Genomic DNA, 56,258 nt, shown 5'->3' on the forward strand with positions numbered 1-56,258 from the left:
CTGGCTATCGCCTTTCAGCAGCTGCGCGATGTCGTGCAGCTGATCGCTCTGCGCATGCAGGCTGGCAATCGCACCTTCACCGGTCACCGCTTCAATACGACGCACACCTGCCGCCGTTCCCGACTCGGAAACAATGCGGAACAGGCCGATGTCACCAGTGCGCGATGCGTGCGTACCGCCGCACAGCTCGGTAGAGAAGTCGCCCATGCTCAGCACGCGAACGCGCTCGTCGTATTTCTCACCAAACAGCGCCATCGCACCTTTTTTCTTCGCGTCCTCGAGCTCCATGATGTGGGTCTCGATTGGCAGGTTACGACGGATCTGCGCGTTCACCAGATCTTCCACCGCGCGGATTTCAGACGGTTTCATCGCTTCAAAATGCGAGAAGTCGAAGCGCAGCACTTTATCGTTAACCAGAGAACCTTTCTGTGCAACGTGGGTACCGAGCACGTCGCGCAGGGCAGCGTGCATCAGGTGGGTCGCAGAGTGGTTCAGACGAATGCGCGCGCGGCGAGCTTCATCCACGTTAGCCTGTACGCCCTCGCCCACTTTCAGAGAACCGGAAACCAGTTTGCCCTGGTGACCAATCGCCTGACCGTATTTCTGGGTGTCGCTGACGCTGAAGCTGAAACCGTTGCCTTTCAGTTCGCCTTTATCGCCAACCTGACCGCCGGATTCCGCGTAGAACGGCGTTTTGTCCAGAATGACAACCGCATCCTGGCCCGCGCTGATGCTGTCCACGGCTTTACCGTCAACAAACAGAGCGGTCACTTTGCCGGTCAGTTCCAGCGCGTCATAACCTTTGAATTCAGACGCGCTATCAACGCGGATCATCGCGTTGTAGTCTGCACCGAAACCGCTGGATTCACGCGCACGACGACGCTGCTCTTCCATCGCGGCTTCGAAGCCCGCTTCGTCAACTTTGATGTTGCGCTCGCGGCAAACGTCTGCCGTCAGGTCAACCGGGAAGCCGTAGGTGTCGTACAGGCGGAAAGCGGTTTCGCCATCCAGCGTGTCGCCCTTAAGTTTCGCCAGCTCTTCGTCCAGCAGCGCCAGACCGCGCTCCAGCGTACGCGCAAACTGCTCTTCTTCGGTTTTCAGAACCTGCTCTACCTGTGCCTGCTGGCGTTTCAGCTCATCACCGGCAGCACCCATCACGCCAATCAGTGGCCCAACGAGTTTATAGAAGAAGGTGTCCTTCGCGCCCAGCATGTTGCCGTGACGGATGGCACGACGAATGATACGACGCAGCACGTAGCCACGGTTTTCATTCGACGGGATAACGCCGTCGGCAATCAGGAACGCACAGGAACGAATGTGGTCCGCGATGACGCGCAGCGATTTGTTGTTCAGATCGGTCGCGCCGGTAACGTCCGCAACGGCTTTGATCAGGGTGCTGAACAGATCAATCTCGTAGTTGGAGTTAACGTGCTGCAGAACCGCGGCAATACGCTCCAGGCCCATACCGGTATCGACGGAAGGCTTCGGCAGCGGCTCCATCGTACCGTCAGCCTGACGGTTGAACTGCATGAAGACGATGTTCCAGATCTCAATGTAGCGATCGCCGTCTTCTTCCGGGCTGCCTGGAGGGCCGCCCCAGATATGGTCGCCGTGATCGTAGAAGATCTCGGTGCACGGACCGCAAGGGCCGGTATCACCCATCTGCCAGAAGTTGTCAGATGCGTATGGCGCGCCTTTGTTATCACCGATGCGAATAATACGCTCGCGCGGGATCCCGACATCTTTTTCCCAGATTTCGTAGGCTTCGTCATCGGTTTCATAGACGGTAACCCATAGACGCTCTTTCGGGAGGTTGAACCAGTTTTCACCGGTCAGCAGTTCCCACGCATATTGAATGGCATCGTGTTTGAAGTAGTCGCCGAAGCTGAAGTTACCCAGCATTTCGAAGAACGTATGGTGACGCGCGGTGTAACCGACGTTTTCCAGGTCGTTGTGTTTACCGCCCGCACGCACGCAACGCTGTGAGGTTGTGGCGCGGGAATAATTACGCTTGTCGAGACCAAGGAACACATCCTTGAACTGGTTCATCCCGGCGTTGGTAAACAGCAGAGTTGGATCGTTGTTCGGTACCAGGGAGCTGCTGGCAACAACCTGGTGTCCCTTACTATGGAAAAAATCGAGAAACGCCTGACGGATCTCAGCGGTGCTCTTGCTCATAATTATCCTGAAATCAAGCTAACGAAATGTCGTAGCCAGCCTGTATCGGTAAACCGTTGGACAGGCCAGCTACTGGAAAAAGTGGGAATAAGATAAGTTTTCTTGGGTGGGAAGTAAAATCCCGCATGCGTTCAATCGGCAAAATTACGCCAGATATCCTGAATATCTTCCATCAGAAAGCCGCGGTAGAGCAAAAAGCGCTGGATTTTGACTTTTTCTGAAAATTCACGCGGCAGCGGTTCGCCGTATTTACGAATCGCCTGTTCTCTGGCCAGCTCGCACCAGTCAGTATCGCATTCGCGCATCGCTTTTTCGATGGACTCCCGGGCCACCCCTTTCTGGTTCAGCTCCTGCCGGATGCGCGCGGGCCCATATCCTTTACGGCCGCGGCTGGCGAGAAACCGTGAGGCAAAACGCTCGTCATCAAGATAACGATGCTCGTAGCACCAGGCAATCACGCGGTCATAATCCTCTGCGGTGGCATCAATCTCTTCCGGCCCGTTTTTACTCATTACCGGCGCCGACAGTTTTCGCCGCAGCTCCTGTTCACTGTGGTCACGAACGGCCAGGATGCGCACCGCACGGTCCAGTAAGCGTGCATACGCGGGTCGACGTGTTGTCGGTTCACTCATAAAAAAACCTGCTGGTTCAGAAATGCAAAAAGGGCCGCATCAGCAGCCCTTCATTTTTAAACGAAAGAATTAAAAGTCTTCGTTAGTTTCTTCAGCATCCGCGGCATCCACCACGAAATCAGGTTTGGAGTCCTGGTTGTTCAGCAGAAGCTCACGCACCTTCTTCTCAATCTCTTTCGCCGCAGCCGGGTTCTCTTTCAGCCAGGAGATCGCGTTCGCTTTACCCTGACCAATCTTGTCACCGTTGTAGCTGTACCAAGCGCCTGCTTTTTCAATCAGCTTCTCTTTCACGCCCAGGTCAACCAGCTCGCCGAGGAAGTTGATCCCTTCGCCGTAGAGGATCTGGAATTCAGCCTGTTTGAACGGCGCGGCGATTTTGTTCTTCACAACCTTCACGCGGGTTTCGCTACCGACCACATTCTCGCCCTCTTTCACCGCGCCGATACGGCGGATATCCAGACGGACAGAGGCGTAGAATTTCAGTGCGTTACCACCGGTAGTGGTTTCCGGGTTACCGAACATCACACCAATTTTCATACGGATCTGGTTGATGAAGATCAGCAGCGTGTTGGACTGCTTCAGGTTACCCGCCAGCTTACGCATCGCCTGGCTCATCATACGTGCCGCGAGGCCCATGTGAGAGTCACCGATTTCACCTTCGATTTCGGCTTTTGGCGTCAGTGCGGCAACGGAGTCGACCACGATAACGTCAACGGCACCAGAACGCGCCAGCGCATCACAAATTTCCAGCGCCTGCTCACCGGTGTCCGGCTGAGAACACAGCAGGTTGTCGATATCCACGCCCAGCTTGCGGGCATAAACAGGATCCAGCGCGTGCTCGGCATCGATAAACGCACAGGTTTTACCTTCGCGCTGTGCCGCGGCAATCACCTGCAGCGTCAGGGTGGTTTTACCGGAGGACTCTGGCCCGTAGATTTCTACGATACGGCCCATAGGCAGACCGCCAGCGCCCAGCGCGATATCCAGAGAAAGCGAACCGGTGGAGATGGTTTCCACATCCATGGAACGGTCTTCACCCAGGCGCATGATGGAGCCTTTACCGAATTGCTTTTCGATCTGGCCCAGTGCTGCCGCCAACGCTTTCTGTTTGTTTTCGTCGATAGCCATTATTACTCCTGTCATGCCGGGAGAAGCGACTGTGCTTCACCGTGGATTTCTGTTCTGTTGGTGCAATTATACTGTATGGTCATACAGTATCAAGTGTTTTGTAGAAATTGTTGCCAGAGCGTTTTTAACGCATAAACGGTTGCCTGACGACGCACGCTTTCGCGATCGCCGCTGAAGCACTCCCGGCGGGTGATCCCTTCCCCTTTGGAGGTGGCGAACCCAAACCAGACGGTGCCGACAGGCTTCACGTCGCTACCGCCGTCCGGGCCTGCAATGCCGCTAATGGAAATGGCGTAATCTGCCCGCGCCTCTTTGAGCGCGCCAATGGCCATCTCGATCACCACCGGTTCGCTGACCGCGCCATGCTGTTCAAGCGTGGATTCACGCACGCCAATCATCTGAGCTTTAGCTTCGTTACTGTAGGTCACAAAACCGCGTTCAAACCAGGCGGAACTGCCGGCAATATCGGTAATCGCTTTCGCCACCCAGCCGCCGGTGCAGGATTCCGCGGTGGTGATTGTCGCGCCACGCTGCTTCAGTGCGAGGCCAACGATCTCGCTAAGCTGCATCAATTCATGGTCAGTCATTCTCGCTCCAGGCATCAGAAAAACGTGCTGCACAAGATAGCACTTTCTCGTCAGATGTGGAGATGGACTTCAGGTTTTACGAGGGGGCTTCAGAAAAAAGCCGGTACGGACGCACCGGCGGTGGAAAGGCTATTTCATGCTCTCAGCGAGGGTGTTCACATTGTGGCGAAACGCCTTAACGTAGGTATCTGCCACCCCACCTTTTGCCGACAGCGCTTCGGGGTAAAGCTCCCCCCCGGGCTGTGCGCCCGTCGCCGACGCAATCTGTTTCACCAGACGCGGATCGAGCTGATTCTCCATAAACCAGGTTTTCACGCCGTCGGCTTTAATCTGATTGATAATCTCGGCGACCTGCGCCGCGCTGGCTTCGCTCTCAGACGACAGCCCCTGCGGCGCCATAAACGTCACGCCGTAAGCGCGGCTGAAATAGCCGAACGCGTCATGGCTGGTCAGCACTTTACGCTTCGCCAGTGGAATCTGGCTAAAGCGCGTTTTGGCCCAGTTATCCAGCTGGTTAAGCTGCGCGATATACGGTTTACCGGAGGCTTCCAGCGCGGCTTTGTCCTGCGGGTCAGCTTTCACCAGCCCGTTCAGAATATTTTGTGCATACAGCGCTCCGTTCGCCGCGCTGTTCCACGCATGGGGATCGGTCACAGTCTTTCCATCTTCCTCAAGCGTGTGGGTTTTCACCCCAGTTGAGGCGACAACCAGTTGCCCTTTGAACCCGGAGGCTTTTACCAGACGATCAAGCCAGCCCTCCAGCCCAAGGCCGTTTACCACTACCACATCAGCCTTGCTCAGGGCCGCGCTGTCTTTCGGCGACGGTTCGAAGGTATGCGGATCGCCGTCCGGCCCGACCAGCGTCGTCACGTTCACATGGTCGCCGCCCACCTCCTGCGTGATATCCCCCAGTATCGAAAAGCTGGTCACCACATTCAGCGTTTTCGCCATCACGCCGTGCGACATCATCCCCAGCGCGAGCGCCACTACAAATCCTGTACCTTTCATCGTTTCCCCTTGCGTTAAAAATACGCCCGCAGGCTGCCAGCGAGCCTGCTTCGCGTACCCAGTAAAATGGAAATAAAGAACAGCGCGCTGGCGGTGAGCACGATGGATGGCCCGGCCGGCAGACTCATCGCCCAGGAGAGGCTTAGCCCGAGCCACGCACAGAAGATACCGCTGATACCCGCCATCAGGAGTAATGCCGGTAACGTGCGCACCCAGCAGCGGGCTGCCACGGCCGGAAGCATCATCAGCCCGACGGCCATCAGCGTGCCGAGCACCTGAAAACCGGCCACCAGGTTAAGCACCAGCAGCGCCAGAAACAGGCCGTGCAGCAGGCCAGGCAGCCAGCGGGCGTTCACCTGCAGCCAGGCGGTATCAAACGCTTCTGTCACCAGTCCGCGATAAAACAGCGCCAGCGTGATAAGGGTGAACATGCACACGCCCGTGACGAACAGCGCGGCGTCGTTGTCCACGGCGAGGATAGATCCGAACAGCAGATGCAGCAGATCGACATTCGACCCGCGCAACGATACCAGCGTGACCCCCAGCGCCAGCGAGCCGAGATAAAACCCGGCAAAGCTGGCATCTTCTTTCAGCGGCGTGCGTCGACTAACCAGACCGGCCAGCAGCGCCACGGTAATTCCCGCGATAAAACCGCCAATACTCATCGCCAGCAGCGACATACCGCTGAGCAAATACCCCACGGCGACACCCGGCAAAATAGCGTGAGAAAGGGCATCGCCCATCAGGCTCATCCGACGCAGCTGAAGAAACACGCCGAGCGCGGTGGTGCTGACGGAGAGCGCCAGGCAAACCACCAGCGCGCGACGCATAAAGCCATACTCAATGAACGGCTGAAAAAAGAGATGCCAGATCATGCCACCCTCACCCGCTCGGTTTTCCACTGGGGAACGTCAGCATCCAGCCGCAGCGTTTGCGGAAAATGGCGCGACACGCGCTCGCTGTCGTGCAGTACCGCGAGCAGCGTTTGCCCCTGCATATACATCTCCAGCATCAGATCCATCAGCACGTTGCAGGTGGCTTCATCGACCCCGGTAAAGGGTTCATCCAGCATCACCAACGGCGCCTGCTGCACCAGGACGCGGGCAAACAGCATGCGCTGAAACTGACCGCCGGAGAGTTCATCGATGGTGGATAACGCCATGGACTCAAGCCCGACGCGCTCAAGCGCGCTGGCAATGCGCAGCCGCGTTTCGCGACGAAACCCGGAAAAAAGCGAAATGCCCGGCCAGCAGCCCATGCTTACCACGTCCTGTACGGTCAGCGGAAACTGCGCCTCCAGCGCGTGTCGCTGTGCCAGCCAGCCGATTACCGGTCGCTTCCCCTGCCAGCGGAAGCCGCCGCTGACGGGAGGAATAAATCCCGCCAGCGTTTTCAGCAGCGTCGATTTCCCGCAGCCGTTAGCGCCGATAATGGCGGTCATGCTTCCCCGGTCGATTACACCCGAAAGAGGACGCGTAACGGGCTGGCGTTCATATCCCGCGACAAGTTCATTCATCACAATCATGGCAATGCCACCGCCCAGCGCACGGCCAGCCCGATAAAGGCAACAAGCACCAGCGCCAGCAAAAGCCGAACCAGAGCAGACAGAGAAAAAAGGGACGTTGACATGTCGACACCGTATTAAATGTTATAACATAACAATAATGAAAGACGGTTAAGATGTAAATGGCGGGTTTGAAAAGGGAGTGTGGCGAAATGTTTCTGAGAAAAACCAGGATGGGCGCGGGGTACCCTCTCCCAAAGGGAGAGGGCGGAATAAGATGACTTACTGACTAAACGGCGACGCCGCCGGAACGCGCGCCTGGGACACTGCCAGCCCCAACTGCCACACCGCCATTGCATAATGGGTGCTGTGGTTATAGCGGGTGATGGTGTAGAAGTTCGGCATGCCGTACCAGTACTGGTAGCCCGTCCCGACATCCAGACGCAGCAGGCTCACCTGATCGACATTGCCCAGCGGCTGGGTTGGCGTTAAGCCCGCCGCCGTCAGCTGTGCGACGCTGTATTTAGTTTTGAAGCCGTTTTCCAGGCCAAACGCCTCGCCGTTTGCCTGTACGGCAACCTGGCCGCCCGGCGTCCAGCCGTGCGCTTTGAAGTAGTTCGCCACGCTGCCGATGGCATCCACCGGATCCCACAGGTTGATATGACCGTCCCCGTTAAAGTCGACGGCATATTGTTTATAGGAGGACGGCATAAACTGGCCGTAGCCCATCGCGCCGGCAAACGACCCTTTCAGATCGAGCGGATCGTCCTGCTCGCTGCGCGCCATCAGCAGGAAGGTTTCCAGCTCGGAAGAGAAATACTCCGCGCGGCGCGGGTAGTTAAAGGAGAGCGTCGCCAGCGCGTCGAGGATGCGGGTTTTACCCATCACGCGGCCCCAGCGGGTTTCCACGCCGATAATCCCGACGATGATTTCAGGCGGTACGCCGTACACCTGCCACGCGCGGTTGAGCGCATCTTCATACTGATTCCAGAACACCACGCCGTTTTGCACGTTGTCCGGGGTAATAAACTGTTTGCGATAGCGCAGCCACGCGCCGTTTGGCCCGCTCGGCACCTGGGCGGTCGGCGCCTGCCTGTCCATCAGGCGCAGCACGTAGTCCAGGCGCTTGGCCTGAGACAAAATTTCGTGCAGCTGCTGTCTGTCAAAGCCGTGCTTGCTCACCATTTTATCGATGAACTGCTCGGCCGCCGGGTTATTCGCGAAGTCGCCGCCCATCTGCATCATATTGTGCTGCGGCTCCAGCAGGAATCCTCCGGAAGGCGCGCCCGCCGTTTGCTGAACGGCTTCGGTCTTAGGTTTGCTACTACAGGCAGACAGCAGAATAAGCGCAGGCAACAGCGCTGCATAACGACGCTTGAACATGAGACATCCATTTAACGGGTTCGATAAGAACCCAGTATGGTAAAGCATCCGCAACACCTCAAGGAAGCGGTACGCACCTCCCCCACGCAAATCCGCGCTTTTTTCCACCGAAAATCATTCGCCCCACCAATAAACTTTCAAAATAACCCTTTTTTCTTTCATTGTGAGATCTAATTAACACTTTAAAACCTTTCAAAGTGATTATTATTAGCCCAGTCAGACAAAAACAAAAAAGCCCCACAGGAGAGAAGAATGATAGAAACCATCACCCACGGCGCCGAGTGGTTCATCGGGCTGTTTCAGAAAGGCGGAGAAGTGTTCACCGGCATGGTGACCGGGATCCTGCCCCTGCTGATCAGCCTGCTGGTGATCATGAACGCGCTGATCAACTTTATCGGCCAGCAGCGCATCGAACGCTTCGCCCAGCGCTGCGCCGGGAATCCGCTGTCCCGCTACCTGGTACTGCCGTTCATCGGCACCTTCGTGTTCTGCAACCCGATGACCTTAAGCCTCGGCCGCTTCATGCCGGAAAAGTACAAGCCGAGCTACTACGCCGCCGCCTCCTACAGCTGCCATTCGATGAACGGCCTCTTCCCGCACATTAATCCCGGCGAGCTGTTTGTTTATCTCGGGATCGCCAGCGGTCTCACCACCCTTGGCCTGCCGCTCGGCCCGCTGGCGGTGAGCTACCTGCTGGTTGGCCTGGTCACCAACTTCTTCCGCGGCTGGGTGACCGACCTCACCACCGCCATTTTTGAGAAAAAAATGGGCATCCAGCTTGAACAGAAAGTCCATCTTTCAGGAGCCACAGCATGAACCGGATCCGCATTGAGAAAGGCACGGGCGGCTGGGGCGGCCCGCTGGAGTTCGACGCCACCGAAGGCAAAAAGATCGTCTACATCACCGCAGGCACGCGCCCGGCGATCGTCGACAGGCTGCGCGAGCTGACCGGTTGGGAAGCGGTCGACGGCTTCAAAGAAGGGGAACCACCGGAGGCGGAAATTGGCGTGGCGGTAATCGACTGCGGCGGCACTCTGCGCTGCGGCATCTATCCGAAGCGCCGCATTCCGACGGTAAATATTCACTCCACCGGAAAATCCGGCCCGCTGGCACAGTACATCCTTGAAGACATTTATGTCTCAGGCGTGAAGGAGGACAACATCACGCTGGTGAACGGCACTCCGGCGCCGCAAAAAGCGGCCCCGCGCGAGTATGACACCACTAAGAAAATCACCGAGCAGAGCGACGGCCTGCTGGCGAAGGTCGGGATGGGCATGGGTTCCGCCGTGGCGGTGCTGTTCCAGTCCGGGCGCGACACCATCGACACGGTACTGAAAACCATTTTGCCGTTTATGGCATTCGTCTCGGCGCTGATCGGCATCATCATGGCGTCCGGCCTGGGCGACTGGATTGCCCACGGCCTCGCCCCGCTCGCCAGCCACCCGCTCGGGCTGGTGACGCTGGCGCTGATCTGCTCCTTCCCGCTGCTGTCGCCGTTCCTCGGACCGGGCGCGGTGATTGCCCAGGTCATCGGCGTACTGATTGGCGTGCAGATTGGTCTGGGGAACATTCCCCCGCATCTCGCCCTGCCCGCCCTGTTTGCCATTAACGCCCAGGCGGCGTGCGACTTCATCCCCGTTGGGCTGTCGCTGGCCGAAGCACGCCAGGACACCGTGCGCGTGGGCGTGCCGTCCGTGCTGGTGAGCCGCTTCCTGACGGGCGCGCCGACGGTGCTGATTGCCTGGTTTGTCTCCGGCTTTATTTATCAATAAGAGGTTCCTGCGATGACCGTGATTTACCAGACCACCATTACCCGCATCGGCCAGAGCGCGGCCGACGCGCTGAGCGACCAGATGCTGATCACCTTCCGCGAAGGGGCGCCTGCGGATATCGAAGAGTTTTGTTTTATCCACTGCCACGGCGAGCTGAAGGGCGAGCTGAAGGCAGGAAGCCAGCTGGAGCTGGGCGAGGCGCGGTATGCCGTCACCGCCGTCGGCGACGTCGCCGAGCAAAACCTGCGCGAGCTGGGCCACATCACCCTGCGTTTCGACGGCCAGCCGCAGGCGGAATATCCCGGCACGGTTCACGTCGCGGGCCCGGTTCCGCAGGCTGTCACCCCAGGCTGCACGTTAAAATTTGTTGCGTAATTAAGGAGAAACACATGAGTCAGGTTGCCGTTGTCATTGGTGGAGGACAAACCTTAGGCGAGTTCCTCTGCCGTGGGCTTGCCGCAGAGGGCTACCGCGTGGCGGTAGTGGACATTCAGAGTGAAAAAGCCGCCCGCGTGGCGGACACCATTAACACCGAGTTTGGTGAAGGAATGGCGTACGGGTTTGGCGCCGACGCCACCAGCGAACAGAGCGTGATGGCGCTCGCCCGCGGCGTGGACGAGATTTTTGGCCGTACCGACCTGCTGGTTTATAGCGCCGGTATTGCGAAAGCGGCCTTTATCAGCGACTTCGAGCTGGGAGATTTTGACCGCTCGCTGCAGGTCAATCTGGTGGGCTATTTCCTCTGCGCCCGCGAGTTTTCCCGTCTGATGATCCGCGACGGCATTCAGGGGCGCATCATTCAGATCAACTCCAAATCGGGGAAAGTGGGCAGCAAGCACAACTCCGGCTACAGCGCGGCGAAGTTTGGCGGCGTGGGGCTGACGCAGTCTCTGGCGCTGGATCTGGCCGAATACGGCATTACCGTGCATTCGCTGATGCTGGGCAACCTGCTGAAATCGCCGATGTTCCAGTCCCTGCTGCCGCAGTATGCCACCAAGCTCGGCATCAAGGCTGAGGAAGTGGAGCAGTACTACATCGATAAAGTGCCGCTGAAGCGCGGGTGCGATTATCAGGACGTGCTGAACATGCTGCTGTTTTACGCCAGCCCGAAAGCCTCGTACTGCACCGGGCAGTCGATTAACGTCACCGGCGGGCAGGTGATGTTCTGATCGAGCGGGCCGATGCCCTCACCCTAACCCTCTCCCATGGGGAGAGGGAACAAAACAAGGAGCCGATATGGTCACCGCACTCATCACCGTCGCCGCCCTCGCCTGGATCTGCCAGATGGCGTTTGGCGGCTGGCAGATCCACCAGTTTAACCGCGCGTTTGACGCGCTGTGTCAGAAAGGTCGCGTCGGGGTCGGGCGTTCCGGTGGACGCTTCAAACCGCGCGTGGTCGTCGCCGTTGCGCTGGATGAAAACAATAACGTCTGCGATTCCCTCATCATGCGCGGCATGACCGTCTTCGCCCGACCGGTGAAAATCCAGGCAATCAACGGCATTTCGCTGCAGGAATTACGGCCTGATGTGATCTTTCCCCATGATCCACTCTGTCAGAATGCACTATCATTAGCGCTTAATCTGAAACATGGATAATTTCGTTGTGAAAGCTATAGACTTGCGAAATTATCATTTCGCAACCTAAGGAACGAAGCGCCTATGAAACCTCGTCAGCGGCAGGCGGCCATTCTCGAGCATCTGCAAAAGCAGGGAAAATGCTCGGTAGAGGATCTGGCCCACTACTTTGACACCACCGGCACGACAATACGCAAGGATCTGGTATTGCTCGAAAACTCTGGCGCCGTCATTCGAACCTACGGCGGCGTGGTGCTCAACAAGGACGAAGCGGACCCGCCTATCGATCACAAAACGCTGATCAATACCCACCAGAAAGCGCTAATTGCCGAAGCCGCCGTCAAATTTATCCACGATGGCGATTCCATCATTCTGGATGCAGGCAGCACCGTCCTGCAGATGATCCCGCTGCTCAGCCGCTTTAACAACATCACGGTGATGACCAACAGCCTGCACATCGTCAATGCCCTGTCGGAGTTTGACAGCGAGCAGACCATCCTGATGCCCGGCGGCACCTTCCGCAAAAAATCGGCGTCGTTTCACGGCCAGCTTGCGGAGAATGCCTTCGACCACTTCAGCTTTGATAAACTGTTTATGGGCACAGACGGCATCGACCTGAACGCCGGCGTTACGACGTTCAACGAAGTGTTCAGCGTCAGTAAAGCCATGTGCAACGCCGCGCGGGAAGTGATTTTGATGGCCGACTCGTCGAAGTTTGGCCGCAAAAGCCCCAACATTGTCTGTAGCCTTGAAAGCGTTGATAAGCTGATTACCGACGCAGGTATCGACCCGGCGTTCAAGAAAGCGCTGGAAGAGAAAGGAATCGACGTGATCGTAACCGGAGAGAGAGATGAGTGATTTTCTGTTAGAAACGGGCCGCCAGACGCTGATGCTGGAACTGCAGGAAGCCAGCCGCCTGCCGGAACGTCTGGGCGAGGATTTTGTCCGTGCCGCCAACACCATTATCCACTGCGAAGGCAAAGTGATCGTGGCGGGCATCGGTAAATCCGGCCATATCGGCAAAAAGATTGCAGCGACGCTCGCCAGCACCGGCACCCCGGCGTTCTTCGTGCACCCTGCTGAGGCGCTGCACGGCGATCTGGGGATGATTGAAAGCCGCGACGTGATGCTGTTTATCTCCTACTCCGGTTCGGCTAAAGAGCTGGATCTGATTATTCCGCGCCTGCAGGAAAAATCGGTCGCCTTGCTGGCGATGACTGGGAAATCCCGCTCGCCGCTGGCGCTGGCCGCCAAGGCGACGCTGGATATTTCCGTTGAGCGTGAAGCCTGTCCGATGCACCTCGCCCCGACCTCCAGCACCGTTAACACCCTGATGATGGGCGACGCGCTGGCAATGGCGGTGATGCAGGCGCGCGGCTTTAACGAAGAAGATTTCGCCCGTTCGCATCCTGCGGGCGCGCTCGGCGCACGCCTGCTCAACAAGGTTCACCACCTGATGCGCACCGACGACGCCATTCCGCAGGTTAAACTCGATACCAGCGTCATGGACGCGATGCTGGAGCTCAGCCGCACCGGTCTGGGGCTGGTTGCGGTGTGCGATGACGGCGGGAGCGTCAAGGGCGTGTTCACCGACGGCGACCTGCGCCGCTGGCTGGTGGGCGGCGGCAGGCTGGAAACCAAAGTGTCGGACGCCATGACCAAAGGCGGGCTGACGCTGAACGCCGAGAGCCGCGCCATTGAAGCCAAAGAGGTGCTGATGAAGCGCAAAATCACCGCCGCACCGGTGGTGGATGACGCTGGCAGGCTGTGCGGCGCCATCAACCTGCAGGATTTCTATCAGGCCGGCATTATCTAACCCTTCAGTCCCAGACGCTTCGCCAGCCTGTGCAGGTTGGCGACGTCCATCTCCAGCGCCCGCGCGCACGCCGCCCAGCTGCGGTTATTCTGCTCCAGCGCGCGGGTAATCATCTGACGCTGAAACGCCTCCGTGGCTTCACGCAGATTTTCATTCGCTATCTCGGGTGCCGCCTGGGCGACAGCCGGTGCGGTTTCATCCTGCAGCGCAAAATGCCGCGCGTGGAGCACCACTTCATCACCCGAACGCGTCGCCCGCGCCAGCACCACCGCGCGGTGGATCGCATGCTCCAGCTCGCGCACGTTGCCCGGCCAGCCGTAGCTCAGCAGATGCGACCTCGCACCCGGGCTCAGCACCACGCGGGAAAGCCCTATCCTGAGACGGCACTGCTCGCAGAAAAAGCCCGCCAGCAGCACCACGTCGTCCCCGCGCTCGCGCAGCGGCGGCACGGTAAGCGGGAACACGCTCAGGCGATGGAACAGGTCGGCGCGGAACTGCCCTGACAGCACCGCTTCGCGCAGGTCACGGTTGGTGGCCGCCAGCACGCGAACGTCCACTCTGTGGCTGCGGTCATCCCCCACGCGCTGGATGTCGCCGTACTGCAGCACGCGCAGCAGCTTGGCCTGCAGCGACAGGGAGAGCTCGCCGATTTCATCCAGAAACAGCGTGCCGTTATCGGCCATTTCGAATTTGCCGCTGCGGTTGCTGATGGCCCCGGTAAACGCCCCTTTAACGTGACCAAAAAGCTCGCTTTCCGCCACGCTTTCCGGCAGCGCGGCGCAGTTGAGGTACACCAGCGGATTGACCGCGCGCGGCGACGCTTCGTGAATGGACTTCGCCACCAGCTCCTTACCGGTGCCGGTTTCCCCGAAGATCAGCACGTTCAAATCGGAGGCGGCAACAATCTCAATCTCTTTTTTGAGCTGCGCCATACCCGGAGAAAGGCCGATCATCTCCGTGTGCGTTACCTGCTCAAACGCCGCCGGGCTGCCGGGAAGAATGTTCTGGCTCTCCAGCTGTTCAATCAGCAGGGCATTGTTCAGCGCCCCGGCGGCCAGGGCGGCAATCAGGCGCAGCTCTTCGTCGCTAAAGGTGTCGAACTGGTCCGGCGACAGGCCGTCAAGGGTCAGCGCGCCGATCAGGTTTTGTCCGGCAAATAAAGGCAGGCCGATACAGGCGTGCACCTTCAGGCTCTCCTGTCCGGGAATAAGACCGTCGTACGGGTCGGGCAGATCGCTGTCCGCCGGAAAGCGCACCACGTCACCCGCGCGGGCGATGGTTTCCAGACGCGGATGGCCCTCAAGGGTAAAACGCCGCCCGAGCACGTCCTTCGCCAGCCCGTCGATAGCCAGCGGAATAAACTGCCGCCCCTCGTAGCGCAGCAGCGCGGACGCATCGCACTCAAGCACGCGGCGCAGCGTGGAGATCAGCCGCTGAAAGCGGTCCTGATGGCCGATACCGGTCTGCAGCTCAATGGCGATCTTCGCCAGCACGTCTACGGAAAAGCTCATAGTGACCTCGCTGTCATTTTGACAATGCATGTTGTCATATTGACACTGCTTTTGATAGTCATAATGACTACCCACTACGGATCATAAAAGTATTAATTAAGTAAAATCAACAAATTAAAAACTGGCACGCAACTTGATATAGGCAAACCATCTTATTTGAAAATGCTGTATTACGTAGAGGTTGCTATGTCTATTCTGGTTAAAAATAACATTCATTGGGTGGGTCAACGTGACTGGGAAGTGCGCGATTTCCACGGGACGGAATACAAAACGCTGCGCGGCAGCAGCTACAACAGCTATCTCATCCGCGAAGAAAAAAACGTGCTGATCGATACGGTCGATCACAAGTTCAGCCGCGAGTTCGTGCAGAACCTGCGCAGCGAAATCGACCTGGACGCCATCGACTACATCATCATCAACCACGCTGAAGAAGATCACGCCGGCGCGCTGACCGAGCTGATGTCCTACATTCCGAACACGCCGATCTACTGCACCACCAACGCCATCGACTCAATCAACGGCCACCACCACCATCCGGAGTGGAATTTCCACACCGTGAAAACCGGAGACGCGCTGGATATCGGCAACGGCAAGCAGCTGATCTTCGTGGAAACCCCGATGCTGCACTGGCCGGACAGCATGATGACCTACATGACCGGCGACGCGGTGCTGTTCAGCAACGACGCCTTCGGCCAGCACTACTGCGACGAACGCCTGTTCAACGACGAAGTGGACCAGACCGAGCTGTTCGAGCAGTGCCAGCGCTACTACGCCAACATCCTGACGCCGTTCAGCCGCCTGGTGACGCCAAAAATCACCGAGATCCTCGGCTTCAACCTGCCGGTGGACATGATTGCCACCTCCCACGGCGTGGTATGGCGTGAAAATCCAACCCAGATTGTGGAGCTCTACCTGAAATGGGCGGCGGACTATCAGGAAGACCGCATCACTATTTTCTACGACACCATGTCCAACAACACCCGCATGATGGCGGACGCCATTGCTCAGGGCATCAACGAAGTGGACCCCAACGTGGCGGTGAAAATCTTCAACGTGGCGCGCAGCGATAAGAACGAGGTATTGACCAACGTCTTCCGTTCTAAGGGCGTGCTGGTGGGCACCTCCACCATGAACAACGTGATGATGCCGAAAATTGCCGGTCTGGTAGAAGAGATGACCGGCCTGCGTTTTCGCAACAAGCGCGCCAGCGCCTTTGGCTCCCATGGCTGGAGCGGCGGCGCGGTAGACCGTCTGTCTACGCGTCTGCAGGATGCCGGTTTTGAGATGTCCCTCAGCCTGAAGGCGAAATGGCGTCCGGATATCGACGCCCTGGAGATCTGCCGCCAGCACGGCCGCGACATTGCCCGTCAGTGGGCGCTCGCTCCGTTGCCGGAAGCGGCGGCAAAACCAAGCGGAAAGCAGGACGCCTGCCCTGCCGCGGAAGCCGCCGATCCCGGACCGCGCATGCAGTGCAGCGTCTGCCAGTGGATCTACGACCCGGCGCTGGGCGAGCCGCTGCAGGATGTCGCGCCGGGCACGCCGTGGAGTGACGTGCCGGACAATTTCCTCTGCCCGGAATGCTCCCTCGGAAAAGACGTTTTTGACGAACTGGGTACGGAGGCAAAATGAGCAACGGAATCGTCATCATCGGCTCGGGCTTTGCCGCCCGCCAGCTGGTGAAAAACATCCGCAAGCAGGATGCCAGCGTGCCGCTGACGGTGATTGCCGCCGACAGCATGGACGAGTACAACAAGCCTGACTTAAGCCACGTGATTAGTCAGAATCAGCGTGCCGAAGACCTCACCCGCCAGACGGCGGGGGAGTTCGCCGAACAGTTTAACCTGCGTCTTTTTCCCTACACCTGGGTCACCGACATCGACGCAGAGGCTCGCGTGGTAAAAGCTAAAGAGAAAACCTGGCAGTACGACAGGCTGGTGCTGGCCACGGGTGCCTCTGCGTTTGTGCCGCCGGTTGAGGGCCGCGAGCTGACGATCACCCTCAACAGCCAGCAGGAGTATCAGGCCAGCGAAACGGCGCTTCGCGACGCACAGCGCGTGATGATTGTCGGCGGCGGGCTGATAGGCACCGAGCTGGCGATGGATTTCTGCCGGGCGGGTAAATCCGTGACTCTGGTCGACCACGCGGCAAGCATTCTGTCGTCGCTGATGCCCGCAGAAGTAAGCAGTCGCTTACAGCATCGCCTGACCGACATGGGGGTGCATCTGCTGTTGAAATCGCAGCTGCAAAGCCTGAGTAAAACCGAAGGCGGCATTCTTGCCACGCTCGACCGCAGCCGTAGCGTTGAAGTGGATGTCGTGGTTGCCGCAACGGGCCTGCGCCCGGAAACCGCGCTGGCGCATCGCGCAGGCGCCGAAATACAGCGTGGCGTGAAGGTAAATAGCTACCTGCAAACCACGCAACCTGATATTTACGCGTTAGGCGACTGCGCTGAAATTAACGGTCAGGCACTGCCCTTTTTACAGCCAATTCAATTAAGCGCGATGTATCTGGCGAAAAACCTGCTCGGCGAAAACGCGCCACTGAAATTACCCGCCATGCTGATTAAAGTCAAAACGCCGGAATTACCGCTGCATCTTGCCGGTGAAACGCAACGTCAGGATCTGAACTGGCAAATTACCCTCGAACCGCAGGGAATGGTCGCGCGCGGCGCGGATAACGAGGGTCAGCTTCGCGCTTTTGTGGTTAGTGAAGACCGGATGAAGGAGGCTTTCGCTCTGCTGAAACAGTTACCTGCTTAACCCTCGCTTTGCCGGGCGGCGCTTCGTTTACCCGGCCAACAACAAGTCTACGCAGAGTTAACCTTTGAATTTTATTATTCACCGCCCCGATATTCCGGGGCTTTTTCTTACGCATTCTATTCATCAAATAAATGCAAAGCAGATATATCATCGCCATCAATCCCTTATTTATTATTTTCGTAAATGCTTTACTATGAAACAGCTTAAAAACATCATCCAGTTTTATTATTGGCAGCCAACTCAGTCTGAATAGATATCATCAGCAGGAGGCAAATCATGGCGAATTTTTATAAATAACTCAATTATATTTATCGCTATATCACACAAGCGAAGAATGCGGAATATATTTTATTCCGCAAAAGTTCTCCATTTTCAGCATCTTTTTATCGGTATGCCGCTATGCGCCAGCCATCGAGGAAGTCGCGGAGGTTGCGCCGTGCAGGAGCCGGTTCAGGAACGTACCACCAGCGCGTCGTAGCCGCGCCAGCGGTAGTTGACCATGGAGATCAGCCAGCAGGCGACAAACAGCCCAACCACCACAAACCCGGCGTTGCCCAGATTGTCGTTTACCGTGCCAATCAGATCCCACACGCCGCCGCTGAGGGCAAATTTGTCCATCAGCAGACCCAGCGCTTCCAGCCCGCCGATAAACAGCGCCACCACCACGGAGGTGCCGGTGATGGTTATGTTGTAGTAAAGCTTGCGCTGCGGCTTGTTGAACGCCCAGCCGTAGGCGCCGACCATCAACAGGTTATCGAGGGTATCCACCAGCGCCATGCCGCTGGCGAAGAGCGCCGGGAAGACCATGATTGACCACACCGACATTCCGCTTGACGCGCTGGCGGCAGAGATCCCCAGCACGCCAATCTCGGTAGCCGTGTCAAAGCCGAGGCCAAACAGGAAACCGACCAGGTACATTTGCCAGCTTTTATTCACCAGGCGGAAGGTTTTTCCAAACAGCCAGTTCATGACGCCGCCCTGGGCAGGGAGCGTGATGTCACCCTGCACGGGCCTGCCCTGCTTCAGCGCCTGAAAACTGCGCCAGACGCCGCGCAGGATCACCATGTTCACCAGCGCCATCGCCAGCAGGAAGGTGGCGGACACGGCGGTGCCGATCAGGCTGCCGGTTTCGTGGAACCATTCCATGTTTTTCTGGAACGCCGTCGCGGTAGCGGCGATAGCAATGGAGGCCAGCACTACGATGGTGGAGTGCCCCAGCGAGAACCACGCCCCCACGCCGGACGGACGTTTGCCCTGCTGCATCATCTTACGCGTCACGGTATCAATGGCCGCAATGTGGTCAGCGTCCACCGCGTGACGTAGCCCGTAGCACCACGCCAGCAGGCTGGCGGCCATCAGCGCCGTGCTGCCGCTAAAAGCGTGCCATGCCCATCCCCAGGCCAGCAGGTTTGCCATTACCAGAGCCAGCAGCAGAAGCGCGGCGCGAGGTTCATTGCGTAAGAGTCGTAACATTTTAAGTCCTTTGTGAACATGACCGGGCAGCGGCAACCACCGCCTGCCCGAAGGAGATCGCTCCGTCACCTGCGGGCAGGCGCGAAGGAAAAAGAAGCGTAAAGTCAGAAAGATAATGACGCAGGCGCGCGCGCAGCAGACGATTGTGCAGCACGCCTCCGCTGAGACAGATTGTCGACAGCGACAGTCGTCGGGCATGGCGCGCGGCGAGTTCCGCCAGCCCTTTTGCCAGCGCGTCGTGAAACGCCCACGCGCGCTCGCAGGGCTCAGCCTGCCAGGCAAGCCACTGCTGCCAGAACTGCGCGAGGTTATCCACGTTCAGCGTCACCGGATGGTCGACGCCCGCACACTGCGAAGCCAGCGCTTCCAGCCGGCAGGCCGCTTCACCTTCCCAGGATTGAGTTTCAATACCCAGCGCGCAGGCGACCGCATCAAACAGGCGACCACAGGACGAGGCCTGCGGCGCGTTGATGCCGCGCCGGATCGCCGTTGCCAGCAGCGGCCAGTTTTCACGCTGAACCGCGCGCGTTTCCGGGTACTGCTGCCAGTCAGGGACAAACGCCAGGCAGTGGGCGAGCAGATTGCGCCACGGCTGCCGCGCCGCCAGATCGCCCCCCGGCAGCGCAACGGCAGGCAGCCCGCCCAGACGCTCGCACGCGAGATAGCTCACCCGCAGGCACTCCCCGCCCCACAGCGCGCCGTTCTCGCCCATGCCGATCCCGTCCAGCGTCAGGGCAATCGCGTCTCCGCCGTCCAGCGGCCAGCCGTTCTCCGCCAGGCACGCCGCCGCATGGGCGTGATGGTGCAGTACGGTTTCGACCGGCAGCCCCTGCGCCTGCGCCCACCGTTGTGTGCGATAGCCCGGATGGGCGTCGCACACCACGCGCCTCGGCTGGAAGGCGTAAATTTTCTGCATCAGCGAGAGCGCGCCTCGCCACTGCGCTTCGACGCCCTCGTCACCGAGATCGCCAAAATGCTGGCTCAGCACCGCCTGGCTGCCACGCACCAGGCAGAAGGTGTTTTTCATCTCCGCGCCGGTGCATAGCATGGCGGGGATATTCTCAAAACCCGCAGGCAACGTGACGGCATCGGGCACAAAACCGCGCGCGCGGCGAAGCATCGTGCCGTCGCGATCCATTACCGAATCGTCCATCCGCTGCAGGATATCGCGGTTGTGCAGCAGGAAGCCGTCCGCGACGTCGCCGAGCTCATTCAGCGCCTGCTGGTTGGTCATGGCAGGCGGCCTGCCGCTGAGGTTGCCGGAAGTCATCACCAGCGGTCGCCGGCAGTCCATCATCAGCAAATGTTGCAGCGGGTTAGCGGGAAGCATGATGCCAATACAATCGAGTCCCGGTGCAATCCCTTCGGGAAACCCGGGAAGCGAGGCTTTTGGGGTCAGCACAATCGGCGCTGCGGAGGAGCGTAACAGCGTCTGGATCGCCTCCGGCACGCCGTCCGCATTCGGGATCATCACCGCCAGCGGCTTAGACGGTCGCTGCTTGCGGGCCCGGAGCGTCGCGACCGCCTGCGGATTACGCGCATCGCAGACGAGATGAAAACCGCCCAGCCCTTTGACCGCGACTATGCCGCCGCTTTTCAGCATCGCCACCGCCGCGCTCAGCGCAGCCTCACGGGCAGATGTGATGTTGCCCGCACGCCATTCCAGCGCGGGCCCGCAGTCCGGGCAGGCTACCGGCTGGGCGTGAAAACGTCGATCGGCGGGATTGCGGTATTCCGCTTCGCACGGCACGCAGAGGGGAAATGCGGCCATTGACGTGGCCGGACGGTCATAGGGCATCGCGCGGATAATGGTAAACCGCGGCCCACAGTGCGTGCAGTTGATGAACGGATAGCGATAGCGGCGCTCGCCGGGGTCGCGCATTTCAGCCAGGCACGCCGGACAGGTCGCGGCGTCGGGGACGATCTGCGTGTCCATTGTCCCGCCCGCGCTGTGGCGGATGGTAAAGTCCTCCGGCACCTGCGCCCAGGTAAACGGCTGCGTTTCCACGTGGTCAATGCGTGCCAGCGGCGGGCAGTCCTGATGCAGCCTCGCGGTAAAGGCCCCCCCATTACCCGCGAGGCGCACCAGCACGCCCTCTCCATCATTGCAGACGTCACCGGTCAACTGAAGCGCCTGCGCCAGCTGCCAGACGAAGGGACGAAACCCTACGCCCTGCACTTTACCGCGCACGCGCAGCTGTACGCCGTTGCTGCACATACGGTTCAGAACAGCAGCGATGACGACGTGTCGAATGCCGCACGACGGCGCTTTTCGGCGCTCATCTGCTCAAGCTTGTCGCGATCCACGCAGACCAGCGCGTGCGTCGGGCAGGCTTCCATGCAGGCCGGACCGGCGTCGCGGTGGTAGCACAGGTCGCATTTGTTGGCTTCGGCTTTGTCCGCGCGCACGCTCAGCCCCATGCCGCTGTTGCGCACCACCGGACGGACAACCACCTCCATCGCGCCGTACGGGCAGGCGACCACGCAGGTTTTGCAGCCAATGCAGCGCTCCTGCATGACGTGCACAAAGCCTTTCTCGCGTTGAATCGCCCCGTTAGGGCAGACGTTCGCACACGGTGCATCTTCGCACTGGCGACAGATGGCGGCGGTGGAAATATTCACGCCTTTGATGACGTGGATACGCGGCAGGAAGGTGTCAGGGGTAAGCGACGCGCAGTCCTGCTCCGCCTGATGGGAAACCACGCACGCCACTTCACAGGTACGGCAACCAATACACTTACTGGCATCGGCCATAATAAAACGGTTCATCTGCTTCTCCAGCATTACAGTTATGCGCGGAGATATTCATAAACCGTGCCAATAATTAACCCATTGATTTCATATGAATTTAAAAAATACGGAGGCGCTGTCATCGTCACTTATGACGATGACAGCTGTCGACATCAGCGGTGCGGGCCGTCAATAACGGAGTCGCGCAGGACAAGCTCGCCGGAGAAGGTTTGCTGATACTTAAACTCACCGCCGTCGAGCATGAAGATCAGGCGGCTGATGGTCTCTTTGATCATCTCCGTTACCGGGATGCGGACGCTGGAAAGCGACGGCACGATGTAGGGCGCGATGGCCACGTCGTCAAAACCGATCACCGACACCGCGTCCGGTGCGGCCACGCCGCTGTCGTGCAGCTGCTTCATGGCGCCGATCGCCATGTCGTCATTACTCGCCACCAGCGCCGTAAACCGTTCACCGCGCGCAAGCAGTTCGGAAACCGCCGCCGCGCCGCTGGCGGGGTTCCACTTCCCGCGCGCAATAAGGCCCTCGCGCAGCGGAATACCGTGCTGCGCCAGCGCGTCCTTGTAGCCGGAGAGACGCTCAACCCCGGTGGGAGAATCCAGCGAGCCGGTGATAAACGCGATCTCCCGGTGCCCTTTCGCAATCAGCTGCGACACCGCCTCCTGGCTGGAGGCTTTATGATCTGACCAGACGCTGTGGCTGCTGTTTTTCCGCAGGCGGCGGTTGAGCACCATAATGGGCTGCTCGCACTTCTCGACGATCTCATCCATCTCTTCCACGCTCAGAAAACGCGGATAGATAATCACCGCGTCGCAGCGCATATCGAGCAGGTACTGGATCGCCTCGCGCTCTTCATCCGCGCTGTGCTTGCCGTCCGCGAGGATCAGCTGCCGCCCCTTTTCTTCCGTCATGCGCGCGGCGTGAAACAGCAGTTCGCTAAAGTAGACGCCGTGATAGAGGGTGTTCGTCACCACCAGTCCCAGCGTCTGGGTACGTTTGGTTGCCAGGTTTCGCGCCAGCAAATTCGGGCGATAGCCGCTCTCTTCAATGGCCTGAAAAACCCGGTCTTTGGTCTCCTGGCTGACGTAGCCATTTCCCGACAGCACCCGGGACACCGTGGCTTTCGAAACGCCTGCCCGCTTCGCCACTTCAAGCATCGTGGTCATGTTGTTATTCCATCTGAATCTGATGAAGCGCAGTGTACTGCACTGCAAAAAAATTGTCGCAGCGGTGAAATCACGCTTTCGATACCCCATTGAGATCTGCATCACGAAACGAAAAAATGGTCAAAAAGCGATCTTGTTTCATTCATAGAAACTCATGATGATTATGTGGAACCGGTTTCCTACATGTCTCACAACAATAACAGGATCACATCCGATGGCCAAAAACTACGCTGCGCTGGCGAACGACGTTATCAGCGCGCTGGGCGGCAAAGAGAACATCGTCGCCGTCACCCACTGCATGACGCGTCTGCGATTCGTACTGAAAGACGAAAGCCTGACCGACGCTGCGCGCCTGAAAAGCATCAGCGGCGTGCTCGGCGTGGTGCGCAACGACAACCAGTGCCAGGTGATTATTGGCAACACGGTTTCACAGGCGTACCGCGAAGTGGTGAGCCTGCTGCCCGCTGACCTGCAGCCCGCAGTGCCGGAAGGTCCGCAGAAGATGACCTTACGCCGAATTGGCGCCGGGATCCTCGACGCGCTGATCGGCACCATGTCCCCGCTGATCCCGGCGATCATCGGCGGCTCGATGGTCAAGCTGCTGGCGATGATCCTTGAGATGACCGGCGTGCTGCCAAAAGGCGCGCCGACGCTCACTATTCTGACCGTCATCGGCGACGGCGCCTTCTTTTTCCTGCCGCTGATGGTGGCGGCCTCGGCGGCGGTGAAATTCAAAACCAACATGTCGCTGGCCATCGCCATTGCCGGCGTACTGGTGCACCCGAGCTTTATCGAGCTGATGGCGAAAGCCGCGCAGGGCGAGCACGTTGAGTTCGCCTTCATTCCGGTGACGGCGGTGAAATACACCTACACCGTCATCCCGGCGCTGGTGATGACCTGGTGCCTGTCATACATCGAACGCTGGGTGGATCGCATTACCCCGGCGGTGACGAAAAACTTCCTCAAGCCGATGCTGATCGTGCTGATTGCCGCCCCGCTCGCCATCGTGCTGATTGGCCCGCTGGGGATCTGGATCGGTAGCGCCATCTCCGCGCTGGTCTACACCATTCATGGCTACCTGGGCTGGCTCTCCGTCGCCATCATGGGCGCGCTCTGGCCGCTGCTGGTGATGACCGGGATGCATCGCGTGTTTACGCCAACCATCATTCAGACCATTGCCGAAACGGGCAAGGAAGGGATGGTAATGCCGTCGGAAATCGGCGCCAACCTGTCGCTCGGCGGCTCGTCGCTGGCGGTGGCGTGGAAAACTAAAAACCCGGAGCTGCGCCAGACGGCGCTGGCGGCGGCAGCCTCCGCCATTATGGCGGGGATCTCTGAACCGGCCCTGTACGGCGTGGCGGTGCGTCTGAAACGTCCGCTGATTGCGAGCCTGATCAGCGGCTTTATCTGCGGCGCGGTCGCCGGCATGGCCGGTCTTGCCAGTCACTCGATGGCGGCACCGGGGCTGTTCACCAGCGTGCAGTTCTTCGACCCGGCGAACCCGATGACCATCGTCTGGGTGTTCGGCGTGATGGGGCTGGCAGTCGTGCTGTCGTTTGTTCTGACCCTGCTTTTAGGGTTTGAGGATATCCCGGTCGAAGACGAAGCTGAAAAAGCGCGCACCCTGCAGACCTCACCGGTACAGAACAACGCAGCAAAAGCATAAATTGAAAGCGAGGTAAGAATGTCTGTTTTTCCACAAGGATTTTTATGGGGCGGCGCGCTTGCCGCCAACCAGAGTGAAGGTGCTTACCGTGAAGGCGGCAAAGGACTGACGACGGTCGATATGATCCCCCACGGCGCGAATCGCCTGGCGGTGAAGATCGGTAAGGAAAAGCGTTTTTCGCTGCGTGACGACGAGTTCTACCCAAGCCACGAAGCGATTGATTTTTACCATCGCTATAAAGAAGACATCGCCCTGATGGCGGAGATGGGCTTTACGGTGTTCCGCACCTCAATTGCCTGGAGCCGCCTCTACCCGAACGGCGACGAACCGCTGCCGAACAAGGAGGGCATTGCCTTCTATCGCGCGGTATTCGAGGAGTGCAAAAAGTACAACATCGAGCCGCTGGTGACGCTCTGCCACTTCGACGTGCCTATGCACCTGGTGACGGAATACGGCTCCTGGCGCAACCGTAAGATGGTCGATTTCTTCGCACGTTACGCCCGCACCTGCTTCGAGGAGTTTAACGGGCTGGTGAAATACTGGCTGACCTTCAACGAAATCAACATCATGCTGCACAGCCCATTCTCCGGCGCGGGGCTGGTGTTTGAGGAAGGTGAAAACGAAGACCAGGTGAAATACCAGGCCGCGCACCACGAGCTGGTGGCAAGCGCGCTGGCGACCAAAATCGCCCACGAGGTGAACCCGGAAAACCAGGTCGGCTGCATGCTGGCGGGCGGAAATTTCTACCCGTACTCCTGCAAGCCGGAAGACGTGTGGATGGCGCTGGAGAAAGACCGCGAGAACCTGTTCTTTATCGACGTGCAGGCGCGCGGCAGCTACCCGGCCTACTCCGCCCGCGTGTTCCGCGAGAAAGGCGTGGTGATTGTGAAAGATCCGGGCGACGACGACCTGTTAAAGAACACCGTCGACTTTGTCTCGTTCAGCTATTACGCCTCGCGCTGCGCGTCGGCGGACATGAACGCGGGCAACACCAGCGCGGCGAACATTGTGAAGTCCCTGCGTAACCCGCATATTCAGGTGAGCGAATGGGGCTGGGGCATCGACCCGCTCGGCCTGCGCATCACCATGAACATGATGTACGACCGCTACCAGAAGCCGCTGTTCCTGGTGGAAAACGGCCTCGGGGCGAAAGACGAGATTGACGTCAACGGCGAGATCAACGATGACTACCGCATCAGCTACCTGCGCGAGCACATCCGCGCGATGGGCGACGCGATCGAGGACGGCGTGCCGCTGATGGGCTACACCACCTGGGGCTGTATCGACCTGGTGTCGGCCTCAACGGGCGAAATGAGCAAGCGCTACGGGTTTGTGTACGTTGACCGCGACGACGCAGGTAACGGCACGCTGGACAGAAAACGCAAGAAATCGTTCTGGTGGTATAAGAAGGTGATTGCGAGTAACGGGGCGGATCTCGAGTAGCCTGTTGCCCTCTCCCACAGGGAGAGGGGTTTGGCGCCGCTCAGAGCTGAGAAAAACCGCTGTCCCCAACCCACTCCGCAAGCCGTGAATACACCACTTCCACCGCCTCCTTCACCGGCGGCGTCATCGGGTAATAAAACCCCACGATATCCGGCTGAATCCCCAAAAACAGCACCTCGCCCACGTCGTCTTTAATCTGATCGACCAGGTAGTTCAGCGGCATATTGTGGGTGGTCATCATAAACATCTCGGCGATGTCGTCCGGGTCAATCAGGCGGATCTCACCGGGGTTGAGCCCCATATCGGTGGCATCGACGATTAACAGCCTCTCCGGGCGCTGCTCGCGGATGGCGACCACGTCGTTTTCCGGCGCGCTTCCGCCGTCAATCACCACCCAACTGCCCTGCGGATTCGCGGCGCACATCCCTGCCAGCAGCGGGCCCGCGCCGTCGTCGCCCATCATGCTGTTGCCGACACACAGTAAAACGTCAGTCACGTAATCTCCTCACCATCAGGTAGATGGCGCTCTCCTGATGAATATCGTGCAGCATGCTAAGCAGCGTTTTGCTCCACGCCTGCTGCTCGGGGGTTTGCCTGGCGAGCGCCGCGTCAAAGGCGTTGGCAAGCATCGCAATGTGGTTGGCGTCGATGACGATCTCGCCGTACTTCGGCACGCCCTCCATTTTGCGCCGCGCCGTGCTGCCCTCCTCCAGCGTGGCGATCCACGCCAGGTACTCCGGCCACGGGCAGCTCAGCGCGGCCTCCAGGCAGTCAATCACCCCGAGATGGTGCCCAATCGCCAGGCTGTAATAGACCACCTGCTGCGCCGCATCCGGCGTGGCATCGTTCTCATCAATAAACTTACGGCTCAGTTGGCTGAACACCACCGTTTCACTCATCGGATACGCGCCTCATCCACGATGCTGTTCAGGTTCGCCACGATCTCACTGAGACGGGGATCGTTCTCGGCCTCCAGCCAGCGCGCCACCTGATGGTCGCCCTGACTCAGCAGGCGCAGATAATCATCGGCAATCTGACGCCCGTAACGATAGCCCGCCAGCCTGCGCGCCGTGCGGTCAATCTTCACCCGCAGCGGCTGCACCATGTCCGGGTGCAGGATGGCCGCCGGCCGGCTGTCCAGCTCGCCCGGCTCGCGCGCGTGGATTTTCTGCTCCAGCAGGCCAAGCGCCATCGCGAAGCCGTACAGCGTCGCGGCAGGCGTCGGCGGGCAGCCCGGAATGTAGACGTCCACCGGCACGATTTTGTCGGTGCCGCCCCAGACGCAGTAGAGGTCGTGGAAGATGCCGCCGCTATTGCCGCAGGCGCCGTAGGAGATGCAGATTTTCGGGTCCGGCGCGGACTGCCAGGCGCGCAGCGCGGGCGAACGCATGGCGCGGGTGACGGCCCCGGTGAACAGCAGGATGTCCGCATGACGCGGGGATGGCACCACTTTGATGCCGAAGCGCTCGGCGTCAAACAGCGGCGACAGCGTAGCGAAGATCTCAATCTCGCAGCCGTTGCAGCCCCCGCAGTCCACGCGGTAGACGTAGGCCGAGCGTTTGATTTTTTTCAGCAGCGACGCCTTCATGCTGGCGATCGACTCCTCCACCGTCATCGGCACCGGAATGCCGTTAGCGTCGCGCGGGCCGAGTAAGTTTTCCATCAGCTGGCCTCTCTCATATGGCGGGTGATATCAATGCGGTCGGACGGCAGCAGGCACTTCTGACGCTTGCACTCCGGGCAGGTTTCAAAGCTTTCGCGGTGGTGCTCCGCGCGAGCGTCGCCGTTGTGCTGCAGCAGCGCGATGGCGTAGTCGATCTCTTTTTGCACGGCGAACGGGCGCCTGCAGACGCGGCAGCTGCACAGGTCAAAGCGCGACTGCTGCAGAAAATCCTCTTTCTTCCACACCGCCAGCTCGTACTCCTGCGACAGGCGAATGGCGACCGTCGGGCAGACCTCCTCGCAGCGGCCGCAGAAGATGCAGCGCCCGAGGTTAAACTGCCAGGCCAGCTCGCCGGTTTTGAGATCCGTTTCCACCGTTAAGGCGTTCGACGGACAGGCATTCACGCAGGCCGCGCAGCCGATGCACTGCTGCGGGTTGTGCTCCGGCTTGCCGCGAAAGTTTTTATCCACCGGCATCGGCTCCAGCGGATAGCTGCTGGTCTGCGTGCCGGTTTTGATTACTTTTTTGATAAAGGTAAACATGGCGAGTCCTTATTTCAGCGGCGAGTTTTTACGCTCGATGCTGTAGCGCTCAAGCTCTTTGTAAGGCACCACCTGGCTTTTCTTCTTGCGCACGTCGACCACGGTCATGCGGTCGGTGCACGAGTAGCACGGGTCGAGGCTGCCGATGATCAGCGGCGCATCGGAAACCGTGTTGCCGCGCAGCATATAGCGCAGGGTTGGCCAGTTGGCGTAGGTGGCCGCACGGCAGCGCCAGCGGTAGAGCTTCTGGTTGTCGCCGGTCATGCTCCAGTGGATGTCGTCCCCGCGCGGCGCTTCGGCAAAGCCGAGGGCGAAGCGGTTCGGAATGTAGGTGAAGCCCTCCACCATCAGCGGACCGCCCGGCAGGTTATCGAGGCCGTAGTCGATCATGTTCAGGGCGGTGAACACCTCGTTGATGCGCACCTTGAGGCGCGAGATGACGTCGCAGCCCTGCTCGCTGTGCACGGTCATCGGCAGCAGGCCGTAGCCGACGAACGGGTGATCGGCACGGGTGTCGCGGGCGTGGCCGCTGGCGCGCACCATCGGGCCGACGTTGCTGAAGTCGCGGGCAATTTCCGGGTCAAGACGGCCGATGCCGACGGTGCGCTGCTCGATGTTTGGCGTGCTGAGCAGCATGTCTACCAGCTCCTGCACGTCGCGGCGCATCTGCTGCGCCAGCTGGCGGGTCTGGATCATGTCGTCCTTCAGCAGGTCGCGGCGGATCCCGCCGATCAGGTTCAGGCCGTAGGTTTTACGCGCCCCGGTGAGGATCTCCGCCATCTTCATTGACGCTTCACGCACGCGGAAGAACTGCATAAACCCGGAGTCAAAGCCGACGAAGTGGCAGGCCAGGCCGAGGTTCAGCAGGTGCGAGTGCAGACGCTCCACCTCCAGCAGAATGGCGCGGATCATCTGCGCGCGCTCCGGCACCACGATCCCCATGCCGTTCTCCACCGAGGTGGTATAGGCGGTGCTGTGGGCGAAGCCGCAGATACCGCACACGCGGTCAGAGAGGAATGTCACCTCGTTGTAGCCCATGCGGGTTTCCGCCAGCTTTTCCATGCCGCGGTGGACGTAGAACAGGCGGTAGTCGGCGTCGATGATGTTTTCGCCGTCGACGAACAGACGGAAGTGGCCCGGTTCGTCTGAGGTGACGTGCAGCGGGCCGATCGGCACCACGTTGTTCTTCTTGCTGCCCAGCTCGTTGATAAACTCGTAGGTTTCGCTGTCGGTGGTCGGCGCCGGGCGCTGGCGGTAGTCCATGCTGTCTTTGCGCAGCGGATAGAGTTCGTCCGGCCAGTCGTCCGGCAGCACCAGGCGGCGCTCGTCCGGCAGGCCGACCGGCACCAGGCCGTACATGTCGCGCACTTCGCGCTCGCCCCAGACGGCGGCGGGCACGCGCGGCGTGACGGACGGGTATTCCGGCTTATTCGGGTCGACTTCGACGCGCACGGTGAGCCAGCACTTCTCGCCCTGCTCCATCGACATCACGTAGTACACGGCGTAATTGCCGCACAGCTGGCGCTCGTCGTTGCCGAACAGCACCGACAGCCAGCCGCCCTGCTGGTAGTACAGAAACTCGACCACTTCCGGCAGATAGTTCACCTTAATGGTGACGGTTACCTGGTCTTTGGTTTGCCAGGACTCCTCCAGCACCACGCCGGGGAAAGCCTGATGCAACGCGGCGAGATACTGCTGACCTTTCTTTTCTTCAGACATAAATACTCTCTTTAATCACGCCACCAGCAAGGAGACGAACGCTAAAAATGCAAAACCAAAACCGGCCCAGGTGATGCGCGACGTTTCCACAAAACGCAGGCGCGCCATGCTGTTTTCAAACAGGGCAATCACCAGCACGCCGATCAGCAGCTTGAGGGCGGCAACCACGACGGCCAGCACCAGACCGCCTGCGGAGAAGTGCGTCATCTGCCCCCACGGGAAGAAGACGCCGACAAACATCTGCAGCACCACCAGCTGTTTGAGGCTGATGCCCCACTTCAGCACCGCGAAGCCGTAGCCGCTGTACTCGGTAAGCGGCCCTTCCTGCAGCTCCTGCTCGGCTTCCGCGAGGTCGAACGGCAGTTTGCCCATCTCAATAAACGTGGCGAACGCGCAGGCGCACAGCGCCAGCACCAGCGGGATCGAGCGCGCCACCGGCCAGTGGTAAACGGTGTGGGTGATAAAGCTGATGTGGGTAGAGCCCGCGACCTGCGCGGCGACCCACAGCCCCAGCAGCAGGATCGGCTCCACCAGTACGCCGAGCATTGCCTCGCGGCTGGCACCGATGCCGGTAAACGGGCTCCCGGTGTCCAGGCCCGCAATCGCAAAGAAGAAGCGGGCGATGGCAAAGAGGTAGATAAGCGTGATCAGATCGCCAAGCACGGGCAGCGGCGACGCCACCGTCACCACCGGCAGCGCGGTGGCGATGGTCAGCATCACGCCCACCATCACAAACGGCGTCAGGCGGAAGACCCAGCCTGCGGCATCCGGCGCGACGCTCTGACGAGAAAGCAGCTTGAAGAGATCGCGGTATTCCTGAAGCACCCCAGGCCCGCGACGGTTGTGCATCCGGGCGCGCGCCACGCGCGTGATGCCCGACAGCAGCGGCGCAGCGGCGAACAGCACCAGCGCCTGAAGAATTGCCAGTAACAGACTCATGTCAGGCTCCTCGTGAAATCACAATGACCACCAGCACCGCCAGCTCGATGACCGCCAGACGGCGGAACAGCACGGGCGCGGCGGCACTCTGCCAGCCGGGTACCCAGCCCACCGGGTTCAGCCAGTGGCGCAGCTTCAGCACGGCGGCGAAGTTCTCCTTCACCGGCATGGCGAAACCGTGGGCGGTGATGACCATCGACTGTTCGTGTTCGTAGCCGCAGGCCCACGCCGCACCGCGCGAGCGGGAGGCGAGCCGGTCGCGTTTGAAGAACAGCATCAGGACGAGCGGCAGCAGCGGTGCGCCAATCAGCAGCAGCGCGATCATGGGCTGAGAGACGGTGGTATTCGCCACGGTCAGCGGCAGCGGAATGGCGTTGCCCAGCAGCGGCAGCAGCCACGGCGCGGCGACGCCGCCCGCGATACAGCACAGCGCCAGCGCGACCACGCTGATGCCCATCAACAACGGTGCGCAGCAGGCGTTTTCCGCTTCGCGGGTGCGCGGCGCGCCGAGGAAGGTCACGCCGTAGACTTTCGCCATGCACATCACCGCCAGCGCCCCGGTAATCGCCAGACCGACCGCCAGCAGCGGGCCGAGCAGACGCGCGATAAAGAGATCGGTCTGGCCGAGCGCGAAGAAGGACTGATAGATCACCCACTCCCCGGCAAAGCCATTCAGCGGCGGCAGCGCGGCCATCGCCATCAGCCCGACCAGCATCGCCAGTGAAATCACCGGCATCTTTTTGCCAATCCCGCCGAGCTTTTCAATATCCCGATGGCCGGTGCGGAACCAGACGCTGCCCGCCCCGAGGAACAGGGTGCTTTTAAACAGGCTGTGGTTGACGAGGTGATACAGACCGCCGATAAAACCGGCGGCAATCAGCGCCGGATGATTGAGCGCCAGCCCGGTCACGCCCGCGCCAATGCCGAGCAGGATAATGCCGATATTTTCCAGGGTGTGGTACGCCAGCAGGCGCTGGATATTGTGCTCCATCAGCGCGTACAGGCCGCCGACGAACGCGGTAATCATTCCGGCGACCAGCAGCACGACGCCCCACCACAGCGGCGGTTGTCCGCCGGTCAGCGTTATCGCCAAAATCCCGAACAGACCCACTTTCATCACCACCACCGAAAACAGCGCGGCGGCAGGCGCGGAGGCATTGGCGTGCGCCTGCGGCACCCAGCCGTGCAGCGGGATGATGCCGGCGAGCAGGCCAAAGCCGAGCACGCCCAGCAGCCAGACGTCGTTCCCCAGCGGATGCCCGTTGAGCGCAGCGAAGTCCAGCGTGCCAAAGCGGTGCCATACCAGCCAGCAGGCCAGCGCCAGCAGCAGCGTCCCGAGGCGTCCCAGCGCAAACCACAGCTTGCCGGAGGCGCTGCAGCCGGTCAGGAACACGCCGCAGAGCGCCATGATTTCCGCCATCACCACCAGCGCCCCGAGGTTGCTGGCGCTAACGGTACAGACCGCCGTCGCCATCAGCAGGTTAACCAGCAGGCCGTTGGCTTTAGCGTGCGGGTGGCGATGCCAGTCGATATTGAACAGGCTGATAAACAGCCCGCTCAGGCCAAACGTCACCAGCCAGATGGCGTTCAGGGGCGTGATCTCAACCGTGTGGCGAATCAGCGGCATCACGGTCTCTGCGGACTGGCCGCCGAGCAGGACGACACCGCCTGCCGCCAGCGTCATCAGGCTAGCGGCCGCCCCGCCGATCCCAGCGATCGCGCCGCTGAGCATTTTATGGAATGAGAAGATCAGCGCCAGAACAGCGGCGGCAGCAAAACAGGCTACCGCGCTGGTAATCATCATCGCCGCGTTCATTTCGCCCCCTCGTTAAGCGCCTGTAGCAGAGAAAGGTCGCCAAAATCACTGTTGATGGTCAGCTCGCGTTTACGCTTGCTGGTACGGGCGATGTCGCGAATGTTAACCAGAATCAACGCCTTAGTCGGGCAGGTGCGTACGCATGCCGGGCCCTGCTCATCGAAGCTGCACAGGTCGCATTTCACCGCAACGGCACGAATGCCGGGCACCCAATCCAGCAGCGTGCTTACGCGTGCAGGTGCCGGGGGCGCGGGCGGGGCTTTTGGCGAGTTGGCGTTCGCCGGAATATGCAGCGGACGGCTGCCGGAAAATTCAATCGCGCCGAACGGGCAGGCAATGCCGCACAGCTTGCAGCTTACGCACAGGCTTTCGTTCAGCTGGACAGCGCCATCCACGCGGGTGATGGCATTCACAGGGCAGACGCCCGCGCAGGGGGCGTCTTCACAGTGATGGCAGAGCTGCGGGGCAGACTCTTTTTCATTACGCATGACGTGCAGGCGCGGCATGAACTGCAGCCCATGCTGGCGATGCGTTTCCGAACACGCCGCCTCACAGGTTCGACAGCCAATACAGACCGTCGAGTCGGCAATTACAAAACGGTTCACCGGGTTATCCTCTGGTGATAGTCATTTTTGACGAAAAACTGTCTTGTCGACACTTCTCGACACGCATGGGTCAGGCCACGTTCGCTGAGGTATTTCCATCCATCAGCTGCTTCAGGTTGACCGGAAGATCGTGCTCAACGGCGGCATACAGGCCGTTATAGACCGGCGCGATTTTTTCCAGATAGTGCTCCAGCACCTGCTGGCGATCGCGGTTGCTGACGTGGCCGTCCACCATGCCGTCGGCCATCAGCTGCGCCTTTGCAATGCACTGTTTTTCGCCGTCTTTTGTCTCGAGGTGATACTCAATGGTGTGGCTGTTGAAGTTGTCCGCCAAAGTAACGTTGATGATGAAATGGCCGAAGAGGACAAAGCGCATGTCGCCCTGCGCCGCGCAGCTCATCGCGTGGTGAAGACGCGCTTTCGAGAGGGTTATGCCCTGAACCAGAGAGTTGCAGTAGAGGTGCCACTGGTCCTGCAGCTGCTGATGACGCTGCGCGATGTAATCCGCTTTTTCGCTGATTTCCCAAATAGTCATAGAAGGTATCCGGTTAATGGAGATAGCGGCTGTTAAGCAGATTCCATGCCAGTTTTTATCTTACTGATTTTAAATAGATTTAATTATAAAACCGCTGTCAACGCCGCGGTGTCGACGTGTCATTTCGACAGCGTTGACATCGTCACGCCTTAACAAAAATTAAGCTGGCACCGTTATTGCATTCAATGGCGCAATTCATTGAGGAGGCGCCATGCACGAAATCACCCTCTGCCAGCGGGCTCTGGAACTTATCGAACAGCAGGCAGTGCAAAACCACGCGAAGCGCGTCACCGGCGTCTGGCTGAAGGTCGGGGCGTTTTCCTGCGTCGAGCCCAGCGCCCTGCATTTCTGTTTTGAGCTGGTGTGTCGCGGCACGCTGGCGGAAGGCTGCGAACTTCATATTGAAGAGCAGCAGGCGGAGTGCTGGTGCGAGCAGTGCCAGCAGTACGTCACCCTGCTGTCATCAAAGGTTCAGCGCTGTCCGCAGTGTCAGAGCACCGGTCTTCGCATCGTGGCGGACGACGGCATGCAGATCCAACGCCTCGAAATCGAGAAGGAGTAAAGTATGTGTAGCACCTGCGGTTGCGCCGAAGGCAACCTGTATATAGAAGGGGATGAACACCGTCCCCATTCCGCGTTTCGCTCCGCGCCCTTTTCCCCTGCCCCGCGTCCTTCTGCGGCACTGACCGGTATCACTTTCTCTCCGCAACGGTCCGCTGCGGGCGATCTCCACTACGGCCACGGCGAAGCGGGTACCCACGCGCCGGGCATCAGCCAGCGCCAGATGCTGGAGGTGGAAATCAACGTACTGGACAAAAATAACCAGATCGCCGACCGCAACCGCGCGCGCTTTGCCGCCCGCGAACAGCTGGTGCTGAACCTGGTCTCCAGCCCCGGTTCCGGCAAGACCACGCTGTTAACGGAAACGCTCAAACGCCTGAACGGGCGCGTCTCCTGCGCGGTGATTGAAGGCGACCAGCAAACCGTTAACGACGCGGCGCGCATTCGCGAAACCGGCACCCCGGCGATTCAGGTCAATACCGGCAAAGGCTGCCACCTGGATGCGCAGATGATTGCCGACGCCGCCCCGCGTCTGCCGCTGGCGGATAACGGCATTCTGTTTATTGAAAACGTCGGCAACCTGGTCTGCCCGGCGAGCTTCGATCTGGGCGAACGCCACAAGATAGCGGTGCTTTCGGTGACCGAAGGCGAAGACAAGCCGCTGAAGTACCCGCATATGTTTGCCGCCGCGTCCATCATGCTGCTGAACAAAGTCGACCTGCTGCCGTACCTGAATTTCGACGTGGATAAATGCCTGGCGTATGCCCGTGAGGTGAATCCGGAGATTGAGATCCTGCTTGTCTCCGCCACGCGCGGCGACGGGATGGATGCCTGGCTGAACTGGCTGGAGAGCGAACGATGTGCATAGGCGTACCGGGACAAATCCATTCCATTGACGGGAACCAAGCCAAAGTGGAGGTCTGCGGCATCCTGCGCGACGTCGACCTGACGCTGGTGGGCAGCAGCGATGAAACGGGCGCATCGCGTCTCGGCCAGTGGGTGCTGGTCCACGTGGGGTTTGCCATGAGCGTGATTAACGAAGCGGAAGCCCGCGACACGCTGGATGCCCTGCAAAACATGTTCGACGTGGAGCCTGACGTGGGCGCGCTGCTGTACGGTGAGGAGCGTTAGCCATGCGTTACGTTGATGAATACCGCGCGCCGGAGCAGGTGCTGCAGCTTATCGGGCACCTGAAAACGCGCGCAGCGCTGTTGGACTACACAAAAGAAAGACCGCTGCGGATCATGGAGGTGTGCGGCGGACACACGCACGCCATCTTCAAATTTGGCCTCGATCAGCTGCTGCCGGAGAACATCGAGTTTATCCACGGCCCCGGCTGCCCGGTGTGCGTGCTGCCGATGGGGCGCATCGACAGCTGCATCGAAATTGCCAGCCAGCCCGACGTCATTTTCTGCACCTTTGGCGACGCGATGCGCGTGCCGGGGAAAAACGGCTCGCTGCTGCAGGCGAAAGCGCGCGGAGCCGACATCCGGATCGTCTATTCGCCGATGGATGCCCTGACGCTGGCGGAGGACACCCCCGCGCGCAAGGTGGTGTTTTTTGGCCTGGGGTTTGAAACCACCATGCCCGCCACCGCCATCACGCTGCAGCAGGCGAAAGCACGCGGCGTCGATAACTTTTTCTTCTTCTGCCAGCACATTACGCTCATTCCCACACTGCGCAGCCTGCTGGAAGAGCCTGGCAACGGTATTGACGCCTTTCTGGCACCGGGCCACGTCAGCATGGTGATTGGCACAGACGCCTACGATTTTATCGCTGAACAGTACAATCGTCCGTTAGTGATCGCTGGTTTCGAACCACTTGATCTACTGCAAGGTGTCACCATGCTGGTTGAGCAGAAAATAGCGGCCCTGAGTACCGTGCAAAACCAGTACCGCCGCGTGGTGCCGGATGCGGGAAATGAACGGGCGCAGCAGGCGATAGCCGACGTGTTCAGCGTTGAGGGCGACAGCGAATGGCGTGGTCTGGGGCTGATTGCCGAATCCGGCGTGCGCCTGACGCTGGCCTATCGCGCGTTCGACGCCGAAGCGCATTTCCGCCCGCAGCCGCAGCAGGTTTGCGACGATCCCCGGGCACGCTGCGGCGACGTGCTCACCGGTAAATGCAAACCGCATCAATGCCCGTTATTTGGCAATACCTGTAACCCGCAAACGGCGTTTGGCGCGCTGATGGTCTCCTCCGAAGGGGCGTGTGCCGCGTGGTATCAGTATCGCAACCAGGAGAGTGAAGCATGAATACGGTTGAAATGGCGCACGGCAGCGGCGGACAGGCAATGCAGCAGCTGATTAACCGGCTGTTTATGGAAGCCTTCAACAATCCCTGGCTCGCCGAACAGGAAGACCAGGCGCGCATTGACCTCGTCACCCTCACCGCGCAGGGCGACAGGCTGGCGTTCTCCACCGACAGCTACGTGATCGATCCGCTGTTCTTCCCCGGCGGCGATATCGGCAAGCTCGCCGTCTGCGGCACGGCCAACGACGTGGCGGTCAGCGGCGCTATTCCGCGCTACCTCTCCTGCGGGTTTATCCTCGAAGAGGGGTTACCGATGGAGACGCTCACGGCAGTGGTCAACAGCATGGCGCAGACCGCGCGCGAGGCGGGGATAGCTATCGTCACCGGCGATACCAAAGTGGTGCAGCGCGGCGCGGCCGACAAGCTGTTTATCAACACCGCCGGCATGGGGGCGATCCCCGCCGATATTCACTGGGCGGCGCAACAGCTTAGCGTGGGCGACGTACTGATCGTCACCGGAACGCTGGGCTGCCACGGGGCGACCATCCTTAACCTGCGCGAAGGTCTGGGGCTGGACGGGGAACTGCGCAGCGACTGCGCGGTGCTCACCCCGCTGATTCAGACGCTGCGGGGTATTCCCGGCGTGAAAGCCCTGCGGGACGCGACGCGAGGCGGCGTGAACGCCGTGGTCCACGAATTTGCAGCAAGCTGCGGGTACGGGATTGAACTCACCGAGCGCAGCCTGCCCGTTAAGCCTGCCGTTCGCGGGCTTTGCGAACTGCTGGGGCTGGACCCGCTCAACTTTGCCAACGAAGGCAAACTGGTGATTGGCGTTGAACGCGCGGCCGCGGAAGCCGTTCTTGAACAGCTGCGGGCTCATCCGTCAGGAAAAGAGGCGGCGATGATTGGTGAAGTGGTTGAGCGCAAAGGGGTGCGCCTGGCCGGGCTGTATGGCGTTAAACGCACGCTGGATCTGCCGCACGCGGAACCCTTACCCCGTATTTGCTAGAACCGCGCCAAAAGCGGTCAGCACTGAATCTTTTTTTTGCCAGTTTCTATTGGAAAGCAATATGCCGTATACACCGATGAGCGATCTTGGACAGCAGGGCCTGTTTGACATCACGCGCACACTTTTACAGCAGCCCGACCTCGGTGCGCTGAGCGATGCCCTGACGCGGCTGGTCAGGCAATCGGCGCTGGCGGACAGCGCCGCGATTGTGCTCTGGCATAGCGGAACGCAGCGCGCGAGCTACTACTCGACGCGTGATAATGGCAAAACGTTTGAATACGAAGACGAAACGTATCTGGCGCATGGCCCGGTGCGCCGCATACTCTCCCGGCCTGAAGTGCTGCACTGCAATTTTGTGGAGTTCCGCCAGGCGTGGCCGCGGCTCGCGGATAGCGATCTCTATCAGCCTTTCGGGCATTACTGCATGCTGCCGCTGGCGGCAGAGGGCCAGATTTTTGGCGGCTGCGAGTTTATCCGCACGACCGACCATCCCTGGAGCGAGGCGGAATACGAGCGCCTGCACACCTTTACCCAGATTGTGGCCGTCGTCGCGGAGCAGATCCAAAGCCGCGTCACCAATAACGTCGATTACGACCTGCTGAGCCGCGAGCGCGACAACTTCCGCATTCTGGTCGCCATCACCAACGCCGTGCTCTCCCGCCTGGACATGGACGAGCTGGTCAGCGAAGTCTCGAAAGAGATCCACCACTATTTCAAAATCGACGCCATCAGCATTGCGCTGCGCGGGCATCGCAAGGGCAAGCTGAACATCTACTCCACGCACTATCTCGATGAAGCCAACCCGGCGCACGAGCAGAGCGAGGTGGACGAAGCGGGCACCCTTTCCGAGCGGGTCTTCAAGAGCAAAGAGATCCTCCTGCTCAACCTGAACGAGCAGGACCCGGTCGCGCCGTACGAGCGGATGCTGTTCAACACCTGGGGCAATAAAATTCAGACCCTGTGCCTGCTGCCGCTGATGTCCGGCAACACCATGCTGGGCGTGCTGAAGCTGGCGCAGTGCGAGGAAGGCGTGTTCACCACCGCCAACCTGAAGCTGCTGCGCCAGATTGCCGAGCGTATTTCCATCGCGCTCGATAACGCCCTCGCCTATCAGGAAATTCATCGTCTGAAAGAGCGGCTGGTGGATGAGAACCTGGCCCTGACCGAACAGCTCAACAACGTGGACAGCGAGTTTGGTGAAATCATCGGGCGCAGCGACGCCATGTACAGCGTGCTTAAGCAGGTTGAGATGGTGGCGCAAAGCGACAGCACGGTGCTGATCCTGGGCGAAACCGGCACGGGCAAAGAGCTGATAGCCCGCGCAATCCACAATCTGAGCAACCGCAACAGCCGACGGATGGTGAAGATGAACTGCGCCGCGATGCCTGCGGGGCTGCTGGAAAGCGATCTGTTCGGCCACGAGCGTGGTGCATTCACCGGGGCCAGCAGCCAGCGACTGGGCCGGTTTGAGCTGGCGGACAAAAGCTCGCTGTTCCTCGACGAAGTGGGCGATATGCCGCTGGAGCTACAGCCGAAACTGCTGCGCGTCCTTCAGGAGCAGGAGTTTGAACGTCTTGGCAGCAACAAGCTTATCCAGACCGACGTGCGGCTGATTGCGGCCACCAACCGTGACCTGAAAAAAATGGTCGCCGACCGCGAGTTTCGCAGCGACCTTTACTATCGTCTGAACGTCTTCCCGATTTTCCTGCCGCCGCTGCGCGAGCGCCCGGAAGATATCCCCCTGCTGGTCAAAGCCTTTACCGCGAAGATCGCGCGCCGGATGGGGCGCAACATCGACAGTATTCCTGCCGAGACGTTGCGCACCCTTTCATCGATGGAATGGCCCGGCAACGTGCGCGAGCTGGAAAACGTCATCGAACGCGCGGTGCTGCTGACGCGCGGTAACGTGCTGCAACTCTCTCTGCCTGAGGTTACGCTTCCTGACGTAACCGCGCCCGCCGCCGAGACAGCGAAAGAAGGAGAAGATGAATATCAGCTCATTATGCGCGTGCTGAAAGAGACCAACGGCGTGGTCGCCGGACCAAAAGGTGCCGCCCAGCGACTGGGGTTAAAACGCACCACCCTGCTGTCACGCATGAAGCGTCTCGGGATTGATAAAGAGAGCCTCATTTAAGGCCTTATTCTGGCGGTGTTTTTCTGACACCGCCTTTTGTTACCCTGCGCAATTGTCCCTCATTGACACAAAATCGTTTCCTCTGTATAAAATTCCGCCTTAATAATGAGTTTCATTTGCATCAAAAATAATTTTAATGAAGGGTAGCGTTTCATGAAAAAGGTCATCTGCGCGTTAGGCCTGGCGATTGCGTCGGTCGGTTCTGCTCTGGCAACCACCTATCCCCTGACGATTGAAAACTGTGGCTATAAAGAGACATTCACCAAAGCGCCGGAACGCGTCGTGGCCCTGGGCCAGAACACCGTCGAAATTTTGCTCCTGCTGGGTCTGGAAGATAAGGTGAAGGCCAGCGCCTTCTGGCCGACCAAAGTGCTGCCGCAGCTGGCGGAACAGAATGCAAAAATCAAAACCCTGACGGTCGAAATCCCTACCCTTGAATCCGTGCTGGCGCAAAACCCCGACTTTGTTCCCGCCCAGACGCCACTGCTGCTGGGGCCTGAAAGCAAGGTCGCAAAACGCGACGATCTGATGACCCTGGGCGTGAACAGCTACGTGTCGCCGGGCATGTGCGCGACCAAAAAAGCCACCGGCGATATGTACGGCAGCCGCCAGAAACTGTGGGATATGACGTATCTCTATAAAGAGATTGAGGACTTCGCCAAAATCTTTAACGTTGAAGAGCGCGGTCAGGCCGTCATTGCCGATTTCAAAAAACGCGAGGCCGACCTGCGTAAGGAATTCGGCAAGAGTAAAAAAGACCTTTCGTTTGTCTTCTGGTTCTCCAGTTCATCCCCTTCTGCGGACGCTTACGTCGGCGGTAAAAATAGCCCCTCCGGGTTTATCGCCAGCCTGATGGGCGGTCATAACGCCATTACGTCCGAGACCGAATGGCCAACCGTGGGCTGGGAGAGCATTATTGCCGCCAATCCGGATGTGATTGTGGTCTCCAGCCTCGATCGCAACCGCTGGGCGCTGGATAACGCGGAAGAGAAAATCAAATTCCTGAAGAGCGATCCGGCGGTCAGCCAGCTGGACGCGGTGAAAAAAGGCCATATCGTGGTGATGGACGGCCAGGCGATGAATCCGACGATCCGTACGATTTACGGGGCTGAGCAGGTCGGCGAACAGCTCAGAAAGCTGGGGCTGAACTGATGACAACCGCCGTTCTTCAGGCCCGGCAGAGCCTGGTTCTGACGACCTCGGCTTTGCTCGCCCTGGTACTGTTATTTCTGACGATCGCGCTGAGCGTCAGCGTCGGCGAGCTGTCCATCCCGCTGCAGAACGTGTTTTACGCCATCAGCAATAAAATGGGGCTCACCGAGGTTCCGCTCACCCGCATCTATGAGAGCGTGATCTGGGACTTTCGCCTGAGCCGCGCGCTGGTTGCGGCCTGCTGCGGCGCGGGGCTGGCCATCTGCGGTGCCGTATTGCAGAGCCTGCTGAAGAACGCGCTGGCGGAACCCTACGTGCTCGGCGTGTCCGCGGGCGCGTCGACCGGGGCGGTTTCTGTCGTCGTATTGGGGATCGGCACCGGTGCGGTCTCCCTCTCTGCCGGTGCCTTCGCCGGGGCATTCGCCGCCTTTGCGTTTGTCGCGTTTCTGACGAACGGCGCGCGCGGCGGGAATGAACGTACTATTCTGGCAGGCGTCGCCGCCTCGCAGCTTTTCAACGCCATTACGGCCTACACCATCAGCACCTCCGCCAGCGCCCAGCAGGCGCGCGACGTGATGTTCTGGCTGCTGGGCAGCTTCAGCGGCGTACGCTGGCCTGAATTCCAGCTGGCACTGGTCGTGGTGCTGACTGGATTAGCCGTTTGCCTCTACTATTCCCGGGCGCTGGATGCCTTTACGTTCGGCGATGACGCCGCCGCCTCTTTAGGTATTGCCGTCCCGTGGGTTCGCCTGACCCTCTTTACCACTACCGCGCTGATTACCGCGACGATTGTCAGCATGGCGGGCTCAATCGGCTTTGTCGGGCTGGTAGTGCCGCACGTGATGCGCTTCCTGTTCGGGCCGCTGCACCGCACGCTGCTGATTGCCAGCGCGCTGGCAGGGGCTATCCTGATGGTGCTGGCTGATATTGCCTCGCGCATGCTGATTGCGCCGCAAAGCCTGCCCGTCGGCGTGGTCACCGCGCTGGTTGGCGTGCCTTTCTTTGCCGTGATTATCTACCGCTCAAGGAATAAGTGATGAGTATTTGCGCTGAAAATATTACCTGGAAGGTCGGCAAAAAGGTCATCGTTAACAACGTCTCGCTGAAGGTTTCTCGGGGCGAAACGGTAGGGCTGCTTGGTCCTAACGGCTGCGGTAAATCGTCTCTTTTACGTATCCTGGCGGGGCTGCGTCGCCCGGATGCGGGCTGTGTGACGCTGGACGGGCAGGACATCTCTCGTATTGCCAAAAAGCAGCTTGCCCGCCGGGTCGCCTTCGTCGAACAGCACGGCATGACTGACGCCAACATGCGCGTTCGTGACGTGGTGAAACTCGGGCGTATTCCGCACCACTCCGCTTTTTCCAACTGGAGCAACCACGATGACGAAACCGTCACCGCCGCCCTGCAGCGCGTGGATATGCTGGATAAAAGCGACCAGGGCTGGCTGAGCCTCTCTGGCGGCGAGCGCCAGCGGGTGCATATTGCCCGCGCCCTGGCTCAGACCCCAACGGAAATCCTGCTGGACGAACCGACCAACCACCTGGACATTCATCATCAGATGCAGCTGATGCAGTTAATCAGCGAATTACCGGTCACCAGCATTGTCGCTATCCACGATCTCAACCACGCCTCGATGTTCTGCGACTCGCTGATTGTGATGCAGAAAGGGCAAATTGTGGCGACGGGGACACCGCAGGACATCTTATCCGAGTCTTTGCTCTGGGATGTCTTCCGGGTCAAAACCAAAATCGAGATCTCGCCGTTCCATGGCAAAAAGCACATCCACTTTATCGTTTAGGGGCGAGTGAACGACGATGCCCCTTCGCCCTGCCGCCACCCTGTGGCCGCCCGTCTTACTGGGTAGCCAGTTTGTTTTCAACATTGGCTTTTACGCCGTCGTTCCCTTCCTGGCGATATTTCTGCGCGACGACATGCTGCTCTCCGGTGGGCTGATCGGGCTGATCCTGGGCCTGCGTACCTTCTCGCAACAGGGGATGTTTATCGTTGGCGGTGCGCTCTCGGACCGGTTTGGCGCGAAAGTGATTATCCTGAGCGGCTGTATTGTTCGTGTTTCAGGCTATCTGCTGCTGGCCTTCGGGGAATCCCTGTGGCCGATTATTCTGGGCGCGTGTCTGACGGGCGTTGGCGGCGCGTTATTTTCTCCCTCAATTGAGGCACTGCTGGCAAAAGCGGGCACCCACAGCGAGGCGAAAGGCAAACGAAGCCGCGCGGAGTGGTTTGCGCTCTTTGCCGTCTGCGGAGAGCTCGGCGCGGTACTGGGCCCGGTTGCTGGCGCCCTGCTCACCGGCCTCGGTTTTCGTCAGGTGGCGCTGGCGGGGGCAGGTGTCTTTGTCATTGCGCTAGTGGTGCTCTTCTTTTGCCTGCCTGCTGCTGGCCACCGTTCACAGACGCTGAAAATACAGCCCTGGTGGACAACGTTCCGTCAGCCGCGCTTTGTCGCCTTTATCATTGCCTATAGTTCATGGCTGTTAAGTTATAACCAGCTTTATCTGGCGCTACCGGTAGAGATCCAGCGCTCTGGCGGTAACGAGAAAGATCTCGGCCCGCTTTTTATGCTGGCCTCCGTTCTGATCATCGCCTTACAGCTGCCGCTGGCGCGTTTCGCCCGTCGCGTGGGTGCGGTGAGAATTCTGCCGGTGGGATTTTTGCTCCTTTCAGCCGCCTTTGCGAGCGTGGCGACGTTCGCCCCGATGACGCCGCCGGAAGGCTGGCTGCGCTTACTGCCTTCTGTCTGTTTTGTGACGCTGTTGACGCTGGGGCAAATGCTGCTGGTACCATCTGCTAAAGATCTGATCCCTCGGTTTGCGGAGGAATCCACGCTTGGCGCGCACTACGGCGCACTCGCTACCGCCGGAGGCATAGCGGTACTGGCGGGAAACTTGTTGTTTGGCAGCCTGCTGGACCGCGCGCTGGTGCCCTCAAAGCAGGCGATGTATCCCTGGCTGCTGCTGGCCCTCTTCCCGCTTTGCAGCGCGCTGGCCCTGAAGGTGATTTGCGGCCCGATGAGACGCTGAACCAATCACTTTTTCGGACGGTATTTCTCCGGCAGTTCCGGCACGGGACGACGGTCATCCATCAGATGACGAACGGTCAGAATGGGATGACGCCATAACATACGCGGACCAGCCCAGCGCATAACCTGCTTCATCTCTTCGCGTCTGGCAGGCTGATAGCAGTGGACCGGACACTGTTTACAGGCGGGCTTTTCCTCACCGAAAACGCACTTATCCAGGCGCTTATCGGCATACGCGTTGAGTGCCTGATAGTGCCCTTCCTCCTGAGATGCCTGCGGACACTGCTTTTCATACAACGCGATCATTTTCGCGATGGTCTCTTTTTCTCGTGAGATGCGTTTACCGGACATAGCGGATTACCGAATAATAAAGTGCATCGATAATACACCTTTCAACGCTGGATTTCAGCGGTTGCATTTCGTTTCCTGAAGGCTGATTCCAGTTTTAGCCCTGCACCGGCCAACAATCACTGGTATTTTATACAGGTATCAGAAATGACCTTTGTCCGTGTTGTCTGGAGACCCTATGCAAGAGCTCACGATCGGCAAACCCTATCGCCATTTGAAAGTGGGATATTTTAGAAAGCGCCATGAAGACCGCAATACCAAGATACCGAAGCGCTACAGCGTCCATGCAGCGCTGAGCTTAAAAGGTGACTGGCTTGAAAAGGCCGGGTTTACGACCCACTCAAGGGTCAGAGTGGGCGTGGAGCATGGAAAAATTGTCATCGAATTAATGTCGGAAGATGCCTCGTAAAGCCACGACATTTTTCTGCGCCGGACCTTTTTTTCATGCGACAATAGAAGGAACAAACGGCCACTGAGCCCATCAAAACAGTTAATTTTCAAAGAAATGGACATCATAACTCCATGAGCACAATCGACAATTTCGACGCACATACGCCGATGATGCAGCAGTATCTGAAGCTGAAAGCACAGCATCCAGAAATCCTGCTGTTTTACCGTATGGGCGATTTTTACGAGCTGTTTTATGACGATGCTAAGCGTGCATCGCAGCTACTCGACATCTCGCTGACCAAACGTGGCGCATCGGCAGGCGAGCCCATTCCTATGGCAGGTATCCCGCACCACGCGGTAGAAAACTACCTGGCGAAGCTGGTGAATCAGGGCGAGTCCGTTGCCATCTGCGAACAGATCGGCGATCCAGCGACCTCAAAAGGCCCGGTGGAACGCAAAGTCGTGCGCATCGTCACGCCTGGCACCATCAGTGATGAAGCCCTGTTACAGGAGCGCCAGGATAACCTGCTGGCAGCGCTGTGGCAGGACGGTAAAGGGTTTGGCTACGCGACACTGGATATTAGCTCCGGACGTTTTCGTCTGAGTGAACCGGCTGACCGTGAAACGATGGCAGCCGAACTGCAGCGAACCAACCCGGCAGAATTGCTCTATGCCGAAGATTTCGCCGAAATGGCGCTGATTGAAGGTCGTCGCGGGTTACGCCGTCGTCCGCTGTGGGAATTCGAAATTGATACCGCGCGCCAGCAGCTGAATCTGCAGTTTGGCACCCGCGATCTGATTGGCTTTGGCGTGGAAAACGCACCGCGCGGGCTGTGTGCGGCCGGTTGTCTCCTGCAGTACGTGAAAGATACCCAGCGCACCGCACTGCCGCATATCCGCTCTATCACCATGGAGCGCCAGCAGGACAGCATCATCATGGATGCCGCCACGCGCCGTAACCTGGAGATCACGCAGAACCTGGCGGGCGGCGTAGAAAATACGCTCGCGTCGGTCCTCGACAGTACGGTAACGCCAATGGGCAGCCGCATGCTGAAACGCTGGCTGCATATGCCGATCCGTAATACCGAGACGTTGGTTTGCCGTCAGCAGACGATTGCCGCCTTGCAGGATCGCTATACCGAGCTGCAGCCGGTTCTGCGCCAGGTGGGCGATCTGGAGCGTATCCTTGCTCGTCTGGCACTGCGAACAGCTCGACCACGCGATCTCGCGCGGATGCGTCATGCTTTCCAGCAGCTGCCGGAACTGCGTGCGCAGTTGAGTGACGTTGACAGCGCGCCGGTACAGAAACTCCGCGAAACCATGGGCGAATTTACCGAGCTACGCGAACTGCTGGAGCGCGCCATTATCGATGCGCCTCCGGTTCTGGTGCGTGATGGTGGCGTGATTGCCCCTGGCTACAACGAGGAGCTGGACGAATGGCGCGCGCTGGCCGACGGTGCGACGGACTACCTCGATAAGCTGGAAATCCGCGAGCGCGAGCGTCTTGGGCTCGACACCCTAAAAGTGGGGTATAACGCGGTACACGGTTACTACATTCAGATTAGCCGCGGGCAGAGCCACCTGGCGCCGATTCACTACGTGCGTCGCCAGACGTTGAAAAACGCCGAACGCTACATCATTCCTGAACTGAAAGAGTACGAAGACAAAGTTCTCACTTCGAAAGGTAAGGCGCTGGCGCTGGAAAAACAGCTGTATGACGAGCTGTTCGACATGCTGATGCCGCACCTGGGCGACCTGCAGCAGAGCGCCAGCGCGCTGGCGGAGCTGGACGTGCTGGTGAATCTGACAGAACGCGCTGAAACGCTGAACTACACCTGCCCAACCTTTACCGACAAGCCCGGCATTCGCATCACTGAAGGCCGTCACCCTGTGGTAGAGCAGGTGCTGAACGAACCGTTCATCGCCAACCCGCTGAGCCTGTCACCGCAGAGAAGAATGTTGATCATTACCGGTCCGAACATGGGCGGTAAGAGTACCTATATGCGTCAGACGGCGCTGATTGCGCTGCTTGCGTATATCGGCAGCTACGTCCCGGCGCAAAACGTGGAGATTGGCCCCATCGACCGTATCTTTACCCGCGTCGGGGCAGCGGACGATCTGGCGAGCGGACGCTCAACCTTCATGGTCGAGATGACCGAAACGGCAAACATTCTGCATAACGCGACGGAGCACAGCCTGGTGCTGATGGACGAGGTCGGACGCGGAACGTCAACCTATGATGGTCTGTCGCTGGCATGGGCCTGTGCGGAAAGCCTTGCGAATAAAATCAAGGCCATGACGCTGTTTGCCACCCACTATTTCGAACTGACGCAGCTGCCGGAGAAAATGGAAGGGGTTGCGAACGTTCATCTGGATGCGCTGGAGCACGGCGATACCATTGCCTTCATGCACACGGTGCAGGATGGCGCGGCGAGCAAGAGCTATGGCCTGGCCGTCGCGGCGCTGGCCGGTGTACCGAAAGAAGTGATTAAGCGCGCGCGTCAGAAACTGCGTGAACTGGAAAGCCTGTCACCGAATGCGGCGGCGACGCAGATTGATGGTACGCAGATGTCGCTACTGGTGCCTGCGGAAGAGACGTCGCCAGCGGTGGAAGCGCTGGAGAACCTCGACCCGGATTCGCTGACGCCGCGTCAGGCGCTGGAGTGGATTTACAGGTTGAAGAGTCTGGTTTAGTTTTCTGCGGTCTTTTGCCCGGTGGCGCAGCGCCACCGGGCTTTTTCTTACAGCAGCGGCGGGATCGTCGGCACCTGCGGCGCCTCATCAATATCCTTCTGCGTCATACGGAACGCTTCCGGGTAGTGCTCACGGCTGGTACGACGCAGCGGTTCGGTATCGCGCCAGGTATACAAACAATGCTGGCACTGGTAAACGGTCCAGACCCCTTTCACCGGCGACGTCGCCATCACTTCAATATGCTCATCGGCACAACGTGGACAAATCATCTTTTCCTCCTTATTGACGTGCTGCCAGCATCGCGGTCAGTTTTTCGGCCCAGGCTTTGGTTTCAGGTAGATCCTGTACCGGCTGGCTGTAGTGGCCCCGGGTATCCGGTGCGACAGGCGTGGTCGCATCAATAATCAGTTTGTCGGTAATGCCCGCCGGGCTGGATCCGGGATCGAGTTCAAGGACCGACATGTTCGGCAGTTGCACCAGATCGCCTGCCGGGTTGACCTTCGATGACAGCGCCCACATCACCTGCGGGAGGTTGAACGGATCGACATCCTCATCCACCATGATCACCATCTTCACGTAGCCCAGGCCGTGCGGCGTGGTCATGGCACGTAAACCCACCGCGCGGGCAAAACCGCCGTAACGCTTTTTGGTGGAGATAATCGCCAGCAGACCGTGGGTGTACATCGCATTCACCGCCTGCACTTCCGGGAACTCCGCTTTCAGCTGCTGGTAGAGCGGCACGCAGGTGGCAGGCCCCATCAGATAATCAATTTCGGTCCACGGCATACCGAGATAAAGGGATTCGAAAATTGGTTTGGTGCGGTAAGAGACTTTGTCGATACGCACAACCGTCATGTTACGGCCACCGGAGTAGTGCCCGGTAAACTCGCCAAACGGCCCTTCAATTTCGCGCTTACGGCCTTCAATCACCCCTTCCAGGATCACTTCAGAACCCCACGGCACGTCGAAGCCGGTCAGCGGCGCGGTGGCAATCGGGTACGGGCTTTCACGCAGCGCGCCGGCCATCTCATACTCCGACTGATCGTACTTCAGCGGCGTCGCGCCCATCAGGGTGATGATCGGGTCGTTGCCCAGCGTAATCGCAATCGGCAGGTCTTCACCGCGCTCTTCCGCCTTGTGCAGATGCAGGGCGATATCGTGCATCGGAACAGGCTGCAGGCCCAGCTTGCGCTTGCCCTTAACTTCCATGCGGTAGATCCCGACGTTCTGCTTGCCGAAGTTGTCCGGGTCGAGCGGATCGCGCGAGACAACGCACGCTTTATCGAGATAAAAACCGCCGTCACCGTCGTTCAGGCGAAACAGCGGCAGGATATCGAACAGGTTAATGTCTTCACCGTCCACCGTATTCTGCGCCCAGGCAGGATTGGCTCGGCGCTCCGGCGTGACGGGAAATTTATCCCAGCGGCGGATGAACTCGTCGATCTGTTTTTTTACCGGGGTGTTCGCAGGGATCCCCATCGAAATGGCGTGGTTCTGCCAGGAGCCGATGGTGTTCATCACCACGCGGGCATCGGTAAACCCGCGAATGTTGTCGAACCACAGCGCGGGCGCGCCGTCGCCAATGCGGCCGGTCGCGTTGGCTGCCGCCGCCAGATCGGGCTCGGCGTTAACCTCTTCCTCAATTTTCAGCAGTTGCCCTTGCTCATCGAGCGCCTGCAGGAAGCTTCTCAAATCATCAAATGCCATCTTTATTCTCCTGTGAAAAATGTTTCGCCTCCCGCAACCCGTTCCAGCGGCGCGCCTTTTTATGCTCCAGACCGAACTGGTCAAGCACGCGGGTCACAATGTGCTGGGTAATGTCATCGGCGGTTTGCGGGTGGTTGTAATACGCAGGCATAGGCGGCACCATCGCCACGCCCATGCGGGAGAGCGCAAGCATATTCTCCAGATGAATGGTGCTGAGCGGCGTTTCACGGGGCACCAACACCAGCTTGCGCCCCTCTTTCAGCACCACATCCGCCGCACGTCCCACCAGCCCTTCGGCATAGCCCGCGCGGATACCCGCCAGCGTTTTCATACTGCAGGGAATGACGATCATGCCGTCGGTACGAAACGAGCCGGAGGAGATGGTGGCGGCCTGGTCAGCCGGGCTGTGGACAACGTCAGCCAAAGCAGCAACGTCCTGCGCGGTGTATGGCGTTTCCAGCTCAATGGTGGTTTTTGCCCACTTAGACATCACCAGATGCGTCTCCACCTCCGGCATTTCCCGCAGCGCCTGCAGCAGCGCCACGCCCAGCGGAGCACCCGTTGCCCCCGTCATTCCCACGATTAATCTCATTCAACACCTCAATCAATTTGTTCGTACACGAACATTATGAGTAAATTACTCCCTGATCGATTTCCTGACAAGATTGTTCGCATACGATCACACGAATTGCTAAAAAATGCCGCGTTAAAATCCAAGGCAAGAGCAGCTATCATAGAGGGAGATTTTTTCCGTCGGAGTGTTCATGGAACTAAGACAAGAGGCGTTCCACCTGTTACGTCAGCTTTTTCAACAGCATACCGCCCAGTGGCAACATGCCTTACCGGAACTGACCAAGCCGCAGTATGCGGTGATGCGCTCTATTGCCGAGCATCCGGGTATTGAACAGGTGGCGTTGACCGAAGTGGCGGTCAGCACGAAAGCGACCCTGGCGGAGATGCTCAGCCGCATGGAGGCGCGCGGTCTGGTCAAACGCGAGCACGATCCGGCCGATAAGCGACGCCGGTTTGTCTTTCTGACGCCAGAAGGTGAAGCCCTGCTTGCGGGCTGTAAACCGGTTGGCAACGAGGTGGATGAGGCGTTTTTAGGACGTCTTAACAAGGCCGAGCGGGAGCAGTTCTCTGCGCTCATCAAAAAGATGATGCACGATTAATTCACGGTGGTGCGCATAAAATCGATAAAAGTGCGCACCTTCGCCGACACGTGCCGGGCATCAGGATAGACCGCATAGATGCCCTGCCGCGCAAAGGTATATTCCGGTAACACCGGGACCAGTTTTCCCGCATCAAGCGCATCGCGCGCCAGCCATTCCGGCAGTAACGCCACGCCACCGCCCGCGAGTGCAAAGGCCATAAGAGCCTGTGCGCTGTCGGCAAACAGGCGCGGCGCTTTTTTTATCTCCAGCGTTTCAGGCGCACCGCTGGCATCCTTCACCTGCCAGCGCAGCGGCGAGGCCAGGCGCTCGTGAATAATCCAGTCGGCGTGGGCCAGCTGCGCAAGCGTTTCGATCGGATGGTTGACCAGCCACCCGGGCGCCGCGACGGGGAGAATAGAGAAGTGCGAAATCAGCGCGGCGTGGTTGCGCGAATCGGCAAGCGTTCCCAGCCGGATAGCCACGTCAAAGCGCTCCGAGATAAGGTCGGCGTGCAGGGAGGACGAAACATGCCGCACGCGAAGATCCGGATGCTGCTGGCTAAACCTGGCCAGTAACGGCACCACCACCTGGGAGCCATATTCAGGCGTGGTCGTGATCCGCAGTTCACCGGTAAGCCCCGCATGATTCGCGCGGACATCATCCTGCAGCCGTTCTGCATCCTTCAGAAGCGCCACGCTGCGTTGATGAAAAAGCGCGCCCGCCTCGGTTAACGTCAGGCGGCGGGTGGAGCGCAGCAGCAGTGTAACGCCCAGCTCATCTTCAAGCTGGCGAATATTGAAGCTGACGACCGCTTTTGTCAGGCCCATTGCCTCGGCTGCAGCAGTGAAACTGCCGGTATCGGCCACCGCGACAAACATTTGCGTCCGCTGTAGGTTAATCATCATCACGCCTTTTACTGTCAAAATTTTTTTGACAGTATATCGCGCTTTGTCAGGTTTATCCGTGCTTCCCGGATCGATACGATACGCAACCTCACCGGAGGATCCACCATGACGTATCGCAGCAAAGTCGCCGTTGTCTATCTGCTGGGCTTTTTTCTTGATTTGATCAACATGTTTATTGCCAGCGTCGCCTTTCCGGCAATGGCTCACGCCTTTAACACCACGCCTTCAGCCCTTGCCTGGGTCAGTAACGGGTACATTGCCGGCCTGACGCTGGCGATCCCGTTTAGCAGCATGCTCACGCGCCGCTTCGGGCCAAAGCGCGTCATCCTGCTCTCGCTTTTTCTGTTCAGCGCAGCCTCCGCTGCGGCGGGCCTGTCAGCAACGCTTGAAAGCCTGATCGCCTGGCGAGTACTCCAGGGCGTGGGAGGGGGCTTACTGATCCCCGTTGGACAGGCGCTGACCTGGCAACAGTTTAAGCCTCACGAGCGCGCCAGACTCTCCTCGGCGGTGATGCTGGTCGCGCTGCTTGCTCCGGCCTGCTCTCCTGCGATAGGAGGACTGCTGGTGCAGACGCTAAGCTGGCGATGGATATTTTTCGCCACGCTACCGGTCGCTATCGTGACCTTTGTTATGGCCTGCCTGTGGCTTAAACACGAGATGCCCGCGATAAAAGCGGCCAGACTGCTAAACCTGCCGTTGCTCGCGGACCCGCTTTTGCGTTTTTCGATGCTTGTTTATTTATGCGTTCCCGGCGTATTTATTGGGGTGAACGTCACGGGCATGTTTTATCTTCAGCACGTGGCGAACATGAGCCCAGCCGCAACGGGGATGCTCATGCTGCCGTGGTCCGTAGCATCGTTTATCGCCATCACGGCAACGGGACGCTATTTTAACCGCATCGGCCCCCGACCGCCGATCGTCATCGGCTGCCTGCTGCAGGCGACGGGTATTCTGCTTTTGATTAACGTTAGTTCGGCTACGCTGCTACCTACCGTTGCGTTTATCCTGATGGGCGCGGGGGGAAGCCTGTGCAGCAGTACGGCTCAGAGCAGCGCGTTTCTGACGACGCGCCGGGACGAGATGCCGGACGCCAGCGCCCTGTGGAATCTCAATCGCCAGCTGAGCTTTTTTGCCGGTGCCCTGCTGCTTGCGCAGGCGCTGAACCTGGCGCAGGCCTGGCTGCCACCGCTCGCCGCCTGGCACGCGATGTTTATTTTGGCCGCAGGTATCACCTTGCTGCCTGTACCGTACGTTTTTCGTCTTAACAATACGCAGGTGCTAAACCAGCTGCGACAGGAGAATTTATGACGCCTTTCGAACACGACATTATCGACCTCCACATTGCGCTTGAAGACTGGTTAGGCAAAGGTGAAGGCGATCCCGACGCCCTGCTCGCCCGCTTCAGCCCGGATTTTCTGATGATCCCACCGGGCGGTGTGCAGATCGACTATAGTGGTCTTGTCAGTTTTCTGGAAAACCAGCGCGGAAGCCGTCCCGGACTGAAGATCGTCATTGATGAATTATCCACGATCCAGCGCTGGGATCGTGGCGCGGTGCTTCACTACCGCGAGACGCAAACCCGGCCAGATCTGCCCGTTAACGTGCGCTGGTCAACCGCGGTGCTCAATCAGGAAGGCGACAAAATAACGTGGCGTCTGCTGCACGAGACGGCGGCACAGCCGTAACACAAAAGAAAAAGGCCCGTCTCACGACGGGCCTTTTTTGACGAAAGGTTGCTTATTCGCGGAACAGCGCTTCGATATTCAGACCTTGCCCCTGCAGGATTTCACGCAGGCGGCGCAGACCTTCAACCTGAATCTGACGAACACGTTCACGGGTCAGGCCAATTTCGCGGCCGACGTCTTCCAGTGTTGCAGCTTCATACCCCAGTAAACCGAAACGACGTGCCAGCACTTCACGCTGTTTGGCGTTCAGTTCGAACAGCCATTTGACGATGCTCTGTTTCATGTCATCGTCCTGCGTGGTGTCTTCCGGACCGTTGTCTTTTTCATCGGCCAGGATGTCCAGCAGCGCTTTTTCGGAGTCGCCACCCAGCGGGGTGTCAACAGAGGTAATGCGCTCGTTGAGACGCAGCATACGGCTAACGTCATCAACCGGTTTATCGAGTTGCTCGGCAATCTCTTCTGCGCTTGGCTCGTGGTCCAGTTTATGGGACAACTCGCGCGCGGTACGCAGATAAACGTTCAACTCTTTGACGATGTGAATCGGCAGGCGGATCGTACGGGTCTGGTTCATAATAGCCCGTTCGATGGTCTGACGAATCCACCAGGTCGCGTAGGTTGAGAAACGGAACCCGCGTTCCGGGTCAAACTTCTCAACTGCGCGGATGAGACCTAAGTTGCCCTCTTCAATCAGATCCAGCAGAGCCAGACCACGATTGCCGTAACGGCGGGCAATTTTCACGACCAGTCGCAGGTTACTTTCAATCATGCGACGACGCGAGGCGACATCACCACGCAAAGCACGACGTGCGAAATAGACTTCTTCTTCGGCCGTTAGCAGTGGGGAGTAACCAATCTCCCCAAGGTAAAGCTGAGTCGCGTCCAGTACACGCTGTGTGGCGCCCTGCGATAACAGCTCTTCTTCAGCCAAATCGTTATCACTGGGTTCCTCTTCTACTAAGGCTTTTTCGTCAAAAGCCTCTACTCCGTTCTCATCAAATTCCGCGTCTTCATTTAAATCATGAACTTTCAGCGTATTCTGACTCATAAGGTGGCTCCTACCCGTGATCCCTAAACGAGACACCCTGGCTGGCATGCCCCGTCAAATTATCGCTGCGGCAAGTACTGCAGCGGGTTTACGGATTTCCCCTTGTAACGAATTTCAAAATGCAAGCGTGTAGAACTGGTTCCGGTGCTACCCATGGTAGCGATTTTTTGCCCCGCCTTAACTTCTTGTTGTTCCCGGACCAGCATTGTGTCGTTATGGGCGTAGGCACTCAGGTAATCATCGTTATGTTTGATGATAATAAGATTACCGTAACCGCGCAGAGCGTTACCGGCATACACAACGCGTCCGTCTGCGGTCGCGATGATAGCCTGTCCTTTACTCCCTGCGATATCGATCCCTTTATTTCCCCCTTCGGAGGAAGAGAAGTTCTCGATAACCTTGCCGTCAGTTGGCCAGCGCCATGCAGAGATTGGCGAACTGGAGGTCATACTGCTGGCAGTCGGTTCAGTAGAGCTAACCACAGGTGCCGTCACCGGTGCTGTGACAACAGTCGCAGTACCTTTATTATTCGGCAACATTTTGTTAGCAGTCTGATCACCTGAATCCTCAGAATACGTAATTACAGGTTGTGAAGCAACCACCGTGGTGGATTTTTGTGCAGGCTTAACGCTGTTATTTTGAGCCGTCACATCGGCCGCTGAAACGGTGTTGCCAGGCGTGAGCGGCGTACCCGTCGCGTTGCCCACCTGGAGCGTTTGCCCGACTTCCAGACCATATGGGGCCTGGACGTTATTACGCTGCGCGAGGTCACGGAAATCGTTCCCGGTGATCCACGCAATGTAGAACAACGTGTCGCCACGCTTCACGGTATAGGTGCTGCCGCCAGTGTAACTGCCTTTCGGAATGTTCCCATACTGGCGGTTATAGACTATGCGGCCATTCTGGGTCTGGACAGGCTGTTCGACTGGCTGAACCTGCATTGGCTGTGTAACAGGATGTTGCACAGGCTGAATTTGTGGTGTTTGCTGCGGCGCAGCAGTCCCCATTTTAGGTGGCGGCGTGATTAACATTCCGCTGGACGTGTTACCGGAGCCGCTGTTTCCGCCGACGGAACTGACGGGCGCAGGCGCGTTGTTAGAACTTGTACAGCCTGCCAGCCAGAGCGAAACCAGTGATAATGCCGCAACACGGCTGATGGTGAATTTAGGGCTTCCCGCGCTCATTTATCCCCCAGGAATGTGTTAACTACCAGTGACTTAAAATTTACCGTGAAGGCACGAATCTTTCGCGCCACACCATACGCTGAATTTGCCTTAATAACCCTGGATAATTCCGAGTCTCAGGCCAACTCCCCCTTCACCAGAGGCACAAAGCGCACGGCTTCCACGGTGTCGATAATATACTCGCCGCCGCGCCGACGAACGCGCTTCAACAGCTGCTGCTCGTCCCCGACGGGCAAAACCAGAATGCCCCCCTCATCCAGCTGCGACAACAGGGCTGAAGGAATTTCAGGCGGGGCCGCCGTCACGATGATCGCATCAAACGGGGCGCGAGCCTTCCAACCCTGCCATCCATCACCGTGTCGTGTCGAAACATTATGTAAATCAAGTTGTTTCAGGCGACGACGCGCCTGCCACTGTAAACCTTTAATCCGCTCAACGGAGCATACATGATGAACCAGATGCGCAAGGATCGCGGTCTGATACCCCGATCCGGTACCAATCTCCAGCACGCGGGAGTCGGGCGTCAGCTCCAGCAACTCCGTCATGCGCGCCACCATGTAAGGCTGCGAAATCGTCTGACCCTGCCCGATGGGCAGCGCTACGTTTTCCCACGCTTTGTGTTCAAACGCCTCGTCTACAAATTTCTCACGCGGAACCAGGGCGAGCGCTTCAAGCACGTGCTCGTCGCGGATCCCCTGCGCGCGGAGTTGTTCCAGAAGAGTTTGTACACGTTTGTTTACCATTGCGCGTTCACTCCTGCGCGTTCCAGCCAGCCCGAGACCACATCATGCGCGCTATACGCGGTTAAATCTACGTGCAGCGGAGTCACCGA

57 protein-coding genes (2 of these 57 cut by a window edge) are annotated in these 56,258 nt (G+C 59.0%); 26 read left to right on the forward strand and 31 right to left on the reverse strand.

Annotated elements, in window-relative coordinates; genetic code table 11:
• From alaS to mltB, 8 genes are all read right to left on the reverse strand, one after another.
• Positions 1-2,178, reverse strand: partial view of an alanine--tRNA ligase gene (alaS, locus tag F0320_RS16875; protein ID WP_126329561.1) — the 5' portion only. It extends 450 nt beyond the left edge of the window; 2,178 of the gene's 2,628 nt are visible here — the first part of the coding sequence; the start codon lies at positions 2,176-2,178; its stop codon lies off the left edge, out of view.
• A gap of 131 nt (positions 2,179-2,309) precedes the next feature.
• Complete coding sequence (gene recX / locus F0320_RS16880) at positions 2,310-2,810, reverse strand: recombination regulator RecX (protein WP_033146366.1); 501 nt, start codon at positions 2,808-2,810, stop codon at positions 2,310-2,312.
• 69 nt (positions 2,811-2,879) lie between these two features.
• Complete coding sequence (recA, locus tag F0320_RS16885) at positions 2,880-3,938, reverse strand: recombinase RecA (RefSeq protein ID WP_023308943.1); 1,059 nt, start codon at positions 3,936-3,938, stop codon at positions 2,880-2,882.
• Positions 3,939-4,027: 89 nt separating this feature from the next.
• Positions 4,028-4,525 (reverse strand): nicotinamide-nucleotide amidase, encoded by a 498-nt coding sequence (gene pncC / locus F0320_RS16890; protein ID WP_023308944.1) that lies wholly within the window; start codon positions 4,523-4,525, stop codon positions 4,028-4,030.
• A 129-nt stretch (positions 4,526-4,654) separates the two neighbouring features.
• Entirely contained in the window at positions 4,655-5,533 is an 879-nt protein-coding gene (locus F0320_RS16895; RefSeq protein WP_126329563.1) for a metal ABC transporter substrate-binding protein, read from the reverse strand.
• A 14-nt stretch (positions 5,534-5,547) separates the two neighbouring features.
• On the reverse strand, positions 5,548-6,408 hold the full coding sequence (locus tag F0320_RS16900) for a metal ABC transporter permease (protein WP_039263400.1): 861 nt from the start codon (positions 6,406-6,408) through the stop codon (positions 5,548-5,550).
• Positions 6,405-7,058, reverse strand: coding sequence for a metal ABC transporter ATP-binding protein (locus F0320_RS16905; RefSeq protein ID WP_126329565.1), 654 nt, complete (start codon positions 7,056-7,058; stop codon positions 6,405-6,407). Before F0320_RS16905 ends, F0320_RS16900 begins: the two co-directional genes overlap by 4 nt.
• Positions 7,059-7,319: 261 nt before the next feature.
• Positions 7,320-8,420 carry a lytic murein transglycosylase B gene (gene mltB, locus F0320_RS16910; protein ID WP_173651697.1) on the reverse strand — a complete coding sequence of 367 codons (1,101 nt, stop codon included), beginning with the start codon at positions 8,418-8,420 and terminating at the stop codon, positions 7,320-7,322.
• 252 nt (positions 8,421-8,672) lie between these two features.
• Here mltB and srlA point away from each other — a divergent pair, with 252 nt between their 5' ends.
• The 7 genes from srlA (at position 8,673) to gutQ (ending at position 13,583) form a co-directional block, all read left to right on the forward strand.
• The gene (gene srlA, locus F0320_RS16915) at positions 8,673-9,236 is read left to right on the forward strand and encodes a PTS glucitol/sorbitol transporter subunit IIC (RefSeq protein ID WP_023333189.1); all 564 of its coding nucleotides are present in this window, start codon (positions 8,673-8,675) and stop codon (positions 9,234-9,236) included.
• Positions 9,233-10,192 carry a PTS glucitol/sorbitol transporter subunit IIB gene (gene srlE / locus F0320_RS16920; RefSeq protein WP_047650299.1) on the forward strand — a complete coding sequence of 320 codons (960 nt, stop codon included), beginning with the start codon at positions 9,233-9,235 and terminating at the stop codon, positions 10,190-10,192. Before srlA ends, srlE begins: the two co-directional genes overlap by 4 nt.
• Before the next feature lie 12 nt (positions 10,193-10,204).
• Positions 10,205-10,567, forward strand: a complete 363-nt coding sequence (gene srlB, locus F0320_RS16925) for a PTS glucitol/sorbitol transporter subunit IIA (RefSeq protein WP_023308951.1) — start codon at positions 10,205-10,207, stop codon at positions 10,565-10,567.
• Between the two features lie 14 nt (positions 10,568-10,581).
• Positions 10,582-11,361 carry a sorbitol-6-phosphate dehydrogenase gene (gene srlD, locus F0320_RS16930; protein WP_023294411.1) on the forward strand — a complete coding sequence of 260 codons (780 nt, stop codon included), beginning with the start codon at positions 10,582-10,584 and terminating at the stop codon, positions 11,359-11,361.
• A 67-nt stretch (positions 11,362-11,428) separates the two neighbouring features.
• The gene (gutM, locus tag F0320_RS16935) at positions 11,429-11,788 is read left to right on the forward strand and encodes a transcriptional regulator GutM (RefSeq protein ID WP_045286053.1); all 360 of its coding nucleotides are present in this window, start codon (positions 11,429-11,431) and stop codon (positions 11,786-11,788) included.
• A 63-nt stretch (positions 11,789-11,851) separates the two neighbouring features.
• Positions 11,852-12,625: a glucitol operon DNA-binding transcriptional repressor SrlR gene (srlR, locus tag F0320_RS16940; RefSeq protein WP_032640855.1), complete on the forward strand. Its 774-nt coding sequence runs from the start codon at positions 11,852-11,854 to the stop codon at positions 12,623-12,625.
• Complete coding sequence (gene gutQ / locus F0320_RS16945) at positions 12,618-13,583, forward strand: arabinose-5-phosphate isomerase GutQ (RefSeq protein ID WP_033146372.1); 966 nt, start codon at positions 12,618-12,620, stop codon at positions 13,581-13,583. The genes srlR and gutQ overlap by 8 nt, the downstream gene beginning before the upstream one ends.
• On the opposite strand, the gene norR is transcribed toward gutQ, so the two are convergent.
• Positions 13,580-15,094: a nitric oxide reductase transcriptional regulator NorR gene (gene norR, locus F0320_RS16950; protein ID WP_126329569.1), complete on the reverse strand. Its 1,515-nt coding sequence runs from the start codon at positions 15,092-15,094 to the stop codon at positions 13,580-13,582. The genes gutQ and norR overlap by 4 nt on opposite strands.
• A gap of 186 nt (positions 15,095-15,280) precedes the next feature.
• Between norR and norV the strand changes: the two genes are divergently transcribed.
• Together norV and norW are read left to right on the forward strand one after the other, a co-directional pair.
• Positions 15,281-16,723: an anaerobic nitric oxide reductase flavorubredoxin gene (gene norV, locus F0320_RS16955; RefSeq protein WP_126329571.1), complete on the forward strand. Its 1,443-nt coding sequence runs from the start codon at positions 15,281-15,283 to the stop codon at positions 16,721-16,723.
• Entirely contained in the window at positions 16,720-17,853 is a 1,134-nt protein-coding gene (norW, locus tag F0320_RS16960) for an NADH:flavorubredoxin reductase NorW (protein ID WP_126329573.1), read from the forward strand. The genes norV and norW overlap by 4 nt, the downstream gene beginning before the upstream one ends.
• Positions 17,854-18,303: 450 nt before the next feature.
• Here norW and F0320_RS16965 read toward each other — a convergent pair whose 3' ends face one another.
• From F0320_RS16965 to F0320_RS16980, 4 genes are all read right to left on the reverse strand, one after another.
• Positions 18,304-19,326 (reverse strand): HoxN/HupN/NixA family nickel/cobalt transporter, encoded by a 1,023-nt coding sequence (locus F0320_RS16965; RefSeq protein WP_047650296.1) that lies wholly within the window; start codon positions 19,324-19,326, stop codon positions 18,304-18,306.
• A 1-nt stretch (position 19,327) separates the two neighbouring features.
• Entirely contained in the window at positions 19,328-21,544 is a 2,217-nt protein-coding gene (hypF, locus tag F0320_RS16970; RefSeq protein WP_126329575.1) for a carbamoyltransferase HypF, read from the reverse strand.
• Positions 21,545-21,549: 5 nt separating this feature from the next.
• Entirely contained in the window at positions 21,550-22,095 is a 546-nt protein-coding gene (gene hydN / locus F0320_RS16975) for an electron transport protein HydN (RefSeq protein WP_126329577.1), read from the reverse strand.
• Positions 22,096-22,229: 134 nt separating this feature from the next.
• Positions 22,230-23,243 (reverse strand): LacI family DNA-binding transcriptional regulator, encoded by a 1,014-nt coding sequence (locus F0320_RS16980; RefSeq protein ID WP_126329579.1) that lies wholly within the window; start codon positions 23,241-23,243, stop codon positions 22,230-22,232.
• A 214-nt stretch (positions 23,244-23,457) separates the two neighbouring features.
• Between F0320_RS16980 and ascF the strand changes: the two genes are divergently transcribed.
• Positions 23,458-24,909, forward strand: a complete 1,452-nt coding sequence (ascF, locus tag F0320_RS16985) for a PTS cellobiose/arbutin/salicin transporter subunit IIBC (protein WP_126329581.1) — start codon at positions 23,458-23,460, stop codon at positions 24,907-24,909.
• Between the two features lie 18 nt (positions 24,910-24,927).
• Entirely contained in the window at positions 24,928-26,352 is a 1,425-nt protein-coding gene (locus F0320_RS16990; protein ID WP_126329583.1) for a 6-phospho-beta-glucosidase, read from the forward strand.
• A 40-nt stretch (positions 26,353-26,392) separates the two neighbouring features.
• On the opposite strand, the gene hycI is transcribed toward F0320_RS16990, so the two are convergent.
• The 9 genes from hycI to hycA all read right to left on the reverse strand — a co-directional run bounded on the left by hycI (position 26,393) and on the right by hycA (position 34,171).
• Complete coding sequence (gene hycI, locus F0320_RS16995) at positions 26,393-26,848, reverse strand: hydrogenase maturation peptidase HycI (RefSeq protein WP_149323919.1); 456 nt, start codon at positions 26,846-26,848, stop codon at positions 26,393-26,395.
• Positions 26,841-27,251: a formate hydrogenlyase maturation HycH family protein gene (locus F0320_RS17000; protein ID WP_039263385.1), complete on the reverse strand. Its 411-nt coding sequence runs from the start codon at positions 27,249-27,251 to the stop codon at positions 26,841-26,843. Before F0320_RS17000 ends, hycI begins: the two co-directional genes overlap by 8 nt.
• Positions 27,248-28,015 (reverse strand): NADH-quinone oxidoreductase subunit B family protein, encoded by a 768-nt coding sequence (locus F0320_RS17005; protein ID WP_126329587.1) that lies wholly within the window; start codon positions 28,013-28,015, stop codon positions 27,248-27,250. Before F0320_RS17005 ends, F0320_RS17000 begins: the two co-directional genes overlap by 4 nt.
• On the reverse strand, positions 28,015-28,557 hold the full coding sequence (locus tag F0320_RS17010; RefSeq protein WP_023308967.1) for a formate hydrogenlyase complex iron-sulfur subunit: 543 nt from the start codon (positions 28,555-28,557) through the stop codon (positions 28,015-28,017). Before F0320_RS17010 ends, F0320_RS17005 begins: the two co-directional genes overlap by 1 nt.
• 9 nt (positions 28,558-28,566) lie before the next feature.
• Entirely contained in the window at positions 28,567-30,276 is a 1,710-nt protein-coding gene (gene hycE / locus F0320_RS17015) for a formate hydrogenlyase subunit HycE (RefSeq protein ID WP_022649163.1), read from the reverse strand.
• A 15-nt stretch (positions 30,277-30,291) separates the two neighbouring features.
• Positions 30,292-31,215 carry a respiratory chain complex I subunit 1 family protein gene (locus F0320_RS17020; protein WP_039263381.1) on the reverse strand — a complete coding sequence of 308 codons (924 nt, stop codon included), beginning with the start codon at positions 31,213-31,215 and terminating at the stop codon, positions 30,292-30,294.
• 1 nt (position 31,216) lies between these two features.
• The gene (gene hycC / locus F0320_RS17025) at positions 31,217-33,031 is read right to left on the reverse strand and encodes a formate hydrogenlyase subunit 3 (RefSeq protein WP_126329589.1); all 1,815 of its coding nucleotides are present in this window, start codon (positions 33,029-33,031) and stop codon (positions 31,217-31,219) included.
• Complete coding sequence (locus F0320_RS17030) at positions 33,028-33,636, reverse strand: 4Fe-4S dicluster domain-containing protein (protein ID WP_126329591.1); 609 nt, start codon at positions 33,634-33,636, stop codon at positions 33,028-33,030. The genes hycC and F0320_RS17030 overlap by 4 nt, the downstream gene beginning before the upstream one ends.
• Before the next feature lie 70 nt (positions 33,637-33,706).
• Complete coding sequence (hycA, locus tag F0320_RS17035; RefSeq protein WP_045404197.1) at positions 33,707-34,171, reverse strand: formate hydrogenlyase regulator HycA; 465 nt, start codon at positions 34,169-34,171, stop codon at positions 33,707-33,709.
• A gap of 211 nt (positions 34,172-34,382) precedes the next feature.
• Here hycA and hypA point away from each other — a divergent pair, with 211 nt between their 5' ends.
• The 10 genes from hypA to F0320_RS17085 all read left to right on the forward strand — a co-directional run bounded on the left by hypA (position 34,383) and on the right by F0320_RS17085 (position 44,315).
• Complete coding sequence (gene hypA / locus F0320_RS17040; protein ID WP_047059961.1) at positions 34,383-34,733, forward strand: hydrogenase maturation nickel metallochaperone HypA; 351 nt, start codon at positions 34,383-34,385, stop codon at positions 34,731-34,733.
• Positions 34,734-34,736: 3 nt separating this feature from the next.
• Complete coding sequence (hypB, locus tag F0320_RS17045) at positions 34,737-35,600, forward strand: hydrogenase nickel incorporation protein HypB (protein WP_126329593.1); 864 nt, start codon at positions 34,737-34,739, stop codon at positions 35,598-35,600.
• Positions 35,591-35,863, forward strand: coding sequence for a HypC/HybG/HupF family hydrogenase formation chaperone (locus F0320_RS17050; protein WP_023308975.1), 273 nt, complete (start codon positions 35,591-35,593; stop codon positions 35,861-35,863). The genes hypB and F0320_RS17050 overlap by 10 nt, the downstream gene beginning before the upstream one ends.
• Positions 35,864-35,865: 2 nt before the next feature.
• On the forward strand, positions 35,866-36,987 hold the full coding sequence (gene hypD, locus F0320_RS17055) for a hydrogenase formation protein HypD (protein ID WP_126329595.1): 1,122 nt from the start codon (positions 35,866-35,868) through the stop codon (positions 36,985-36,987).
• A complete protein-coding gene (gene hypE / locus F0320_RS17060) occupies positions 36,984-37,994 on the forward strand; it encodes a hydrogenase expression/formation protein HypE (protein ID WP_126329597.1) in 1,011 nt (336 codons plus the stop codon). Before hypD ends, hypE begins: the two co-directional genes overlap by 4 nt.
• A gap of 61 nt (positions 37,995-38,055) precedes the next feature.
• Positions 38,056-40,128: a formate hydrogenlyase transcriptional activator FlhA gene (gene flhA / locus F0320_RS17065; RefSeq protein WP_126329599.1), complete on the forward strand. Its 2,073-nt coding sequence runs from the start codon at positions 38,056-38,058 to the stop codon at positions 40,126-40,128.
• Between the two features lie 153 nt (positions 40,129-40,281).
• The gene (locus F0320_RS17070) at positions 40,282-41,280 is read left to right on the forward strand and encodes an ABC transporter substrate-binding protein (protein ID WP_126329601.1); all 999 of its coding nucleotides are present in this window, start codon (positions 40,282-40,284) and stop codon (positions 41,278-41,280) included.
• Positions 41,280-42,317, forward strand: a complete 1,038-nt coding sequence (locus F0320_RS17075; protein WP_047650277.1) for a FecCD family ABC transporter permease — start codon at positions 41,280-41,282, stop codon at positions 42,315-42,317. The genes F0320_RS17070 and F0320_RS17075 overlap by 1 nt, the downstream gene beginning before the upstream one ends.
• The gene (locus F0320_RS17080; protein ID WP_058841079.1) at positions 42,317-43,078 is read left to right on the forward strand and encodes an ABC transporter ATP-binding protein; all 762 of its coding nucleotides are present in this window, start codon (positions 42,317-42,319) and stop codon (positions 43,076-43,078) included. The genes F0320_RS17075 and F0320_RS17080 overlap by 1 nt, the downstream gene beginning before the upstream one ends.
• A gap of 16 nt (positions 43,079-43,094) precedes the next feature.
• Complete coding sequence (locus F0320_RS17085; protein WP_126329603.1) at positions 43,095-44,315, forward strand: MDR family MFS transporter; 1,221 nt, start codon at positions 43,095-43,097, stop codon at positions 44,313-44,315.
• Between the two features lie 5 nt (positions 44,316-44,320).
• Here F0320_RS17085 and F0320_RS17090 read toward each other — a convergent pair whose 3' ends face one another.
• Positions 44,321-44,665, reverse strand: coding sequence for a nitrous oxide-stimulated promoter family protein (locus F0320_RS17090; RefSeq protein WP_029739543.1), 345 nt, complete (start codon positions 44,663-44,665; stop codon positions 44,321-44,323).
• 175 nt (positions 44,666-44,840) lie between these two features.
• Between F0320_RS17090 and F0320_RS17095 the strand changes: the two genes are divergently transcribed.
• Together F0320_RS17095 and mutS are read left to right on the forward strand one after the other, a co-directional pair.
• Positions 44,841-45,071 carry a SymE family type I addiction module toxin gene (locus F0320_RS17095; RefSeq protein WP_047650274.1) on the forward strand — a complete coding sequence of 77 codons (231 nt, stop codon included), beginning with the start codon at positions 44,841-44,843 and terminating at the stop codon, positions 45,069-45,071.
• Between the two features lie 113 nt (positions 45,072-45,184).
• Positions 45,185-47,746, forward strand: a complete 2,562-nt coding sequence (mutS, locus tag F0320_RS17100; protein ID WP_126329605.1) for a DNA mismatch repair protein MutS — start codon at positions 45,185-45,187, stop codon at positions 47,744-47,746.
• Positions 47,747-47,793: 47 nt separating this feature from the next.
• On the opposite strand, the gene F0320_RS17105 is transcribed toward mutS, so the two are convergent.
• Genes F0320_RS17105 through F0320_RS17115 form a run of 3 tightly spaced genes read right to left on the reverse strand, consistent with a single transcriptional unit; the run spans position 47,794 to position 50,045 of the window.
• Complete coding sequence (locus tag F0320_RS17105; protein WP_003862116.1) at positions 47,794-48,015, reverse strand: non-oxidative hydroxyarylic acid decarboxylases subunit D; 222 nt, start codon at positions 48,013-48,015, stop codon at positions 47,794-47,796.
• A 10-nt stretch (positions 48,016-48,025) separates the two neighbouring features.
• The gene (locus tag F0320_RS17110; protein WP_126329607.1) at positions 48,026-49,453 is read right to left on the reverse strand and encodes a non-oxidative hydroxyarylic acid decarboxylases subunit C; all 1,428 of its coding nucleotides are present in this window, start codon (positions 49,451-49,453) and stop codon (positions 48,026-48,028) included.
• Positions 49,443-50,045 carry a non-oxidative hydroxyarylic acid decarboxylases subunit B gene (locus F0320_RS17115; protein ID WP_008499595.1) on the reverse strand — a complete coding sequence of 201 codons (603 nt, stop codon included), beginning with the start codon at positions 50,043-50,045 and terminating at the stop codon, positions 49,443-49,445. The genes F0320_RS17110 and F0320_RS17115 overlap by 11 nt, the downstream gene beginning before the upstream one ends.
• 172 nt (positions 50,046-50,217) lie before the next feature.
• Here F0320_RS17115 and F0320_RS17120 point away from each other — a divergent pair, with 172 nt between their 5' ends.
• Positions 50,218-50,625: a MarR family winged helix-turn-helix transcriptional regulator gene (locus tag F0320_RS17120; RefSeq protein WP_023308984.1), complete on the forward strand. Its 408-nt coding sequence runs from the start codon at positions 50,218-50,220 to the stop codon at positions 50,623-50,625.
• On the opposite strand, the gene F0320_RS17125 is transcribed toward F0320_RS17120, so the two are convergent.
• Complete coding sequence (locus tag F0320_RS17125; protein ID WP_126329745.1) at positions 50,622-51,509, reverse strand: LysR family transcriptional regulator; 888 nt, start codon at positions 51,507-51,509, stop codon at positions 50,622-50,624. The two genes, F0320_RS17120 and F0320_RS17125, sit on opposite strands and share 4 nt — an antisense overlap.
• A gap of 108 nt (positions 51,510-51,617) precedes the next feature.
• Between F0320_RS17125 and F0320_RS17130 the strand changes: the two genes are divergently transcribed.
• Both F0320_RS17130 and F0320_RS17135 read left to right on the forward strand, forming a co-directional pair.
• On the forward strand, positions 51,618-52,820 hold the full coding sequence (locus F0320_RS17130; RefSeq protein ID WP_126329609.1) for an MFS transporter: 1,203 nt from the start codon (positions 51,618-51,620) through the stop codon (positions 52,818-52,820).
• On the forward strand, positions 52,817-53,197 hold the full coding sequence (locus F0320_RS17135; protein WP_126329611.1) for a DUF4440 domain-containing protein: 381 nt from the start codon (positions 52,817-52,819) through the stop codon (positions 53,195-53,197). The genes F0320_RS17130 and F0320_RS17135 overlap by 4 nt, the downstream gene beginning before the upstream one ends.
• A 52-nt stretch (positions 53,198-53,249) precedes the next feature.
• On the opposite strand, the gene rpoS is transcribed toward F0320_RS17135, so the two are convergent.
• The 4 genes from rpoS to surE form a co-directional block, all read right to left on the reverse strand.
• Positions 53,250-54,242 carry an RNA polymerase sigma factor RpoS gene (rpoS, locus tag F0320_RS17140; protein WP_008499600.1) on the reverse strand — a complete coding sequence of 331 codons (993 nt, stop codon included), beginning with the start codon at positions 54,240-54,242 and terminating at the stop codon, positions 53,250-53,252.
• 59 nt (positions 54,243-54,301) lie between these two features.
• Positions 54,302-55,426, reverse strand: a complete 1,125-nt coding sequence (gene nlpD, locus F0320_RS17145; RefSeq protein WP_045286502.1) for a murein hydrolase activator NlpD — start codon at positions 55,424-55,426, stop codon at positions 54,302-54,304.
• A gap of 116 nt (positions 55,427-55,542) precedes the next feature.
• The gene (locus F0320_RS17150) at positions 55,543-56,169 is read right to left on the reverse strand and encodes a protein-L-isoaspartate(D-aspartate) O-methyltransferase (RefSeq protein ID WP_126329613.1); all 627 of its coding nucleotides are present in this window, start codon (positions 56,167-56,169) and stop codon (positions 55,543-55,545) included.
• On the reverse strand, positions 56,163-56,258 hold the 3' portion of the coding sequence (surE, locus tag F0320_RS17155) for a 5'/3'-nucleotidase SurE (protein WP_029741539.1). 666 nt of this gene lie beyond the right edge of the window; 96 of the gene's 762 nt are visible here — the last part of the coding sequence; its start codon lies off the right edge, out of view — the gene reads right to left on this strand; it ends in the stop codon at positions 56,163-56,165. Before surE ends, F0320_RS17150 begins: the two co-directional genes overlap by 7 nt.

The sequence above is a fragment of the Enterobacter dykesii genome (assembly GCF_008364625.2).
GTDB lineage: Bacteria > Pseudomonadota > Gammaproteobacteria > Enterobacterales > Enterobacteriaceae > Enterobacter > Enterobacter dykesii.

Coding starts and splice junctions, on each gene's coding strand:
- gutM (WP_045286053.1), top strand. CDS start 11,429: ATGGTCACCGCACTCATCACCGTCGCCGCCCTCGCCTGGATCTGCCAG.
- gutQ (WP_033146372.1), top strand. CDS start 12,618: ATGAGTGATTTTCTGTTAGAAACGGGCCGCCAGACGCTGATGCTGGAA.
- F0320_RS16965 (WP_047650296.1), bottom strand. CDS start 19,326: ATGTTACGACTCTTACGCAATGAACCTCGCGCCGCGCTTCTGCTGCTG.
- F0320_RS16895 (WP_126329563.1), bottom strand. CDS start 5,533: ATGAAAGGTACAGGATTTGTAGTGGCGCTCGCGCTGGGGATGATGTCG.
- hypE (WP_126329597.1), top strand. CDS start 36,984: ATGAATACGGTTGAAATGGCGCACGGCAGCGGCGGACAGGCAATGCAG.
- recX (WP_033146366.1), bottom strand. CDS start 2,810: ATGAGTGAACCGACAACACGTCGACCCGCGTATGCACGCTTACTGGAC.
- F0320_RS16980 (WP_126329579.1), bottom strand. CDS start 23,243: ATGACCACGATGCTTGAAGTGGCGAAGCGGGCAGGCGTTTCGAAAGCC.
- nlpD (WP_045286502.1), bottom strand. CDS start 55,426: ATGAGCGCGGGAAGCCCTAAATTCACCATCAGCCGTGTTGCGGCATTA.
- rpoS (WP_008499600.1), bottom strand. CDS start 54,242: ATGAGTCAGAATACGCTGAAAGTTCATGATTTAAATGAAGACGCGGAA.
- hycC (WP_126329589.1), bottom strand. CDS start 33,031: ATGAACGCGGCGATGATGATTACCAGCGCGGTAGCCTGTTTTGCTGCC.
- F0320_RS17110 (WP_126329607.1), bottom strand. CDS start 49,453: ATGGCATTTGATGATTTGAGAAGCTTCCTGCAGGCGCTCGATGAGCAA.
- F0320_RS17120 (WP_023308984.1), top strand. CDS start 50,218: ATGGAACTAAGACAAGAGGCGTTCCACCTGTTACGTCAGCTTTTTCAA.
- srlB (WP_023308951.1), top strand. CDS start 10,205: ATGACCGTGATTTACCAGACCACCATTACCCGCATCGGCCAGAGCGCG.
- hypB (WP_126329593.1), top strand. CDS start 34,737: ATGTGTAGCACCTGCGGTTGCGCCGAAGGCAACCTGTATATAGAAGGG.
- hypF (WP_126329575.1), bottom strand. CDS start 21,544: ATGTGCAGCAACGGCGTACAGCTGCGCGTGCGCGGTAAAGTGCAGGGC.
- F0320_RS17115 (WP_008499595.1), bottom strand. CDS start 50,045: ATGAGATTAATCGTGGGAATGACGGGGGCAACGGGTGCTCCGCTGGGC.
- srlD (WP_023294411.1), top strand. CDS start 10,582: ATGAGTCAGGTTGCCGTTGTCATTGGTGGAGGACAAACCTTAGGCGAG.
- hycE (WP_022649163.1), bottom strand. CDS start 30,276: ATGTCTGAAGAAAAGAAAGGTCAGCAGTATCTCGCCGCGTTGCATCAG.
- F0320_RS17090 (WP_029739543.1), bottom strand. CDS start 44,665: ATGTCCGGTAAACGCATCTCACGAGAAAAAGAGACCATCGCGAAAATG.
- recA (WP_023308943.1), bottom strand. CDS start 3,938: ATGGCTATCGACGAAAACAAACAGAAAGCGTTGGCGGCAGCACTGGGC.
- F0320_RS17070 (WP_126329601.1), top strand. CDS start 40,282: ATGAAAAAGGTCATCTGCGCGTTAGGCCTGGCGATTGCGTCGGTCGGT.
- norR (WP_126329569.1), bottom strand. CDS start 15,094: ATGAGCTTTTCCGTAGACGTGCTGGCGAAGATCGCCATTGAGCTGCAG.
- F0320_RS16900 (WP_039263400.1), bottom strand. CDS start 6,408: ATGATCTGGCATCTCTTTTTTCAGCCGTTCATTGAGTATGGCTTTATG.
- hypA (WP_047059961.1), top strand. CDS start 34,383: ATGCACGAAATCACCCTCTGCCAGCGGGCTCTGGAACTTATCGAACAG.
- F0320_RS17050 (WP_023308975.1), top strand. CDS start 35,591: ATGTGCATAGGCGTACCGGGACAAATCCATTCCATTGACGGGAACCAA.
- F0320_RS17135 (WP_126329611.1), top strand. CDS start 52,817: ATGACGCCTTTCGAACACGACATTATCGACCTCCACATTGCGCTTGAA.
- F0320_RS16905 (WP_126329565.1), bottom strand. CDS start 7,058: ATGATTGTGATGAATGAACTTGTCGCGGGATATGAACGCCAGCCCGTT.
- F0320_RS17150 (WP_126329613.1), bottom strand. CDS start 56,169: ATGGTAAACAAACGTGTACAAACTCTTCTGGAACAACTCCGCGCGCAG.
- F0320_RS17020 (WP_039263381.1), bottom strand. CDS start 31,215: ATGAGTCTGTTACTGGCAATTCTTCAGGCGCTGGTGCTGTTCGCCGCT.
- mltB (WP_173651697.1), bottom strand. CDS start 8,420: ATGTTCAAGCGTCGTTATGCAGCGCTGTTGCCTGCGCTTATTCTGCTG.
- hycA (WP_045404197.1), bottom strand. CDS start 34,171: ATGACTATTTGGGAAATCAGCGAAAAAGCGGATTACATCGCGCAGCGT.
- F0320_RS17080 (WP_058841079.1), top strand. CDS start 42,317: ATGAGTATTTGCGCTGAAAATATTACCTGGAAGGTCGGCAAAAAGGTC.
- F0320_RS17085 (WP_126329603.1), top strand. CDS start 43,095: ATGCCCCTTCGCCCTGCCGCCACCCTGTGGCCGCCCGTCTTACTGGGT.
- F0320_RS16990 (WP_126329583.1), top strand. CDS start 24,928: ATGTCTGTTTTTCCACAAGGATTTTTATGGGGCGGCGCGCTTGCCGCC.
- srlE (WP_047650299.1), top strand. CDS start 9,233: ATGAACCGGATCCGCATTGAGAAAGGCACGGGCGGCTGGGGCGGCCCG.
- F0320_RS17130 (WP_126329609.1), top strand. CDS start 51,618: ATGACGTATCGCAGCAAAGTCGCCGTTGTCTATCTGCTGGGCTTTTTT.
- ascF (WP_126329581.1), top strand. CDS start 23,458: ATGGCCAAAAACTACGCTGCGCTGGCGAACGACGTTATCAGCGCGCTG.
- hypD (WP_126329595.1), top strand. CDS start 35,866: ATGCGTTACGTTGATGAATACCGCGCGCCGGAGCAGGTGCTGCAGCTT.
- F0320_RS17095 (WP_047650274.1), top strand. CDS start 44,841: ATGCAAGAGCTCACGATCGGCAAACCCTATCGCCATTTGAAAGTGGGA.
- srlA (WP_023333189.1), top strand. CDS start 8,673: ATGATAGAAACCATCACCCACGGCGCCGAGTGGTTCATCGGGCTGTTT.
- F0320_RS17125 (WP_126329745.1), bottom strand. CDS start 51,509: ATGATTAACCTACAGCGGACGCAAATGTTTGTCGCGGTGGCCGATACC.
- F0320_RS17000 (WP_039263385.1), bottom strand. CDS start 27,251: ATGAGTGAAACGGTGGTGTTCAGCCAACTGAGCCGTAAGTTTATTGAT.
- F0320_RS17010 (WP_023308967.1), bottom strand. CDS start 28,557: ATGTTTACCTTTATCAAAAAAGTAATCAAAACCGGCACGCAGACCAGC.
- F0320_RS17075 (WP_047650277.1), top strand. CDS start 41,280: ATGACAACCGCCGTTCTTCAGGCCCGGCAGAGCCTGGTTCTGACGACC.
- srlR (WP_032640855.1), top strand. CDS start 11,852: ATGAAACCTCGTCAGCGGCAGGCGGCCATTCTCGAGCATCTGCAAAAG.
- norW (WP_126329573.1), top strand. CDS start 16,720: ATGAGCAACGGAATCGTCATCATCGGCTCGGGCTTTGCCGCCCGCCAG.
- hydN (WP_126329577.1), bottom strand. CDS start 22,095: ATGAACCGTTTTATTATGGCCGATGCCAGTAAGTGTATTGGTTGCCGT.
- flhA (WP_126329599.1), top strand. CDS start 38,056: ATGCCGTATACACCGATGAGCGATCTTGGACAGCAGGGCCTGTTTGAC.
- pncC (WP_023308944.1), bottom strand. CDS start 4,525: ATGACTGACCATGAATTGATGCAGCTTAGCGAGATCGTTGGCCTCGCA.
- F0320_RS17105 (WP_003862116.1), bottom strand. CDS start 48,015: ATGATTTGTCCACGTTGTGCCGATGAGCATATTGAAGTGATGGCGACG.
- norV (WP_126329571.1), top strand. CDS start 15,281: ATGTCTATTCTGGTTAAAAATAACATTCATTGGGTGGGTCAACGTGAC.
- mutS (WP_126329605.1), top strand. CDS start 45,185: ATGAGCACAATCGACAATTTCGACGCACATACGCCGATGATGCAGCAG.
- F0320_RS17005 (WP_126329587.1), bottom strand. CDS start 28,015: ATGGAAAACTTACTCGGCCCGCGCGACGCTAACGGCATTCCGGTGCCG.